Below are 57,671 nucleotides of genomic sequence, written 5' to 3'. Positions count from 1 at the left end.
ACTATAACTACTCCATCAATATTATCATTTTTCTTATTAAAATAAGTATCTTTTAATACTTCTTCACTTTTTCTTGATGCAATAATCCAATTTTTAAGATTACCTATTTTATTTTTATATTGAACATTATATAGATTTAAAAATTTAGTAGTAGCTATTTTTTTTAATTCAATTATTCTATTTTCTTTCATACTTTCTCTCCCTTTGTATTTTTGCTTATAAATTATAATAAAAGAATTGCTAAATCAAACATAAAGCCGTCCACTTTTTTCATTTATCTGCTTTTTTAATACATACAAAACTAATATGGCAGGCAAATACATTTTATCTCTTATTCCATAATTTATATATTAAATTATACTACTCTTTCTTCATTAATGATAATCTATAAATAATCTATTCCCATTCAATTACTAATATTTTTAGTTCATCTTCTTTAATCGATACCTTATATCCACTGTTCATAAGCCAAGTTGCTAATTCTGTAACCATTTTATTTTTTACTTCATCATTTTCATTTATTGCAAAAACAGCTGAAACCTTATTTACTCCTGCTTTTTTCCCTTTTTGTATATTTTCTAATATTACTTTTTTATTTTCACTAAATTTTCTATCATATTGTTCTAAATTCATATAACCCTCTCCTAAAACATAGTATACCCATATAATTTTATGATAATATTTCATAAATATTACTAAACTTTAAAAATATAATACTACTTATTGGGATTTCCTATTTAAATTCTGTCTATGAAGTTTATACTATAATACAAACATTTATTTAAAATACAACCAATAAAAAAGCAACAGTAACTTAAAAATTTAAATTACTGTTGCTTTTAATATATATTATTTATTTATTTTTTCTACCTCATGTCCTCCAAATTCATTTCTTAAAGCTGCAACAACTTTTCCTGTAAATGTGTCTTCTTCAAGTGAACGATATCTCATCATTAATGATAATGCTATTACAGGTGCAGGAACTTGTAAATCTAATGCTGTTTCTACTGTCCATTTACCCTCTCCTGAAGAATTCATTATTCCCTTTATACTACTCAAATCTTTATCTTTACTAAATGCTGATTGTGCTAATTCCATGAGCCATCCTCTTATTACAGAACCATTATTCCATAATTTAGCTACCTTTTCATAATCAACATCAAATTCACTTTTAGAAAGAATTTCAAATCCTTCTGCTATTGATTGCATCATTCCATATTCTATTCCATTATGAACCATCTTAGTAAAATGTCCACTTCCTGGTTTTCCTACATGCAAATATCCATCTTTAATAGACAAATCTTTAAAAATTTCTTCACAATAATCAAATACTTCTTTTTCTGCTCCAACCATTGTACATGCACCATTAAGAGCACCACTAGTTCCTCCACTAGTTCCACAATCCATAAAATCAATTTCTTTTTCTTTTAAGAATTTATATCTTCTTAATGTATCTTTATAGTTTGAATTACCTCCATCAATTATTATGTCATTAGGATTTGTATATTTTATTATTTCTTCTATTGTATTATCAACTGCTTTTCCTGATGGGATCATTAACCATATAATCTTTCTTTCTGGAAGCTGTTTTACTAATTCTTCAATGCTACCTACACCTTTTGCACCCTCTTTTGTAATGTTTTTAACGTTTTCGTCATTTAAGTCATATGCTACTACTGAATGATTATGCTTTAATAAATTTAATGCTATGTTAAATCCCATCTTTCCAAGTCCAATTATTCCTACGTTCATAAGTATCGCTCCTTTTATATTTAATTCTTTTATATTTAAATTACTATATTTTTAAATAATAACATTTAAAATCAAAACTCCTACAAGTCCACATACTGAAATTAAAGTTTCCATTACAGACCAAGATTTTAGTGTTTCTGTAATAGATAAATTAAAGTATTCTTTAAATATCCAAAATCCTGGATCATTAACATGAGAAAATATTAAACTACCCGCTCCTGTTGCAATTACCATTAACTCTGGACTAACTCCAGTTGCACCTATAAGTGGTGCTACTATTCCTGCTGCTGTCATAGCTGCTACTGTTGCTGATCCTAATGCAACTCTTAATATTGCGGCAATTAACCATGCTAGTAAAAGAGGAGATATATTACTACCTTGCATTATGCTTGCAATATATTTATCTACTCCACTATCAACAAGAACTTGCTTTAAAGCACCTCCACCACCAATGATTAATATTATCATTGCTACTGTGTTGATTGATTCAGCTATAGTTTGCATAACATCTGACATTTTTTTGCCTCTGTTTAATCCAAAGGTAAATATGGCAACAATAACTGAAATTAATAATGCAATTACTGGATCTCCAAAAAAGCTTACTATTTTAACTACTTGCGATTCACCTGAAAGAGTCATTTTACTTATAGCTTGTACGGCCATTAAAATAACTGGAATTAATGCTGTAAATACACTTGTTCCAAAACTTGGCATTTCTTCTTCTGTAAATATTTTTGGATTATATAATCCTTTAGGTATTGGATGCTCCATTCCTTTTAAGAATTTTGTAAATACTGGTCCAGAAATTATTACTGTTGGAATTCCAAGTATTGCACCATATAATAAAGTTTTACCTATATCAGCATTATAAACTCCAGCTATAGCTGTTGGACCTGGATGTGGTGGTAAAAATCCATGAGTTACTGATAATGCTGCTGCCATAGGTACACCTATATATAAAAGTGGTATCTCTGCTTCAGCTGCTATTGTAAATACAAGAGGTATAAGTAAAACAAAACCTATTTCATAAAATAGTGCAAATCCTACAACAAATCCTGTAATAACTACTGCCCATTGTATTTTGCTTTTTCCAAACTTATCTATTAACGTTATAGCAATTCTCTGTGCTCCTCCACTATCAGCCATGAGTTTACCTAACATAGCTCCAAATCCTATTATAAGTGCTAAACTTCCTAAAGTCCCTCCAACACCAGATTTTATAGAATTTACTACATTAACTACTGGCATTCCTTCCATTATACCAACTGTAAGTGAAACTAAAATTAGTGATATAAACCCATTTAATTTAAATCCAATCATTAATAATAGTAATAATGCAACTCCTATAGCAACTATTAATAATGGCATATAAATCCCCCCATTTCAAAACTTTTAATCTTGTAAGTTATTTATTTCTAAGAATTCATCTTTTAACTTTTCATATAGTTTTTTATAAATTTTGAAATTCTTTATGTAAACCTTATGATTTCCTACATTAGGTTCAAATATTTTTGATGTCGGAATCATTTTTTCAATTTGTTCAATATCATTAATTATATTTAAAGCTTTCATAGCAATTATAGCTGCACCTAAGCATGAACTCTCATAGCTCTCTGCAATAACAACTTTTTTATTAAATATATCAGCTAATATTTGTACCCATAACTCTGATCTTACAAATCCGCCAGTTGCATAAATTGTATTTATTGGTCCAGTCGTTTCCTCTAAAGCTTTTCCAACATCATAAATTCCATACATTACACCTTCAAGTACTGCTCTTAAAAAGTGTTGTCTTTTATGATTAATGTTTACACCAAAAAATACTCCCTTAGAATTTGCATCCCAATGTGGTGCTCTTTCTCCTAATAAATATGGTAAAAATATTAATCCATCTGCTCCTGGTTTAACTTTTGAAGCTTCTAAATTTAAAATATCATATGGATCTATATTTAATGATTTTGCAGCATCAATCTCTACTGATGAGAAATTATCTCTAAACCACCTATAAATTATCCCTCCATTATTTACTGCACCACCTAAAACATAATGTTCTTCTGTTAAAATATAGCTAAATATTCTCCTGGATATATCATTTTTAGGATTCTTAGATATTACTCTTATCGCTCCACTTGTACCTATAGTTACAGCAGCATCTCCTTCTTTTATTGCATTAGCACCTAAGTTAGCAAGACACCCATCACTTCCTCCAACTATAAAATTAGTTTCTATTGGTATTTTCATATAATCTGCATATATATCATTTAAGCCATTAATTACATATGTTGTTGGTACAGGTTTTGAAAGCTTATCTTCTGAAATTCCTATATAGTCTAATGCTTTTTTATTCCATTTAATATCATAAATATCAAATATACCTGTTGCTGAAGCTATAGAATAATCTACTATATATTGATTAAATAATTTGTAGAATATATATTCTTTTATTGATATAAATTTATCTGTCTTATTAAATATATCTTCAGCGTTATCTCTTAACCAACATAATTTACATAATGGTGACATTGGATGTATTGGTGTACCTGTTCTCATGTAAATTTCTTGTCCTACGTCACTATTTTTTAGTTCATCAGCATATTTATTGCTTCTTGTATCAGCCCATATTATACAGTTAGTTAAAGCGTTTCCTTCCTTATCTATTGCTATTACGCTATGCATAGCACTACTAAATGATATTCCTAGTAACTTATTATTTTTGATATCGTTTTCTTTAACTACATCCCTAATACTGTTTAATACTGCTCTGAAAATTTCTTCCGGATTTTGTTCACTCCAAGATGGATGTGGATTATATAATGGATATTCTATATTACATTTTTTTAAAACATTCCCTTCCATATCAAATGCTATTGATTTAGTACTAGTTGTTCCAATATCAACTCCTATTAAGTACTTCATATCTCTTCCCCTCTTCTCAAATTATAATACATTTTAAGAAAATTTTTTTCGTATATTTGTTTTTTTGTGGTTTTTTTATATTTTTTAAAGAAAATTTTCTTTAATCAAATTATAGCATCTATTATTTACTAGCACAATAGATTTTTGAAACTTTTTTTTATTTTTAATTTCTACCACATTATTTTATATAGTTTTTGAAAGTTTTTTTCATGAATATATAAAATAAAAACTATCTTAAAAACATATTTTATGCATTTAAGATAGTCCTCTATTCATTTGCTATATTTTAATTATTATAAAATTAAAATTACTAAAATCTTTTGCTTGCTATTCCATCTCTTATACGACCTAAATTATCTAATGTCTTATTTTTTCTTTTAACTGCTACACCTACATAAAGCCAATCAACTATCATCAAAGAAGTTAGTCTTGATTCCATCGCCTCACTTCTAAACATAGATTCATTTCCATATGCTATTAGATGTACATCTGAAGCTTTAGCAAGAGGTGATTTTTCATTTCCAGTAACCCCTATAACCTTAATCCCTCTTCTTTTAGCTAAATTAATATTTTCAATTAACTCTTTATTACTTCCTGAATTTGAAAAAGCTATAATAGCATCCCCACTATTTGCCATAGAAGAAAACATTACTTGCCAATGTGAGTCTGGTGATGCAACGCAATCTATCCCTGTTCTAATAAATTTATGATAAGCATCATTTGCAATAGTCCAAGATCCACCCATTCCAAAAAACATTATCTTTTTAGAATTTAATATTATATCAATCGCTTTATCTAAGTCTTCAGTTCTGTTTATCTTTAATGTATTTTCAATACTATTTACATTAGAGCTCATTATTTTTCTCATAATAATATATGTATCATCATTTTCCTTTATTTCTTCATAAATATTGTCTATTGGCTCTATTACTGATCCTGCCAAATTAATTTTCAAATCTTGATATCCTTTATATCCAAGCTTACTACATAATCTGAATACTGTTGCTTCACTTGCTTTACTTTCTTCAGCTAATTCTGTTATTGAAAAATGAATTATATTTTTAGGATTTTCTAGTACGTACTGGGCAACCTTCTTTTCCGCACCCTTTAATTCACTATAAATATTAGTTATTCTTTCTAAACAGCTTTTATTTTTCTCACAAGACATAATCTCTCTCCAATCAAATGTATATGGTCAAATTATTTAATAATGTTATATTAAATAAATAAACTCTTTCAATACTCTCACTTATGCAAGTTAGAGTTAATATTTACACGCTTTATTTTAATATAATAATTTCTTAATTTGAAATTACCATAGATTTTATCTAAGAATAAGTCCCTTGCTTATATGGTTCAATTATATCATATGAATTTTAATAATAGCAAAATTTATTATTGTACGTATTTATATATGTTGCAAAAAAATAATCTATATTATAAATAGATAACAGTACTTAATTATATTAAATAATTAAATTTTCAACATATATATTTTTTTAAATTATATAATTTTTAATACTATAATTTAAATACTTGGTAACACTAAAATTATTATAAGAAAGGAGTATTTTTTAATATGGATAAAACACAAAAAATTATTGATTCATTACATGTTCAACAAAAATCTTGTACAAATTGTGCTAAACCCTCAAAAGAGCCTAATGATGGATACTTTATTGAGAAAGATCCTAATGACAGTTTTAGTTCTGAAGGAACTACTAGATATGGTGAAGAACAAGATGCTGATGATCTATAAGAAAAAAGTGTCTCCTTTTAAAATTATCTATTTAAAAGGGACACTTTCTCTTTTCTATTAATATTAGCAAATTCTATTAAAAACATTTCTATGCAATTTAAATTATTCTTTCTTATATTTACTATGTTTTTAACTATCACTTTTTTATAAACCACATAAAAGAAAATAATAAACAAGTATACTAATCTATTTATTTTTAGGATATGTTTTAAAACATTACTGATATTCACTTAAAACATATCCTAAAAAATATAAATTTCATACCTTTTTATATTTATTTTAATTATAAATTTACCACTTACCTATTCCAAGTGGTGAAAAAATTAAGTATATTAAACACATTGTTCCTACCATAATTCCAGTTGCTAATTTAGCATGTTTCCATGGCGTTAAACTAACTACTGCTTTATTTTCTTGTACAAAATCGGTTTCTCTAGGATGTAGTTTTCCAATTATGAGCATAACGATTACACATGTTGGGAATAAAAATCCCAATACGTAAAGAAAATGAATATCTTTTATTAAAAATTTTGATAATGTATATAAAGCTATATGAACAAAAAATGCAATTTTAGGTGCAATCTTTGGAACCCTCTTAGAATAAAATCCTACAACCACAGCTGCCAAAATCGGCACGTTATAAAAACCAAAACATTCTTGTAAAAATCCATATAACCCCGTAGGTGCATATAATATAAATGGTGCAACACATGTAGCTATTATTGCAATTATTATATTAAACTTTCTACCAATATGAACTAATTCTTTATCACTAGCTTTTGGTTTTAAAAGTGGTTTATAAAGATCTAATGTAAACAATGTAGCTGAACTATTTAAAGCTCCATTAAATGAACTCATAATAGCTCCAAATAAAACTGCAGCGAAAAATCCTAATAATGGTTTTGGTAATACGTCTATTAATAATGTTGGATATGCCATATCTGCATTTTCTAATCTTGTTCCATACTTAGCAAATGCAATTACACCTGGTAATACTAAAAAGAAAGGTCCTATTAATTTTAAAAATCCTGCATATATAGCTCCTTTTTGTGCTTCTTCTAAATTTTTAGCACCTAAAGCTCTTTGAACAATTGATTGGTTTGTACAGAAATAAAATAAATTATTAAATAATAATCCAGTCATTAAAACTGGCCATGGAACTAATGGAGAAAGGGAATTTGCTGGATTTATTGCATTTAATTTTTGAGGATTGGCTAGTAAAACATTAAATCCATCTACAAAATTCCCATGTCCAACTGATATTATTCCAAGTATAGGTACCATTAAGCCACCTACGAGCAAGCCTATTCCATTAATGGTATCTGATACAGCACATAATTTTAATCCACCATATACTGCATATATACATCCTATGACTGATATCATAAATCCAGTTAAAGCTATTGCTTGAAATGTTGTTATACCTAAAATATCAGATATTCCAAAAATCTCATTTATTACTATAGCTCCTGAATATAATACAGTAGGAATATAGGTTACTACATATCCTAATAAAAGTAACAATGATACTATTCTTTTAGTAGTAGAATCATATCGTTCTTCTAAAAAATCAGGTATTGTTGTAATTCCACTTTTAAAATACTTAGGTAAAAATATTAAAGCTAAAATTCCTAATGCCACACATGCAGTAGCTTCCCATGCCATTGGACCCATATTAGTCATATAGCTTTGTCCATTTAACCCTATTATTTGTTCTGTTGACAAATTAGTAAGCATTATTGAACTGGCTATTACTATACCTGATAGACCTCTACCTGCTAAAAAATATCCGTCTGCTGATTCAGTGTTGGAACCTCTAGTTTTATAAAATGATATTACACCTACTAAAGCTATAAAAAATATAAAGGTAATCAACGTAAACATTTACAATCCTCCTTCTATTTTAAAATAAAAGGACTTCATATTATATATATTTATAAAACACTTATTCTTATAAAATATAACATGAAATCCTAAAGATAAAATGATAAATTAAATGCTTAAATATTAGCTTTTTCTTTTATATATTTTCTCCCTTTGATTGCGTATTCAAGAGGATTTGCAATAGATGGATCTTGTTCTGCTTCTATCATTAACCATCCTTCATAATTGTTTTCTGCTAATATCTTAAATATTGGTTCAAAATCTATTGATCCATCTCCAGGAACAGTAAATGCGCCAACCCTTACACCTTTTAAGAAACTTAACTTTTCATTCTTGACTTTACTTACAATTTCAGGTCTTATATCTTTTAAGTGAACGTGTTTTATTCTGTTAACATATTTTTTTAATATTTTAATTGGATTTTCACCTGAATATACTAAATGTCCTGTATCAAATAATAAATATACTAAATTTTCATCAGTAGCACTCATTAACTTATCAATTTCTTCTGTTGTTTGTACTCCAGTGCCCATATGGTGATGATAAACAACCTTCATTCCTTTATCAGCTGCTAATTGTCCAAGTTTATTAAGTCCATGGGCTAATAGCTTCCATTCTTCTTCATTAAAATGATATTTTCCGTCAAATATTGGAGTCTCTATTTCACCTTGAATACTATGACCTTGTTCTGACACTACTATAACCTTTGAACCCATAGCATGTAAAAAGTCTCTATGAGCTATAAATTCCTTTTCAGTTTCTTCATAAGGTTTAGTAGTTAGAAATGAGCTAAACCAAGCACTTGCAATTTGAAGATTTCTCATATCTAAAGCTCTCCCTAAAACCTTTACATCTTTAGGGTATTTATTTCCGATTTCAGTACCCTTAAATCCTGCAAGAGCCATTTCGCTAACGGCCTGTTCAAAAGTATTTTCTTTTCCTAAATCAGGCATATCATCATTAGTCCAACCTATTGGACATATTCCTATTTTTACTTTATCACTATTAAACATATCAATTCCCCCTAAAATTTTACGAAATATTAAACTATTCCTTCATAAATAATCTACAGAATCTTTTAAGTGTTAAAGATTTATTTTCTTTGTATATTAGTATTGAATTTCTGATATCTTAACAGGTCTATTTTCTTTTAAAGATTTTGTTGCTGCTTTACCTATTAGTACAGCCTTTAATCCATCATCAGCATTTACTGCAACTTCTTTATCATTTACAATTGCATCAATAAATTCACTTATTTCTTCTGCATAAGCTTGCATATATCTCTCTAAAAAGAAGAATAACGGTTTTTCTCCAGTTACTCCATCTTTTGTTGATATCACTGCTGTTGAAGTACTATCATTAGCTACAGCTACTTGTCCAAGCGATCCAAACACTTCAGCTCTTTGATCGTATCCATAAGCTGATTGTCTTGAATTATCAATTACAGCTATTGCTCCATTCTTCATTTTTAGTGTAACTATAGCAGTATCTATATCCCCAGCTTCTCCAATGGATTTATCAACCAATACATTCCCAGATGCATAAACTTCTTCAACATCATTTCCTAAAAGATATCTCACCATATCAAAATCATGTATAGTCATGTCAAGGAAAAGTCCTCCAGAAACTTTAACATAATCTATTGATGGTGGTTCTGGATCTCTTGAAGTTATTTTAAGAATATGTGGATCTCCTATCTTACCTGAAATAACAGCTTCTCTAACTGCTTTAAAATTATGATCATATCTTCTATTAAATCCTACTTGATATTTTACGTTTGATTTATTAAGTTCATCTATAACTTCTTTAATTCTACTTAAGTCATGATCAATTGGTTTTTCACAAAATACATGTTTTCCTGCTTTTATAGCTTCTATAGAAATTTTTGAATGAGTATCTGTTGATGAACATATAAGTACCGCATCTATTTCTGAATCTTCAAGTATTTTTTTATAATCATTATACACATTAGAAATACCCATCTCCTTAGCCCATTTTTTAGTATCATCATTTAAAAATACATCTGCTACTGCTTTCACTTCTGCATTTTTAACATATTTAGAAATACTTTCTCCGTGTACTTTTCCTATTCTTCCTGCTCCAATAATTCCAACCTTTAACATAAAAAACATCTCCCTTTTAATATTTTCTTGCATTTTTTAATATTTCTTTATTATTTTTAAAAGCATTATTAACAGATTCTTTTTCTGATACTTCAGCTAAACCTACATGCCACCATGATTCATATCCATCAGTCATAGTTTTTGGTAATACTTTAATATCAATTAAAGTAGAAACCTTTTGTTTTTTTACATCAATTAATGCATTTTTTAATTCTTCTAAATTTTTAGCTGTGTAGGTTTTTAAACCATATCCTTCAGCTACTTTTGCAAAATTTATTGGTATTAACTTACCATTCAACTCATTTGTTTCACTATTTCTATATCTAAATTCAGTTGCTAAATTTCCAATTCCATTAGACATTTGCAGGTTATTTATACATCCAAATCCACAATTATCAAATAATAATACATTTACTTTTTTATTTTCTTGAATTGAAGTTATAAGTTCTGAGTGTAACATTAAATAACTTCCATCACCTAAAATTGAATAAACTTCTTTTTCAGGTTCTGCTAGCTTCACACCTAGACTTGCTGCTATTTCATATCCCATACAAGAATAGCCATATTCCATATGATAAGAATTTAAAGATTCTGTTTCCCACATTCTTTGAAGGTCTCCAGGCAAACTTCCTGATGCACCAACAATAATTGCATCATTATCAATACATTCTCTAATTAATCCCAATGCAGATGTTTGAGTTATTGTTGTACCAGTTAATTTTTTAAATTCTTCTAAACTTTCTTTATTTCTAAACTTTATAATTGGCTCAAAATTCTCTTCATATTTTATATTAGTTAATCTATTCATTTCCTCTTTCCATGCTTGTTTTGCTTTTACTATTTCATCCTTATATGATGAAATGTAATTTTCTCTTTCAAGTAATTTATAAAGATGTTCTATACAACTTTTAGCATCTCCAACAATCTTATATGAATCTAACTTACTAGCATGAAATTTTGATAAATTAATTGTCATAAAATCAACATTAGGATTTTTAAATAATGATTTTGATGAAGTTGTAAAATCTGAAAATCTTGTACCAACTCCAATTACTAAATCAGCATCTTTAGCTATTGTATTTGCTGCTAAATTTCCTGTTACCCCAATTCCCCCTAAGTTCATAGAATCACTTGATTTTATTGAACTTTTTCCTGCTTGCGTTTCTCCTATAGGGATATTAAATCTGTTTGCGAAATTAGACAAAGCATCACCAGCTTCAGAATATCTTACTCCTCCACCGCAAACTATTATAGGTTTCTTTTTGTTTTTTATTATATTTAAACATTCATAAAATTCTTCTTCTACACCCAAAGGCCTTGTAATTTTATGAACACGTTTTCCGAAAAAATATTCTGGGAAATCAAAACTTTCTCCTTGAACATCCTGTGGAAGTGCTATACATACTGCTCCTGTATCTGCGGGATCAGTTAGAACCCTCATAGCATTAAGCATTGCAGACATTAGTTGTTCCGGTCTATTTATTCTATCCCAGTACTTACATACAGGTTTAAATACATCATTTGTAGTTATTCCAAGATTATAAGATTGTTCAATTTGTTGAAGTACTGGATCTGGCTGCCTAGTAGCAAATGAATCACCTGGAAGTAAAAGTAATGGAATATTATTTACTGTAGCTGTAGCTGCTGCTGTTACCATGTTTGCAGCTCCAGGTCCTATTGATGAAGAACAAGCTATAATTTTTCTTCTATTATTTTGTTTAGCAAATGCTGTTGCTACATGTGCCATTCCTTGTTCATTTCTTCCTTGATAAACTTTTAAACCTCTTGGATTTTCATCCAGTGCTTGACCTAAACCAACAACTATTCCATGTCCAAATATAGTGAATACTCCATCAACAAACTTTTGTTCCTTTCCATCAAAATAAACATATTGATTATCTAAAAATTTTACTAGTGCTTGTGCTGTTGTCATTTTTATATTTTTCATAAATTCACCTTCTTTTTGTTATTGATAATGTGAAGTGGTTTATACTAAGTTTTTAAATTTTTCTTTAATATTCATAATTAGAATAATCAACCTTAACCAATTCTCCAGTTTCAAAAGATTTCTTACAAGCATATCCAACAATACTTGATAAAACACCATCTTCAATAGTAACTGCTGGCTTTCTATTTTCTAATATACAATTAACAAATTCTTCAACCTCTGCTAAATATGCATCCTCAAATCTTTCTACGAATCCACTAGAACATTCCTTATTAATTCCTGTATCATTAAATGCTGTTACTAAATTTTTATCTGGAGTTGTCCCAATTCTTAATGTTCCTTTAGTTCCTATTATTTCAGTTTCTATATGATATCCATGAGCACAGTTTCTACCAGCAACAAGTATCGCCATAGTTCTATTTTTAAATTTAATCATAGTGGCACCAGTTTCAGCATCATTTATCTCATCAAATTCTTTATGTTCATAAGCTCCACCTATAGCCCATAATTCATCTGCTTCTGAATCTAGATACCATCTAGCTAAATCTATATCATGTATTGCCATATCTAAAAATAATCCTCCACTATAGCTATCTTTTGCAAATTTTAAAAAGCTTGGTAAAGCTTTAGCTGGATCCAATCCATAGCATCTAACTAACACGGGTTTACCTATAGCACCTTCCTCGATTTTTTGTTTAGCATAAGCATATGATTTATCATATCTTCTCATAAATCCAAGCATAAATATTTTTTCTGAGTGAGAATTTACAGCTTTCATAGCTTCTATCGCATTTTCTAAATATAATCCAAGTGGCTTTTCACTAAATACATGAAATCCAGCATCTAAAGACTTTTTAATTTGTTTACAATGAAATCCTGATGGTGAAGCTATAAATATTGCATCTAACTCTTTATTTGCTAACATTTGATCAAAATCAGTATATCCATATTGAATGTTCCACTCTTTTTGGATCTCTTCAACTTGATTCTTATCTATTGAGCAAACTGCTAAAAGATTTGCATTTGGAATTTTAAACGCTAAATTTTCGGCATGAACTTTTCCTAGTCTTCCTAATCCCACAATGCCAAAGTTCACTTTTTTCATGTTATTTCCCCCTTAATATTAGTAACAGTATGAAGTTATTTAAACTATCTTGTTATTTATCAGGCCAGATTTTAACATCCTTATCCCAAAGCCACTTATGTTCTTCTACATCAATTCTATCTGTCCAAGGATTATTTTTAAGATGTCTAATCATCCAACAATAATACATTGCATATCCTGGTGCTGATGTTTGAGGATGAACATCTCCACCTATTATTGTTGCAAAACTATTATTAGAAATCTTATATGCTTTATCTCCATTTAAACACAAACCAAAACCCTGCTCTTTATTAAACTTATAAAAATATACCTCTGGTTGTGGATGATAATGTGGAGGATAACTTGACCACTTTCCTGGATATGTTATAACTTCTCCAATAACCATATTAGAATAAGGAGCATTTTTATAATCAAATACAGTTCTTACAATTCTTCTTGCAGTCCCACTCCAAGTTCCATCTCCAAAAATATCACTTCTATAATTTTCAGGTGAATATAACTTTGCTTTAAAATCTTTTTCATTATCAGTGCTTTGTATAATAATTTCACTTTCCTCTAAACAATCAATTTTTATATCAGTATTCTTTGGAACATGTAGACACCATGGATTTTCATCAAAAACAGAATTTCTTTCAATTATTTTAGAATTTTCATTCCAACTTATTTTAAGCTTACCTGTTAAAAGAAGTATTGCAATTTCTTTATCATTATTGTGATATTCTTTTACTTCACCTTTTCTTAATTTTTCTACTATAATATCCATTAACATTTCTTTATTTTTATTATTCATTTCACACAATACATTTTTACCATATTGCAAATCATATAACTCATGAACCATTACTAATCACTCCTTTTATTCTCTTGCTATCATTTCTCCATATTGTTCTTTTTCTTCTTTTATAAATTGATTTATTTGTTCTACAGTTGGCATATCTTCAGAACAACTATGACTTGCTACTAACATAGCAGCTGAAGCACTTCCAAATTCTAAGGCATCAATAATATCCCATTCTTCCAATATTCCATATATAAATGCTGAAGCATATGCATCTCCACCACCAAATGATTTAAGTAATTTTACTGGAAATGGTTTTATTTTATATGACTTTCCATCATTAGTATAAGCTGTAGAACCTTCTTTTCCATGTTTAATAACAACTATTTTATTTCCATAGTTTAACCATCTTTTTGCAGTTTCTTCATCTGTGCTCTTTTTCTTAACAATTAAATTTTCCATTAAATCAAATTCATCTCTTGAACCCATAATAATATCACTTTGTTTTCCGACTATTGAATAATAAACAGCTATTTCATCCTTATTTTTCCAATTATATTCTCTATAATCTATATCAAAAAGAACAATTGTACTATTCTTTTTAGCTAATTCTAATGCTTTTAAAGCAGCTTCCCTAGATGGACTTTTAGCTAAAGCTGTTCCTGATATTACTATTGCTTTTGTATTTTTTATATAATCTTCATTTATTTCATTAACATTTAGTTCCAAATCAGCTATCCCATTTCTATACATTAAAATACTACTTTCTGTTGGGCTTGCTATTTCCGTAAATGTTAATCCTAAAGATTCTCCGTTGTCCGCATATTTTATTTGTGATATATCTATACCTTCTTTATGAAAATAATCAACTACAAAATCTCCAAATTTATCTTTTGATACTTTACCTATAAATCCTACCCTTTTTCCTAATCTTGAAAGACCAACCGCTATATTAGCTGGAGATCCACCTAAATATTTTTTAAATGTATTACTTTCAGAAAGTGGTTTATTTATATCTATCGGATTAAAATCTATTGCAATTCTTCCAATCGGTACTATATCCAAATCTCTCTTTTTATCAAACTCAATATATTTCATTTCTAGTTAACCTCCTTATGCTTATGCTTTGTCTTTACTACCAAATATTTCTATATGACTTTTTACACTTTGATATGCACCTTGAATTTCTGCTTCATGCAGAGAAAAATACTCATACTCTTGTAATTTATTATTTAAATCTTTTACACAATCTCTTACTCTATTAAAAGTAGCTGTGGCTATGTTTATTTTTCTTATTCCCATAGTTGCACACTTTTTAAAGTCCTCATCTGATATTCCAGAACCTCCATGTAATACTAAAGGTACTTTTAGATTCTCATGTAGTTTTGTTAAAATATCAAATCTTAATTTAGGTTTTCCTTGATATACACCATGTGAGTTTCCTATTGCTACTGCAAGTGCATCTATTTTAGTAGCATTTAGAAATCTTTTAGCCTCATCTAAATTAGTGACTTTTATATCTATATTTTTACTTCCATCTTCACTTCCACCAACATGACCGATTTCACCTTCTACAGAGGCTTCATAATCTTCAGCTAATTTTTTTACTGAATTTGTTATCTTTATATTTTCTAAAATATCTAAAGATGATCCATCTATCATAACTGAAGTAAAACCTAAATTTAATGCCTTTTTTATATTATCTATTGTTAATCCATGATCAAAGTGTATAGCTACTGGAACCTTAGCTTTTTCTGCTGCTTTTATCATTAATGGTCCTATTATATCTAATGGTGAGTATTTTAATCTCACTTCTGCTATTTGTAATATTATTGGTGATTTTAATTCTTCAGCTGCTTTGATAGCACCAATTATCATTTCCATATTAGCTATACTAAAACTTCCAACTGCATAGTTTTTATTATTAGCATCTAATAATAATGCCTTCATATTTACTAATGGCACTTTTATCACCTCCAAAGTGATTTATATATTTCAACAATATCATCATGTGTAACTTTTTTGATTGTATTACTTGGACTACCACTTTCTAATGCATCACTTGCCATTTTATCTAAATTATTAAAAAACTTTTCTTTATCTATTCCATATTCATTTAAAGTAGGTATTGATAACGCCTTGCATAAAACGTTTACTTCATCTACAAATTTTTTAGCTGCTATTTCATCTTTTGTATTATCTTGTGCTATATTTATTATTCTTGCAAGATCTGCAAATTTAGTATATGCACCGTCTAATACAAAAGTAAAACATTCTTTTAATAACATCGCATTTGATATTCCATGCGGTACATGGAATATTGCTCCTATAGGCCTACTCATTCCGTGTACTATAGTTACTGAAGAATTATTAAAAGCTATTCCTGCTTCTAAAGCCGCAATTGCCATTTGAGTTCTAGCCTCTTCATTATTTCCATCATTAAATGCTATAGGTAAATATTTAAATATTCTTTTTATTGCAGATAATGCAAATGTATCTGAAAGTTGTTGCGATTTTTTAGATGTATAAGCTTCTATTGCATGTGTTAATGCATCTAATCCTGTTGCTGCTGTTATTTTAGGTGGTGCAGTCATTGTAAATCTTGAATCTATAATTGCTAATGTTGGCATTAATGAAGTTCCCTTTATTAACATCTTTACATCTGTTTTAGTATCAGAAATTATAGTAAATTGTGTAGCTTCTGACCCTGTACCAGCTGTTGTTGGTATTGCAACAATTGCTGGTAACTTGTTGATTATTTGTTTATCCATATAATCAGATATATCACCGGAGTTACTTACCATCATTGCTATTGCTTTAGCTGAATCTATTGAACTTCCCCCTCCAACAGCTATAACAAAATCACAAGATTCTTTTTTATACAACTCTACCCCTTTTTTTATCATTGTGTCAGTAGGCTCACTATTTATTTCATCATATACAATATTTATAACTTTCTCTTTATTCAAAACATCAATAACAGCTTGTACATTACCTAATCTAATCATAATATTATCTGTAACAATTAAAGCTTTTTTACCAAAAGATTTTAAATTATCTCCACTATATTCCAAAGAATTTTTTCCTGTTAAAATTTTATTTGGCATTATAAATTCACTTAACATTTACCTTCCCCCTTTAGAGTATTTTTTGGTTAAGTTTTTGTTACCTTATGGTTATATTATAGTCATATATTTTATCAATTGTCAATATATACCTTTATTATTTTTATTTTACATTTTTGTATGTTTTTATTGGGTATTTTTTGATATAATTATGGTAATATATTTTTACTTTTTGGATTTATTTAATTTATAATGAATCACTATTATTTTTAAGTAGGATAAAAAGAAAGGAAGAAATTTAAATGCGTTTAAAAAGAATTGATTTGTTGGAGGAATATATTTATAAACATAAAACTGTATCTCTTGACAAACTTTGTGAAGAGTTTAAAATATCAAAAAATACTATTCGAAGAGATATAGATGTTTTAGTTAACAAAGGAGTGATAAAAAAAGTATATGGTGGTGTTACCATAAATAATTCTATTAATGAATTGCTACCATTTGAAGAAAGAACAATAAAAAATAATAATGCTAAAGTAGATATTGCTAAAAAAGCCGCTGATTTTATTGAGGATGGGGATTCTGTATTCATAGATTCAGGAACCACTACATTAAACATTATTGATTATTTAAATGAGAACATCAATATAACTCTTTTTACTAATAGCATTAATGTTATTTTAAAAGCAATTCCTTATCAAAATATTGATATAGTATGTTTATCTGGTAAATTTAATAGAACTACCTCTTCTTTTACTGGCTTAAATTCAAGTGAGGTTTTGTCATCTTATAATATAAATAAATGTTTTATGGCTTGCACTGGTATTTCATTAGAAAATGGAGTTACACATACTTCTCCTAATGAATTTAAAATAAAAAAAGTGGCAATATCTAAAAGCCATAAACGTTTTTTACTCGCTGATAGTTCTAAATTTGATGTAGTTTCTTTAATGACTTTTTGTGATGTGAAAGATTTAGATTGCGTAATTACAAATGAACATCCTTCCAGCGATTTTATTGATTATTTTAATAATTATGACGTTAAACTTATCGTTTCTAGTTAAAGTAAAAGGAAATGTTACAAAACAGATATTTATAAATTTTCATAAATAAAAACCATGCATATAATAAAATTTATTTTTCCTATTTATGCATGGTTTTTGTTTTTATATAGGGCTTATATATATTTTTTTCAACAGGCTCTTTTTAATATTATTTTAATGTATTAATTAAATTAGCCATTTCTATAGCTGATACTGCGCAATCATATCCTTTATTTCCTGCTTTAGTTCCAGCTCTTTCTATAGCTTGTTCTATAGTATTAGTTGTAAGTATTCCAAACATTACAGGTTTTTCTGCTTCTAATGAAATACTAGCTATACCTTTTGATACTTCCGCACAAACATAATCATAATGTGATGTAGATCCTTTTATTACTGCACCTAAACATATTACTCCATCATATTTAGGATTCTTCGCCATCTTTTTAGCTATTAATGGAATTTCAAATGCGCCTGGTACCCAAGCTATATCTATATCTTCTTCATTAACTCCATGTCTTTTAAGACCATCTAATGCACCATCTAAAAGTTTACTTCCTATAAATTCATTAAATCTTCCCACTATTATTCCAAATTTTAATCCTTCTGCAACCAATTTTCCTTCAAATGTATTCATTTTTCATTCCTCCAATTTATTATAATTTTAATTATTTTTAATTTATTTCTATGTTTTAAAATATCAACGTTCACTAAAAATATAGTGAAATTTATATATTTAATAAATGATTCATTCTTTCTTTTTTAGTTTTTAAGTAAAATTCATCACTTTTATTTAATGGCATTTCAACTGGAACTCTTTCTATAACATCAATTCCATTTTCTTTAAGTCCTTCTATTTTTTCAGGATTATTAGTAATCAGTCTTATCTTTTTTACGCCTAAATTCTTTAGCATATCAGAACTTGCTTTATAATCTCTTAAATCTGGTGCAAATCCTAATGCTAAGTTTGCGTCTACTGTATCTAATCCTTCATCTTGAAGTGAATATGCTTTTAATTTATTTAAAAGTCCTATTCCTCTTCCTTCTTGCTTCATATATAAAAGTATTCCGCTTCCTTCATTAGCTATCATTTTCATAGAAGCCTCATATTGTTCTCCACAATCACATTTTCTTGATCCTAAACTATCTCCAGTTAAACATTCTGAATGTACTCTAACAAGTACTGGTTCTTCTTTTGTTATGTCCCCTTTAATTAAAGCTAAATGACATTTTTCTGTCCCTTTTTCTTTAAATGCTACTACTTTAAAATCTCCAAATTTAGTTGGAAGATTTGCTTCAACTTCTTTTTTTACAATACTTTCATTCTCTAATCTATATTTTATTAAAGATTCTATAGTTAAGATTTTAATATCATGCTCTTTGGAAAATTCAATTAAATCGTCTCTTCGTGCCATTGTTCCATCATCTTTTATTATTTCGCATATTGCAGCTGCTCCTTTAAATCCTGCAAGTTTTGATAAATCTACTGAAGCTTCTGTATGTCCTATTCTTTCAAGTACCCCTCTTTTTTTCGCAATAAGTGGAAATACGTGGCCTGGTCTTCTAAAATCATTCGGATTATTACTTTCTACTAATTTATTTATTGTATGCGCTCTCTCAAATGCTGAAATTCCAGTTGTTGTATCTATATAATCAACAGATACTGTAAATGCTGTTTCATGATTATCTGTATTATTTTCTACCATCGGATTTAATCCTAATTTAATAGCTATCTCCTCCTCTACTGGTGCACATAAAAGCCCTTTTGCATATTTAATCATAAAATTTATATTTTCTCCTGTAGCTTTTTCTGCTGGAATTACTAAATCACCTTCGTTTTCTCTACCTTCATCATCAACAATTATTACCATCTTGCCTTCTTTAAAGTCCTTTATACATTCTTCTACACTACTAAATTTCAATTTTCTCACCTCATAAAAATATTTTTTTATTTAAAACCCATTTTCTCTTAAAAACTCCAAGGTTATATTACTTTTACTCTGAACATTTTCTGCTTCATCTTTTTTAGGTATTAACTTTTCTATATATTTTCCTACTACATCACACTCTAAGTTAACAAGTGATTCTAACTTTTTATCACATAAAATTGTATTTTCTAATGTATGTGGTATTACAGATACTTTAAATGTATTATCATCTACATAAGCTACTGTTAAGCTTATCCCATCTATTGATATGGATCCTTTGTATATTATGTACTTCAATACATTTTTGGATGATGATATTGTAAACCATGTACCATCTTCTTTTTTGTCAATTGATACTATCTTACCAATACCATCTATATGTCCACTTACAATATGCCCTCCAAACCTATCTTCTAACTTCATAGCTCTTTCAAGGTTAATCTTATCTCCAATTTTTAAATTTCCTAAAGTACTCTTATCTAAAGTTTCGCCCATAATATTAGCTTTAAATGAAGAACTAGTCATCTCTAAAACAGTAAGACATACTCCATTTGATGCTATACTATCGCCTATTTTAGTTCCTTCTAATACTTTATTTGCATTAATCTCTATTAATCCAAAACCACTATTTAAATTAAGTGATTCTACTCTACCTACCTCTTCAATAATTCCAGTAAACATTTCTTTTAATCCCCCTTTATTTACTATTTTTTATTACTATTTTTTATATAGCCTTCTATAACTATCTCATCACCTATATTTTTATAAGTTAAATTCTTTAAATTTACAGCATCACTTAATTTCCTAAATCCCTCTCCACCTATGCTTCCTTTGCTGTTTACTCCTCCTATAATTTTAGGAGCAATATAAAATCTAACTTTATCCACTATTCCTTGTTGCAACGAAGAAAAATTAATTTTTCCTCCACCTTCTACTAAGATTGAATCTATTTGAATTTTTCCAAGTTCAATCATAAGATCTTTTAAATCAACTTTTTTATTTTTATCTTTTACCTTAATAACCTTAATTTCTTCTTTTAATAATTGTTGCATCTTTATTTGGTCAGCATACCTAGTAGTAGCTACTATGGTGACTGCATCTTTATTTTTTATTACTTTAGAATTAATAGGAATTCTTAGCTTACTATCTAAAATGATTCTTACAGGATTTCTTCCATTATCAATTCTGCATGTAAGATTTGGATCATCATTAATAATTGTATTTACTCCAACCATAATAGCTGATAATTTTTTTCTTAATATATGACCGTCTTTTCTTGCTGCTTCTGAAGTAATCCATTTAGACTCACCTATAGATGTAGCTATTTTTCCATCTAGTGAAGTAGCACTTTTTAAAACTACAAAAGGAAGTTTTGAAGTAATATATTTAATAAATATCTCATTAAGTTCTTTACACTCTTTTTCTCTTATTCCAACTACTACTTCGATACCGTTTTCTTGCAGTTTTTCAATACTTTTTCCTGCTACTAGTGGATTAGGGTCTAACATCCCTATTACTACTTTTTGAAACTTGTTTTTAATTATTAAGTCAACACACGGTGGTGTTTTTCCATAATGATAACAAGGCTCTAATGTAACATAAATTGTACTTCCTTCTAGTATTTCAGTAGAATTTTTAACTGCATTTACTTCTGCATGTGGCCCTCCATAGTATTCATGATACCCTTGAGCTATTATTTTTCCATTTTTCACTATCACAGCACCAACTAACGGATTAGGATTTACTTTTCCTATACCTTTTTTAGCTAAATCTATAGCTAAGTCCATATAATTTTCATTCATCTTCTCACCCACTTTAATATTACTTATTTAGTTTTATCTATATTTAATTTTTTAAACTCTATTTTGATATAATTTATCTTTCTATTTCAATTTTTCTAATTTTATAAAAAAACAAAAAGACCTCTGAAGTTTTAAATATCTTCAGAGGTCTATAAACAAACATATTTAATGAATGATTACATCATTTAAAATAATTTTAAATAATCTACTCCATATAACATAAACTAATGCTTAAATTAATATTTTATAAATTAAAAACCCTGAACTCTAAATTTTAAGTTCAGGGAATAAAACATTCTAAATAACATAACTAAAAACCTAATAATAATTTAATTAGATTGATATATCATTCTCTTCTTTCATCCAGACTTTACTGTCGGCTTCGGAATCTAACCGAATCTGCTAAAAATAGCTCGCGGGCTTTACCGCCGGTAGGGAATTTCACCCTGCCCTGAAGATAATTTATTTAATTATATTTTCATATTATCACTTTTTTTGATTTATGTAAAGATTATTCTAAAATTTACTTAATTACTCATTTCTATTTTGAAATTTATATTCATTCCTTTTACCCAATTAATAGTTTCAACTGAATCAGTCCATGCTTCTAAACTATATTTAATATAATGCATAGCCTCAGCTTCACTACCGAATTTTGATATATTAGGTAATACCTTAGGAAGTTTCTTTTGTTTTATAATATATTGTATTACAAATGAATTTTTCTTATATGCTTTTCTTAGCATATCTTCTGCTTCCTTAATACGTCCTGTCTTATATAATAATAGTGCATTACTGTATACAACTGCTGCTAAATAATCATTCTTATATGTTTTGAAAAGTTTTTCTGCATCATCATATTTTTTTTCAATTAATAACCAACTAGATAAAATTCCTCTAAGCATTAAATTATCTTTTTCATTATATTCTAAAAGTTCAAAAGCATTTTTGATTGCCCCATCTCTCTCTCCCATTTTCCATAACTTAATTGCTAAAGTATATTTAGCTCCAAAAAATGGTTGAGCTTCTCTTCTTTTAAAAGTTTCTCTTGAAGCATTTTTTAAATCATCTATTCCTAAAATATTCTTTCCTGCATTAACAGCCTTCTCTAGTAATTCTTTTTGTTCATTTTCACTTAAATTATTATTCTTTGATAATATTATATAAGCATCTGAACAATTTTCACAAATACTTAAAGCTTCTTTTGCATATTTTACTTTTTTATTGTAATTTTTTTCACTCCAAGCTCTTCTCATGATCTTTTGAGCTATTAAAAATTCTTCACTAATTTGCAATTTTTCTTTTGACTTATCAGCTTCATGTTTTTCTGTAACTTTACATTCTTTTTCTACTGTTGAACTGTCTACACTTTTACCAGAGTGTATCATCCAAATTTCATTTTCTTTTGACATCTTCAGTAAAGTTCTCACTTCTTTTGACTTTGTTGAGCCTGTACTACTGCTAACTCCAAATTCTTTATATAAGTCAAGTGCTTTAATATATGGCTCTTCTTTAACATCAAATAGATTGTTTATTGTTCCGATAGCATGTACAATGCCTGCTGCCCATGAAGAACCCTTTCCTTTTTTTAATATATCTTCATGATTTAAGCATAAATCTTGTAAAGCTTTTATACAAATATCCTCATATTCTTGATTAAGATGTTCTTTAGAAAATTTATTTATCTTTTCTACAATTTCTTCATACTTGCCAACTATTGAGTTAGGTAAATTTTGCATTCTTCTGATAACTCCTTTTTAAGAATCTCTAATAAATTTGATTTTTATACTTAACAATTCAAAAATATATAATCAAATTTATATACTTAAGTTTTTCAATCTTATTATATTATATAGTTTAATTACACTATAGTGCAAGTGCCACAAACTACCGTAAAATTAATTATATTATAATTTATTGCTGTTTATCTAAAAACATTAGGTTTAATGTTTTTAGATAAAATGTAATCCTCTTGAAATTATATCATATTATATAAAATTATACACGTTAATACATGTTATCAATTTATTTTTATTTTTTATGCATATTATAAATATTAATTTATACATCTAAGTGCTAATTATATCACAATAAAATACTAACTTAAAACATAAAATAAAAAGCAGTTGTTCTATTAAGTACCAAAGCACAAATATAATTCTTAATAGGTGGTGATATATTTGTTGTTTGTAAGTTTGCATAAATTTTATCATATATTATCTACTCCATATGATAAATTTAATTTGCTTTTAAAAAAAAATTTTAATATAACTGATTCTATTTTTGACGATTTATACTTAAAAAAATTTTTTAATCATCTTTGGATATCAAAAACAAACTCCAATATTAGTAAAATTAAATCTAAATACAGTTATAAAGTAATAGAAAAAAATTTAAACTTAATAAAAATAAAGTTTAATTATATCTACTCTTTTTCTTTTGATAATTTTCCAACTGGAATTAAATCAGTTTCTATTGATGAATATCTTATCATATTAAAAAAAATTAATAAAAAGTATAAAATCATTTTTCTTGTTAATAAAGAAGAAGAACCTTATCTATATAAAAATGTATTCGAACAAAACCTGTTTGAAATTGATAGTTTGATTAATTCTGATAGAATAAACATTTGGAGTTCAAAAATTAAAGTGTTAGACAGATTGTATAAAAAATTTTTAGAAACAACCAATTTCTATAGAACTCCTTATTCTGAAAATAAAGAGTTTAACTATAATCCATTACTAGCATGTGAATATGCTGAAAAATTTGCTTTAGTCCCTAATGATCAATATAAATTATTTGAAGGCTCTGGTGGAGATTGTACTAATTTTGTTTCTCAATCAATAAATTTTGCTGGAATTGAAACCACAAAAATTTGGAAACCATACTCTAACTCTTGGGTTAGAGTTGAAGAACTTTATTCTTACTTAATATCTAATAAAATAGGAATTGAAATTAAAAATGACTCTCCTATGACTAAAGGATCTATAATTCAATTTTATACTCCTAAGATAGGTAGATTCTCTCATTCAGGAATAATTACACATACACTTTCAAATGGCGATTATTTATATTGCTGTCATAGCTATAATAAACTAAATTACCCTCTAAGCTTAAGTTATCCTACAATCTATCCTAAAATAAGAAATATAGAGATATTATAAACAAAAATTTAAATCTAAAAAGATAGTCTCCATTATTTCTAATTCACAAAAATAGGAATAGTACAGTTGCTAGCTTTAGATAACTTTAACAAAAATAAGGCATCTTAGTTTATAAATAATCTAAGATGCCTTATTAATATTAACTAATTATAATCATATATAATAAATTTTCCATATAACTTCTTGACTAAGCTCATTAGTTAATGAATAAACTTTATGAGACTTATATACATACTATAATTATAGTATGTATATTTTATTTTAAACTGTTATTTCACTCTTTATTTTCAATGCGTCTTCATTATTTTTTATAATAGGATCTATATACTCATTTATAAATTCAACTACTTGACTTGGTGCTCTACCTATAAACTTTTTAGGATCTATAATTCCTAATATTTCATCTTTAGTTAATCCAAAAGAATCATCATTTATTATTCTTTCAATTAAATCATTATCTAAGCCTTCACCTTTTACTCTTTGTGCTGCTGCCATTGAATGAACTCTAATTCTTTCATGTAATTCTTGTCTATCTCTACCTCTTTTTACAGATTCCATCATTATGTTTTCAGTAGCCATAAATGGTAGTTCTCTTAAAACATGTGAAGCAATTACCTTATCATATACTACCATATTTTCAGCAATATTTATGTAAAGATTTAAAACACCATCCAATGCTAAGAAGCCTTCTGCAACAGATAATCTTTTATTAGCTGAATCATCTAGTGTTCTTTCAAACCATTGAGTCCCAGCAGTAATAGCTGGATTTAATGAATCTACTATTACATATCTAGCTAACGCACTTATTCTTTCACTTCTCATAGGATTTCTCTTATATGCCATCGCTGATGATCCAATTTGATTTTTTTCAAAAGGTTCTTCCATTTCCTTCATACTTTGAAGTAATCTTAAATCATTACTAAATTTATATGCACTTTGAGCTATTTCAGATAAAGTATTTAAAACTATTGAATCTAGTTTTCTTGGATACGTTTGTCCTGTAACTCCAAAACTCTTATCAAATCCCATTTTCTTTGCTACTATTTCATCAAGAGCTTTAACCTTTTTTTCATCTCCATCAAAAAGTTCCATAAAGCTAGCTTGAGTTCCAGTAGTACCTTTAACCCCTCTTAGCTTTAAAGTAGATAATACAAAATCTATGTTTTCTACATCCATAACTAAATCTTGCATCCAAAGTGTTGCTCTCTTACCAACTGTAGTTAATTGAGCAGGTTGATAATGAGTAAAACCTAATGTTGGTAAATCTTTATATTCAATAGCAAATTTCTTTAAATGGTTTAATACTGTTACTATCTTATTCTTTATTAGTAACAATGCATCTCTCATTATTATTATGTCAGTATTATCCCCAACATAACATGAAGTTGCTCCAAGATGTATTATCCCTTTCGCAGTTGGACATTGAAGACCATATGCATATACATGACTCATTACATCATGTCTTACCTCTTTTTCTTTTTTTGTAGCTTCTTCATAATTTATATCATTAATATGACTTTTTAGCTCTTTTATTTGTTCGTCTGTTATGTTTAAACCTAATTCTTTTTCACATTCAGCAAGAGCTACCCATAATTTTCTCCATGTTGTAAATTTCATATCATCTGAAAAAATAAAACTCATTTCCTTAGATGCATATCTTGAATTTAATGGTGTGCTATATAAATTTCTCATTTAAAAACCTCCACACGAATATATTTTTTAGTTTTTATTTCAACATTCGTATTATAACATATTTTTGCACTTTTTATAGTGTTTTCTTAAAACTTTTGTTTTATATTAATATTTTAATCATATATATAAATATAATATTTTATATGTATAGGAGTGATTAACAAATGTGCAAATTAAATCTATTTGATAAAATTTCATTTATTTTAGTTATTATAGGTGCATTTAACTGGGGGCTTATAGGTTTACTAAATGTTAATTTAGTAAATATAGTTTCTTTAGGTTCCCCTTTAATTCAAAGAATTATTTATGTAATTATCTTTTTATCATCTTTAAATTTAATTTCTTTAATATTTAGGTGTAACTTGATTGAGGCACATTCAAAAAAATAATAGAACATCCTCATCTATTTTGCGTCATACTACGTCAGCAAATTTAGCTATATCTCGCTACGTACTTCCTTTGTCTGACACAGAATATACAACGCATCTTTGGTACATCATTTTATTTAATGTGCCTAATAGTAAAAATTAAAATAAAAAAAGCCCTATAAAAATAGGGCTTTTTTTATAATTAGTCTTCTAAAGATTGTACTAAGTTAACTAGTTCTTCAACTGCTAAAGCTTCGTCATCTCCAGATGCTGTTATTTTAATTGTTGCTTCTTTAGTAACAGCTAAAGATAAAACTCCGATTAAGCTCTTAACGTTTGCTTTCTTACCATTGTATTCAATACTAACGTCTGACTTAAAGCCTGAAGCTTTTTTTACTAATAATGTTGCTGGTCTAGCATGAAGACCTGAACCATTTTTTACTACTACTTCTTTTGATACCATTATATCCACCTCTTTACAAAAAATTAATAAATATAGCACTCAACTATTTTAGTATATACTGTTTTATCAGTAATTTCAACTTAAAAAAATTGATAAGCTTTATCTAATCAAACATTAAGTTATCTAGGTTGCACTATTAATTTTATAGCCGTTCTTTCTTCTCCATCTATTTGTATGTCAGTAAAAGCTGGTACACAAATAATATCTTTTCCACTTGGCGCTACAAATCCTCTTGCAATTGCAATAGCTTTAACTGCTTGATTTATGGCTCCTGCTCCCACAGCTTGAATTTCTGCAATATTTTTCTCTTTTATTATGGCTGCTAACGCCCCTGCTACCGAGTTTGGGTTTGATTTTGTTGATACTTTTAATACTTCCATTTTTATTATTCCTCCTAGCGTTATTATACTAATCGTTTACATTTATATATATTCTATACATAGTTTTAAATTCCTTTTATTTTTTACAATTAATATGAAAAATATAAAATCTCTAAATGAACTATAAAATTATCCACTTTTTATAAATTTAGATTTTTAAATCTATGTAAGAAAAATTTAGCAGAGAAATATATTTTTTTATTTTCAGATTTTATTTTTTAACTTTTAAACAAAATTATAAATTAAATTATTTGCAACTTCTTAAATAATTTAATTTATTAAAGAGTAAAATATAAAATGCGCTTTGCAATATTACAAAACGCATCTTATATTTTTTTTATTTTATTTAGCAAAATCTATTGTTCTAGTTTCTCTTATAACATTAATTTTAATTTGTCCTGGATATTCAAGTTGTTCTTCTACGCTTTTCACTAAATTTCTCGCTAATTCAGCGGTACCAGCATCGTCAACTTTATCTGGTTTAACCATAATTCTAATTTCTCTTCCAGCTTGAATGGCATATGACTTTTCTACACCCTCATAAGAATTTGCGATTTCTTCCAATTTTTCCAATCTCTTAATGTATGCTTCTAATGTTTCTCTTCTAGCACCTGGTCTAGCTGCTGATATAGCATCTGCTGCTTGAACCAATACTGCTTCTAAAGATTGCATTTCCACATCTGAGTGATGGGCTGCTATCGCATTTACTACTAATGGTAATTCATGATATTTCTTAGCAAGGTCTCCACCTATTAATGCATGAGGACCTTCTTGTTCTTGATCAACTGCTTTACCTATATCATGTAGTAATCCTGCTCTTTTAGCTAGAGTAACATCTAGACCTAATTCTGAAGCCATTAAACCAGCTAAGTAAGAAACTTCTATGGAATGTTTTAAGACATTTTGACCATAACTAGTTCTATACTTTAATCTACCAAGAAGTCTTACAAGTTCAGGATGTAATCCATGTACTCCAGTTTCAAGGGTCGCTTGTTCCCCTTCTTCTTTTATATCATTTTCTACATCTTTAGTTGCTCTTTCAACCATCTCTTCGATTCTTGCTGGATGTATTCTACCATCCACTATTAACTTTTCAAGTGCCATTCTTGCAACTTCTCTTCTTATCGGATCAAAGCTGGAAAGAATAACTGCTTCTGGGGTATCATCTATAATAAGATCTACTCCTGTTAATGTTTCTAGAGTTCTAATGTTTCTTCCTTCTCTACCTATTATTCTACCCTTCATTTCATCATTTGGTAGCGCAACAACATGCACAGTAGTTTCAGACACATGATCAGCGGCACATCTTTGAATTGCAGTAGTAATTATCTCTCTAGATCTTTTATCTGCTTCTTCCTTCGCCTTGCTTTCAACATCTTTTATCATTATTGCAGCATCATGTGAAATCTCTCTTTTAATTTCATCTAAAAGAATTTTACGAGCTTCTTCACTAGAAAGAGAGGAAATCCTTTCTAGCTCTTCTCTTCTTTCATTATAAAGTTCCTGTACTTTTGCTTCTACTTGATCTATCTCAAGCATTCTTTCATTGATTGTTTCTTCCCTTTTTTCTAGAACATCACTTTTTTTATCTAGTGATTCTTCTTTTTGAATTACTCTTCTTTCAAGCCTTTGAATCTCATTTCTTCTTTCACGAGACTCTTTTTCAAAATCATTTCTTAACTTATGAACCTCTTCTTTAGCTTCAAGGATAGTCTCCTTTTGGAGAGCTTCTGCATCCCTCTTAGCTTTATCTAAAACATCTTCTGCTTCTTTTTCAAGAGATTCAACTTTGTTTTTTGATACGTTTTGAATCATTTTATAAAGTACTATTCCTAATACTAATAATATAATTATATCTATTATTATCATAATAAAAATTTCCATATTAACACCTCCTAGCTTGTTAAGCTATCTATTTAAGTAAACAAGAAATCGTAGTAGGTGTCATATTCTTCTCACTGTATCGGGAATATGATAAACCAGTATTCCTTTTTATTCTATATTAAAAATAAAATTATGTCAAGCTTGCTATGATATTGTTATCATGCTCACATTTACTAGCTTATACTCTTTCTTTCTAGTGATTTCTATTCTAAATTTTACCTATAAAACCTAATATAATTTCTTAATATATTTCTTTTAAATACCATATATTTTACATAATTAGTAGCCTAAATTTTCTTATGAAAAAATCTTAAATATACTTATAAAGCTATTCTTTTTTACTTCACATAAATTCAAAACTTTTATTACAAAAATTCTAGTAAATAAATATATTTTTTCTTTCATATCTATAAGTTATCCACAGATTTAACTTTTTATAACCAGTCTAAAAATTAAAAGCAAAAGAAATCTTAAAGATTTCTTTTGCTTTTAACTATTACTTATTATCTTCTTTTTCTGTTTCAGCGCTTTTCTCTTTTCCTGAGTCAGATTTTTTTGATTTTTCATCAGATTGTGGTTGCATTAATGGTAATTCATGTTTTGCTCTAATTTGATTTTCTATATCTAATGCAATTTCAGGATTTTCTTTTAAATATAATTTTGCATTTTCTCTACCTTGCCCTAGCCTTACATCTCCATAAGAGAACCAAGCTCCACTTTTTTGTACAATTTCTTCTTTTACACCAACATCTATAATATTACCTTCTCTTGAAATTCCTTCATTATACATGATATCAAATTCTGCTTGTTTAAATGGAGGTGCTACTTTATTCTTAGTAATTTTAATTCTAGTCCTATTTCCTACTATTCCGTCCCCTTGTTTTATAGAATCAATTCTTCTTACATCAAGTCTTACTGAAGCATAGAATTTTAATGCTCTACCACCAGTTGTTGTTTCTGGAGATCCAAACATTACTCCTACTTTTTCTCTTAATTGATTTATAAATATTGCAACACAATTTGTTTTACTAATTGTACCAGCAAGTTTTCTTAAAGCTTGTGACATTAATCTTGCCTGAAGTCCTATATGAGAATCTCCCATTTCCCCTTCAATTTCTGCTTTTGGTACTAATGCTGCAACTGAGTCAACTATTATAACATCTATAGCACCTGAACGAACTAATGCTTCCGCAATTTCTAATCCTTGTTCCCCTGTATCCGGTTGAGAAACAATAAGATTTTCTGTATCTACTCCTAAATTTCTTGCATAAGATGGATCTAAAGCATGCTCTGCATCTATAAATCCTACTGCTCCGCCTTTCTTTTGAGCTTCTGCTGCTATATGAAGAGCTATAGTAGTTTTACCAGAACTTTCTGGTCCATAAATTTCTATTATTCTTCCTTTAGGAACTCCACCAATTCCTAATGATATATCTAAATCTAAACATCCAGTAGAAATAGCATCAACATTTAAAACACTATGTTCTCCTAATTTCATTACTGAACCTTTACCAAATTGCTTTTCTATTTGTCCCATTGCACTTTCAATTGCTTTTAACTTATTAATATCTATATTAGCCATATTACTACCTTCCTCTCATCGAACTTATGTTCTGTATAATAATTATAATTTAACTATTCCTATTAGTCAACACTCTTTAAGAAAAATTCCCTCTTTAAAACTTTAAAGAAGGAATTTATTCTAATTATAACCATATTTTGTTATTTCTAAACTTTTTATTTATTTATAGCAATTGCTTCTTTGTTATTTTTAAAATACTCATATCCAGATATTATAGTAATTGCAACTGCTACTATCAGCATTACACCTGGAACATGATTAAAAAACTTTACCCCAAATTCACTGCTAATTAACAAATCACTTAAATATTTAGAATCTCCTATGTTTACCTTCAATAGCAACAATACTATTGCAACTATTTGTATTACTGTCTTTATTTTTCCCCACCAACTTGCTGCAATTACTTTTCCTTCAGCTGCTGCTATTGTTCTAAGACCTGATACAGCAAATTCACGTGCAATTATAATAATTGCTGCCCAACTAGGTACAATTTGCATTTCAACTAAACAAATTAATGCTGCTGTTACTAATAATTTATCAGCTAGCGGATCCATAAACTTTCCAAAGTTAGTTACTTGATTTCTACTTCTTGCAATATATCCATCAAGCTTATCTGTTAAAGCAGCTAAAATAAATATAAATGTAGCAATAAAGCTTCCATATGGTATCCCTTTAACCGCTATAAAGATTAAAAAAACTGGGACTAAAAATATTCTAATTAAGGTTAACTTATTTGCAAGGTTCATCTTCAACAACTCCTATTAAATCATAATCCATATTTTTAATTATTTTCACTTTCACAAATTCACCTATATTTATAGGTTTAGAAGATTCAAAAAAGACATTTCCATCTATCTCTGGTGCCATCTCAAAATTCCTTCCCTTATAATATTCTCCATTATATTCCTCCACTAGAATATCATACACTCTGCCAATTTTCAATTTATTTATGTTATTAGATATTTTTTCTTGAATAGTCATTAATTTTTCTTCTCTTTCAGCTTTAATCTCTTCTGATATTTGACCATCCATTCTTGCAGCAGGAGTATTTTCTTCTCTTGAATATTTAAAGACACCAACTTTATCAAGCTTGTATTCTTCTAAAAATTCTATAATTTCATTAAAATCTTCATTTGTTTCTTGTGGGAATCCAACAATAAAGGTTGTTCTAACTATCATATCTGATATATTTTTCCTAAGTTGATTTATTTTGTTTATTATATCATTTTTAGTAGTTCTTCTACCCATAAGTTTTAAAACATGATCACTTATGTGTTGTATAGGTAAATCCAAGTATTTAACTACTTTTTTATTATTAGCTATTTCATCTATTAATTCATCGTATATTTCTTCCGGATAACAATAAAGTACTCTAATCCACTTGATTTCTTCTATCTTTGCTAATTCTTTTAATAATAGATGTAAATTCTTTTGGCCATAAATATCACTACCATATCTTGTTGTATCTTGAGCTATTAAGATTATTTCTTTAACACCACTTGCTGCTAAATCCTTAGCTTCATTTATGATATTTTCCATTTTTCTACTTCTAAATTTTCCTCTTATTTTAGGAATAATACAATACGTACAGAAATTATTACATCCTTCTGCTATTCTTATATAAGCACTTTCTTTTTGAGTCGTAAGAATTCTATTCCCTTCATTTATATTTTCATCAGAATAGTTTAAAAATTCCTCTGCTAATTTATTTCCTTCAATAAATTCTGTTATAATTTCATTTATTTTATTATAATCATTTACGCCTAACATTATGTCTATTTCTGGAATAAGATTTTTTAATTCTTCTCCATATCTTTGTGTTAAACATCCTGTAGCTATAAGAAGCTTACATTTATAATTATTCTTATATTCAGCCATCTCTAAAATAGTATCTATAGACTCTTGTTTAGCACTTTCTATAAAACCACATGTATTTACTATAATAACATCAGCCTCTTTAGCATTATTTGTTATTTCATAGTCCTTATTCATTTTTCCAAGGATGATTTCAGAATCAACTCTATTCTTATCACATCCTAAGCTTACCAATCCTACTTTATATTTAGTCAAGTCATTGCCCTCCTGCATTTTAATGTTTTTAATTATATCAAATTAATTATAGTACTTACAACTAAAATAGTTAATTAAAACTATAATTATTATATAAATTAATCCTACTCTTCATCATCTTGGTCATTTATTAAATCTTCTTTAGTGATTAATATCTTTCTTGGTCTACTTCCATCTTTTTCTGAAATGATTCCTCTTTCCTCTAACTGATCCATAATTCTAGATGCTCTATTAAACCCTATTCTAAGTTTCCTTTGAAGAAAAGAAGTTGATGCCTGCTCATATTCAACTACTGCATTTATAGCATCTTGAAGTAATTCATCTACCTCTTCTCCTTCTATTACAGTTCCTTGAGATTCGTTATTAATATGTTCAATTATATCCTCCTCATAAGAATTATCTCCTTGTTTCATTTTTATAAACGATATTACTTGTTCTACTTCTTCTTCTGATATAAAACATCCTTGTATTCTAAGCGGTTTATTTTCTCCAACAGGACAATATAACATATCTCCCTTACCAAGAAGTTTTTCAGCTCCTGAGCTATCTAAAATTGTTCTAGAATCTATTTGAGAAGAAACTGCAAATGATATTCTAGATGGTATATTAGCCTTAATTACACCTGTAATTACATCTACAGAAGGTCTTTGAGTTGCTATAACTAAATGCATTCCTGCTGCTCTTGCCATCTGAGCTAATCTTCCTATATAATCTTCCACATCATTTGGACATACCATCATTAAATCTGCAAGTTCGTCTACTATAATAACTATATAAGGTAATTTTTCTTGAATTATCCCTTTATTAAATAATTCATTATAGGATTCCATGTTTCTGACTCCCTTATCAGCAAAAAGTTGATATCTTTTTTCCATTTCCCTTACTGCCCAATTAAGTGCGGCTGCAGCTTTTTTAGGTTCTGTAACAACTGGAATTAATAAATGTGGTATGCCATTATATACATTAAGTTCAACAACCTTAGGATCAACCATTAAAAGTTTTACCTCTTCAGGCGTATATTTATATAATAGACTTATTATAAGAGAATTTATACATACACTTTTACCTGAACCAGTTGCCCCTGCAATTAATGTGTGTGGCATCTTACTTAAATCTCCAACAACACAATCGCCTGAAATATCCTTACCAAGTGCAAATGCTAACTTTTTATTTGATTTTAAGAATTCTTCTGATTCTAATACTTCTCTCAAAAACACTGGTACTTGATGTGAGTTAGGAACTTCTATTCCAATAGCTGCTTTTCCTGGTATTGGTGCTTCTATTCTAATACCAGATGCTGCAAGTCCTAAAGCTATATCATCTGATAAGTTAACTATTTTACTCACCTTAACCCCAGGGCTTGGTTGTAATTCAAATCTTGTTACTGACGGTCCTTTGGTAACTTGTATAACCTTAGCTTCAACTCCAAAATTAGATAGTATTTCAACAAGTTTTCCCGCATCTTCTAACAATTCTTTTTTATCTGAATTTTTAAGTTTGGTATTACTATTTATTTTTAAAAGATCCAACTTTGGATGAACATACGGCATCTCTTCTTTTTCTTTAGAAATTGTTTCTTCAATTTCATTACTTATTACTTCTTTCTCTACAGTACCTAATTTTTCTTTTTTATTATGTTGTACAGGTTTTAATTCCTCTAAAAAATCTTCAGTTTCAATATCAGATGATATCTCAAGATTTCTATCTTCTTTTATATCTTCATTTATAGAATCATTTTTCATAAAGTCTAATATCTTTATTTTTTTATTTACACCTGATAGAAATTCTTCTTTTTCTTTGTCCTCCAATACAGGTGTTTCTGTTTTATCAACAATATTTATAAAATTGCTGTCTGAAGACTTTAAACTCTTTTTAGTATCAGATTTCAAACTTCTTTCATTTCGTAGTTTTTCAGTTTTACTTTTAGCTTCTAATCCTAAATCATATAAATTAACATCAAAAATCAATATAACAGAAATAACTGAAAAAGTGAAAAATAATATATATGAACCTATCCCTCCTATAAATTTATATAATGGATAACATAAAAAATATGAGATTAATCCTCCATGTAAACTTCCTTTGTTATCAATGATAAATTTAAGATTTTTTCCAAAATCATTAGGGTCGTCCATTGTTTGAATATTTATAATTCCACAAGTTAAAATTACTATAATTACTAAAATTGATATTCCAATAAATCTTTTACTAAATCTTAGATTTCCTCTTGTTTTAATATATTGGAATCCAAAATACATTAAATATACAGGTATGGTATAAGAGCCTACCCCTATTAATAAATAAGAAAGATTTTGTGCTAAAGAAGATAATAGTCCTGCAAAAGAAGTATATATCGCCACAGTGAGTATTAAACCTGATGCTATATATGTTATACCTAAAATGTCATTTTTTATAGCATTTTCTTTCTTCTTACTTTTAGTGCTTCTTTTAGCTGCTGTCTTACCCAAAATTAATCACCTCGCTTTATTATTTCTACACTAAATAAAATTTCTCCTTTAATAAGATACCATTAAAAACAAAAATCAGCTATAGTTTTTCTATAGCTGATTAAATAATTTATAAATTTTGAGTTAATTCTTTAAGTTTAGTTAAAGCTTCTTTTATTCCTCCAACTTCATCAATCAAACCACAATCAACTGCTTGCTTTCCAATTAATATTGTTCCAACATCATTTAGCAATTCATTTGTTTGTAACATAAATTCCTCTAATTTCTCTTCTTTTATATGTGATGTTCTTACAATAAATTCATTTATTCTTTCCTGCATCTTTTTGAAATACTCAAAAGTTTGAGCTACTCCTATTATAAAACCATTCATCCTAACTGGATGAACTATCATAGTTGCAGATGGAGTTATAAAAGAATAATCGGCAGATGTTGCTAGTGGCACCCCTATAGAATGACCTCCACCTGTTACTATTGAAACAGTGGGTTTTGACATACTGCTTATCATTTCTGCTATTGCGAGGCCTGCTTCTACATCACCACCTACTGTATTTAAAACTATTAATATACCTTTTACATTTTCATTTTGTTCCAATTCTATTAATTGTGGTATTATATGTTCATATCTTGTAGCTTTTGTTTGTGGTGGTAAAACCATATGACCTTCTATTTGTCCTATTATTGATAAAACCTGTATATTTTTATTTGGAGTAACAACCGCCGTATTTCCAAGTTGTTTTATAGACTCAATCTTATCTTCAGCTTCTGAATTTTTATTCTTCTCAGTATTTTCACTATTAAATATATTATTCATAAAAACATTCCTCCCATACAATTATTCTGCACGAAAGGAATTGTTTTATACTATACATTTAAATTAATATATAGATTCCAATAAAGTTTGTTTAACGCCTCTTTGATCTATTATTTTATTTCATGTGCCTTAAGCCAAATTAAATGTCTTATGTAAAACATTTATTGCTTCTTTTACATTTTTTTCATGAATTAAACACCAAATTGTCATATTTGAATCAGCCGTTTGTAAAACTTCTATATTATTACTAATAAGTGCTTTTATTATTTTAGCCATAACTCCTGGTCTACCATTCATTCTTGAACCAATAACAGCTATAGTACTGCAATCTTCCACTAAATGGTATTTTAGTTTAAAGCTATCTAAAATATTTTCTAAAATCTGCTTAACTTTAGCGCTGATAGTAAATACTTGTCTATCTGGGAATATATTTATTAAATCCAAACTGATTTTGTTTGCTGCTAGCAAATCTAATACATCTTGATATTTAAAATTCCCTTCATTTTCTGAAAGCTTAATTAAAACCTGTATTCTATCTTTTTGATGAGTAATACCAGTTATAATTCTCTCATTTTCTTTATCTCCAAGATTATTAATTAATGTTCCTTTTGAATTGCTCATAGTATTTTTAATTAATAATGGTATATTAGCTTTCATTGCAATCTCTACTGCTCTTGGATGTATAACACTAGCTCCTTGATCAGCTAATTGAAATACTTCATTATAACTTATTATATCAATCAACGTAGCATCTTCAACTAATCTTGGATCTGCAGTCATAATTCCATCAACATCGGTGTAAATTTCTATGCTTTCTGCTTGCAAAGCAGCCCCTAAAATAGATGCAGACGTGTCACTTCCCCCTCTACCAAGAGTAGTGAAATATCCCTCTTCTGTCATACCTTGGAATCCTGTAACTACTGGAACTCTTCCTTGAGAAACTAAATCTATAATTTTCTTAGGATTTACATCTTTACATTTAGCATCTGTATAATTACTATTAGTTGTAATTCCTGCTTGTCCACCTGTTAGCGGCACTGCATCTATTCCTGAATCATACATATCGTTACTCATTACAACAGAACTAATAAACTCACCACAACACATAAGTAAATCTTGTGCTAATTTATTAGAATTTTTAAATTTATCATCAACTAATGATAATAATGTATCTGTAGCATAAGGTTCTCCTTTTCTTCCCATTGCTGATACTACAACTACAGGATTATATCCTTCTTTAATTGCTTGTTTTACTTTTTCGATTACTTTTTGTCTTCTCTCTGGTGTAGAAACTGATGTTCCTCCAAATTTTTGAATAACTATTTTCACTTATAATTGTTTATCAAAATTTTATAAATTTAATTTATACTTTAAAAGTTAATTAGTATTTTTATAATTAAATTTTAAAATATAACTTTAAACTTATTTATTTTAATAAACGCCCTCCCTTCATTATTACAAAATCCAACTACTAAATAATATACCATGTTTATTATTATTCTTAAATAAAAATTATAATTTTACTTTTTTAACAACTTCATCATCAGCATCAATTATTATTGTTTTAGAACCTATCTTTTTTACACAATCCCATGGTATTTCTAAAAACTCTTTGCTACTAAACATGCTAAACTTGCTTGTATTTAAATTAATAATCAAAAATTTGAAATTTCCATCATCATCTATTATTAAATCATTATTCAATAAATAATCATATTTTTCCCCATCATTTATATTTATTAACTCATATCTTTCTATATCACTTAAATACTTAATATTACTTTCTTCACCCATAATAACTACCTCCTTTATTACTCATAAAATAATATGATAAAAAAAGGTAGTTTATTACAGTATAATTTTAGGCATATTTTTTTAAAATAATATACTAGTATACTCGTCTATTTTGCGTAATACCGAATCAGCAAATTTAGCTAATAGATTACTATTAACTGAATTTGCTTCCTTGTCTGACACTGAATATACAACACCTGTCATGTCAATTATTTTATTTAATATGCCTTATATCTCAAACTTATTAATATTTAAAGCATTATTATATGCTTTAGTGTCTTTGAAAATTACACTATTCAATGAATCACTGTCTATATCTTGACCAACATAACTAGCATTTAATATTCCCGGTTTAAAGCATCTATCTAATACATTTTGTATATTTTCATTATTTATATTATCAATCTTTTTTATTACTTCTTCTTGAGTAAATACTTTATTTCTAAAAAGATAATTTTTAGCATTTGCAAACATTCTTGAACTAGTACTCTCTAATCCTAAAATATAAGTTGCCTTTATCTTTTCCTTATTTATTTCTAATTGTCTTTTTGTTATACCTGTTTTAGAAAATTTAACAACTTCTCTATCTATTACTTCTAAAGCTTTTTGAGCATAATTTTTACTAAGCCCTGTATATATATTTAACATTCCTGTTCCTTGAAATGGTTGTAAATACGAATATACTGTATAGCAAAGTCCTAGCTCTTCTCTTACCTTTTGAAAAAGTATTGATGATGCTCCACCACCTAAAACATTATTTAGCAATACTAGTGAATAATTATCTATATCACCATAAGGTAAACCTTTTAATCCTAAAGAAATGTGCAATTGCTCTATCTCTTTATTTGTAAAACCTGAATTAGATTGTATTATAGGAGAAGTATACACTGGAATATAGCTTTTTTCACTTTTCCATTTTCCAAAATATTCTTCTATTAATTTTTTTAATTCATCTTCATCAAATTTTCCACATACAGAAATAACAGAATTATATGGAGTATACTTTTCTGAAATAAATTTCACTATTTTTTCTCTATTAAAAGACTTTATTTTAGGAATAGTACCAAGTATAGGATATGATAATGAATCACTTCCAAAACTAACCTTTGAATGTTCATCATCCAAAACGTCTTCCGGAGAATCTTGACTCATATTAATTTCTTCAGTTATTACGCCCTTCTCCTTTTCAATTTCTTCAGAATCAAATTTTGCATTTAATATCATATCAGAAAGTATATCTAAACTTAAATCTAAATGAGTATTTAATGCTTTTATATAATAACAAGTAGCTTCCTTACTTGTAAAAGCATTAATTTGACCTCCAACGTTTTCAACTTCTTCTACAATTTGTTTTGCAGTCCTTTTTTGAGTACCTTTGAAAAACATATGTTCAATAAAGTGAGATATTCCATTCAATTCTTCACTTTCATTTCTAGAACCATTTTGAATCATAACACCTACACTTACTGAATTTAAATGTTCAATATTTTCTGTTATAACTCTAAGACCATTGTCTAAAGTATATATATTATACATAAATATTTTTGTTCTCCTTCCTTTAGGCATTGTCTAAAAATAATAAAACAACATTAAAAACTATTTTGTTCTTAATGTCATCACATTTAAATACTTTAGCCTTTAGTTATAAAAATATTCTTCCCATAATAAGTTTCTTATATGAAAAAATTTTCTAAGTATATCTATTCTAATTAAGTTAATACATTTATAATTTTTATAAAAGTTCTATCTATGTATTAATAATAAGCACTTAGAATAATATATATAATAAATTTTCTATATAGATTTCTCAATATATTAGTTAGTTAATTAATGAATAAACTTTATTTTAACTTATATATTTAGTTTAATTATAATTAAGTAGTGCTATAAAAAAAAGGCAATTAAATTGCCCTTTTATTTATCTTCCTTATTTTCCTGATCTAATAGTGCATCTTTTCTTGAAAGATTTATTCTTCCTTGCGAATCAATTTCAGTAACCTTAACTAAAATTTCATCTCCAATAGAAACAACATCTTCTACCTTATTAACTCTTTCTTTATCTAATTTAGATATATGCACTAATCCTTCTTTGTTAGGAAGAATTTCTACAAAAGCTCCAAATGTAGTTATTTTAGTTACCTTACCTAAATAAACTTCTCCAGCCTTAACATCTTTAGTTAAACCTTCGATAATTTTTATTGCCTCAGCAACTCCTGCATGATCAGGTGAACTTACAAATACAGCTCCATCTTCTTTTATGTCTATCTTAACACCAGTATCTTGGATTATCTTATTAATAACCTTACCACCAGTTCCAATTACAGATCTTATCTTTTCTGGATCAATTTGAATTGTCTGAGTTTTTGGTGCATACATAGAAACATCTTTTCTTGGCTCTGAAATACATTCATTTATTTTATCGATTATAGTTAATCTAGCTTTTCTTGCATCATATATAGCATTTTTTACTACATTAAAACTAAAACCTTGAAGTTTTGTATCAACTTGAATTGATGTAATACCTTCAGTAGTACCTGCTACCTTAAAATCCATATCTCCAAAGAAATCTTCTATTCCTTGTATATCCGTTAATACTTGTTCTTCTGATAAATCTTCAGATGTAATTAGTCCCATTGCAATACCTGCTGCTGGTCTTTTTATTGGTACACCTGCATCTAATAATGCTAATGTTGATCCACAAACTGATGCTTGTGAAGTTGACCCATTTGAACTTAATACTTCTGATACTAATCTAATTGTATATGGGAATTCTTCTTCAGATGGGATTAGTGGTTCAAGTGCTCTTTCTGCTAAAGCACCATGACCAATTTCTCTTCTGCCTGGTCCTCTTAAAGGTTTTACCTCTCCAACACTATATCCTGGGAAGTTATAGTGATGCATATATCTTTTTGATTGTGCCTCATCTATTCCATCTAAGATTTGAATATCGCCTACTGCACCTAGAGTTGCAACAGTCATTACTTGAGTTAAACCTCTTGTAAATAATCCTGTTCCATGTGTTCTTGGAAGTAATCCTACTTCACAACCTAATGGTCTTACTTGATCAAAAGCTCTACCATCTGGTCTTCTTTTATCCTTTAAGAGCATATGTCTTACGACTTTCTTTTGCATATTATAAAGAATTTCTTTTATATCACCAAATTTATCTTCGTACTTTTCACCAAATTCTTCTTTAACTTTTTCATTTACTGCATCAATTGCTGCATTTCTCTCATCTTTATTAGTTATATACATAGCTTCTTTAATCATATCTGAAGCAAATGCTTTAACATCTTTTTCTACTTCTTTATCTACAGTAAATAATTCTGGTGTATCTTTAACTTTACCAAATTTAGCCATAGCTTCTTCTTGGAAAGCAATAATATGTTGACACTCATCAAATCCAAATTTTATAGCATCAATCATTGTATCTTCTGGGATTTCATTTCCACCAGCTTCTATCATCATTACTTTCTCTTTTGTTGCACATACAGTTAAATGAAGTATACTTTCTTCACGTTCTTTTGCATCTGGATTTACAATAAACTTACCATCAATTAATCCTACTTGCACAGCTGCAACTGGAATTGTAAATGGTATGCTTGATAAACATAACGCAGTTGAAGCTGCATTAATTGCTAAAATTTCAGGTAAATTATCTTTTTCTACTGAAACTACTGTACAAACTACTTGAACATCATTTCTATATCCTTTTGGAAATAACGGTCTTAAAGTTCTGTCAACTGCTCTTCCATTTAATATAGCTTTTTCTGATGGTCTTCCTTCTCTTTTTATAAATCCACCTGGTATTTTACCTACAGCATATAATCTTTCTTCATATTCAACACTTAACGGGAAAAAATCTATTCCTTCTCTTGGTTCTTCGGATGCATTAACATTAGTTAAAATAACGGTATCACCATAGCTCATAAAAGTAGCTGCATTTGATAACATCCCTATTTTTCCGAATTCAACTTTCATCTCTTTTCCAGCGATGTTAGTTTTTAAAACGTTATTCATCTTTTGAAACCCTCCCTTCAATTATTTTCTTAATTTTATAGTTTTTAAAACAATAGAGCGGAAGATCCGCTCTAAAAAAATTATCTTCTTAAACCTAATTGTTTTACTATAGTTCTATATCTTTCGATATCTTGATCAGCTAAGTAGTTTAAAAGACCTCTTCTGTGTCCAACCATCATTAAAAGACCTCTTCTTGAGTGATGGTCTTTTTTGTGAACTTTTAAATGTCCAGTTAATGAGTTGATTCTTTCAGTTAATAATGCGATTTGAACTTCTGGTGAACCAGTATCTCCTTCACTTCTTCCAAATTGCTTAATGATTTCTAATTTTCTTGCCTTATCCATAAGTGCACCTCCGTGTATTTTATCCCCTTATTTCCAAGTAAAAAGATGGCACCTTTAAACTTAGAAGTAGGTTCAATGTGTATTATATCAAAACGAAGTATTATTGTAAATAATAATATTATTTAATAACAATATTCTCGTTTTCTGCATAACTTTTATTTTTATGAAGCTCTTTTATTAATTCATCTACTCCATTAAACTTTTTTTGCTCTCTAATTTTTTTTATAAAGTAAACTTCTATATTTACTCCATATATATCTTCATTAAAATCCAATATATGAGTTTCTACAGTTAACATTTTCCCACTAACTGTTGGATTATTTCCTATTGAAGTCATCCCTTTATATATTCTATTATTTACCCTAACATTAGTATAATATACACCTATTTTAGGTAAAAGAATATTTTTGTTGTATTCTATATTTGCTGTAGGAAACCCAAGAACTGTTGTACCAATTTTTCTTCCATGTACAACGTTCCCATTAATAGAATATGGTCTATTAAGCATTACACCTGCTTCACAAACATTTCCATCTTCTAATTCTCTTCTAATTCTTGTACTGCTTACAATATCATCCTTATATGTACAAGGATCCATAATATATAATTCGTACCCATATTTATTTTGTAAGCTTTTTAAAACTTCGATATCTCCTGAGTTTTTATATCCAAATTTATAATTAAATCCTACAACTATACCTTTTATATTTAATTTTTTATATAAAAACTCTATAAATTTTTCAGGAGTTATTTTCATAAACTCTTCATTAAAATCTGCAAAATATAATATATCAATACCCTTGTCGTTTAAAATTTTTTCTTTTTCATCGTTTTCCATTAAAAGTTTAAGAGTATTTTTAGGATTTATAAATTTTCTTGGATGGTTTTTAAAGGTAAACACCATACTTTTACCTTCATTTTTTTTTGCAATTTCAGTAACCTTATCTATTAATGATAGATGACCAATATGTAACCCATCAAAACTACCTATAGCCACATAGTTGTTATAAGTTTGTACATCTCCAAAATTATTTTCTATTATAACCATACTTTTGCTCCTAAATTTAAACTAATAATTTTTCTATCTTAAATCCTTGGTTATCTTGTTTTCCAAGTCCTATAAACATATTTTCTTTATCATAAACTCTATATAAAATATTTTTTTCTATAACCTCATCACTTAATCTTCTATCATATACTTTCACACCATTTATTAATAATTTTGTAAAAGAGTTATTCACAGTTAATTTAGGATAAAATGATAATGCCTCTTCAATACTTATAATATAATCTTTTATATTTTCTGATGTCAAATATTCTATATTCACACTATCTTTTTCAGTAAATATTGAAGTTTCAGTTCTTTTCAACTCTACCATAGTTGCACCAACATTTAATTTTTCTCCAATATCATAACATAAACTTCTTATATATGTACCTTTTGAACAAGTAACTTTAATTGATACATATGGTAAATCATAAGTAACATCAGAAATATCATATATAGTAATACGTCTTGCTTCTCTTTCAACTTCAATTCCCTGTCTTGCAAGATCATAAAGTCTAACTCCATTTTGTTTTAATGCTGAATACATTGGTGGCACTTGATTATACTCTCCTAAAAAAGAAAATATAGCTTTTTTAACATCCTCTTCTTTAATATTAGAAGTGTCTCTTTGTCTTATAACTTCACCTTCTAAATCATAGGTTGTTGTATTTTTTCCTAATTCGAATTTTACTTCATATACTTTTTTAGAATTCATTATATAATCAATAATTTTAGTAGCTTTTCCTAAGCAAACTGGTAATACTCCAGTCGCTTCTGGATCTAATGTACCTGTATGACCAACTTTTTTTTGATTAGATACTTTTTTTATTTTTCTAACAACATCAAAAGAGGTCATCCCTTTATTTTTAAATACATTTAAAATTCCATTCATAATTTCATCTCTTCCTTAAGAGTTTTTAATAAGTTACTCTTTGCACCTTCTAAATCTACATCTTTTTGAAGAGCTCCTGCTGCTTTAGTGTGGCCACCACCACCATAACGTTCAGCTACTTTTCTTACATCAACATCATTTTTAGATCTTAGACTAATTTTAATGCCTTTTTCTGAATCTTTTAATAATAAAGCAACCTCTACTCCTTTAATTCCAAGGCCAATTGAAATTACGTCTGAAGTATCAGAATTAACTAAATCAAATTCTTCTAGTATATTTTTAGGTATTTGCATTACAGCTACTTTATTCCCTAATGCAAGTTCTAAATTAGACAAAACATAACCCATTAATTTTATTTTATTAAAATCTCTATTATCAAAAAGATTGCTATGAATTTTACTATTATCTATTCCTAATTCTATAAGTTCTGAAGCTATAGCATGAGTCCTTTTAGTCACGTTTGAATGCCTAAAAGATCCAGTATCTGTTACTAAAGATGTATAAATAGCTTTAGCTATATCTATTTCCAAAGGAGTTTTCTTATTAAAATCAATTCCTAACTCTTTTATTAACAAATATGATATTTCTGCGGTAGCTGCAGCAGTTGGATCAACATAATTTATAAATCCATATTCTTCATTAGACAAGTGATGATCTATATTAATTATTTTTCCAGAATACTTGTCTAAGTTTGCAGATATTCTTTCTACATTACCGCAATCCATTACAATCACTAAATCTGTATTGCTATCTGGTTCTAAAGTATTTCCATCAATTTCTTCAGATAAAGAAAGGAAAGAGAGGTTATCAGGGATAACATCTCTTGAAATAATATAAGCTTCTTTCCCTATGCTCCTAAGTGCTTTAAGAAGTGATAAAACACTTCCTATTGCATCACCATCAGGAGATGTATGAAAAGATAATCCAATCTTTTTTGATTTTAATATTTCTTCCTTTATATTCTTAATTGACATTATTTTTCTCTTACTTTATGAATTAATTCATCAATATGCATTGCATAATCTATTGAATCATCTAATTCCATTATTATTTCTGGGTTATATCTTAAATTTATTCTTTGGCCTAAAGTTTTTCTTATATATCCACTAGCACTTTTTAATGCACTAAAGTTATTCTTCTTTTCTTCTTCATTTTTAGAAAAAATACTTACATATACCTTAGCATATCTTAAATCTTTAGTAACTTTTACATCTGTTACTGAAATCATTGCTGTAAGTCTTGGATCTTTAATTTCATTTTGAAGAATATTGCTGATTTCTCTCTTAAATTCTTCGTTAATTCTGCCGCCTCTATAGTTTGGCATTTATATCACCTCTTTTATAGCTCTTTTCTCTTGATTGCCTCCATCATGAAACATTCAATGATATCGCCTTCTTTAATGTTATTAAACTTATCTACAGTTAAACCACATTCATATCCAGCATTTACTTCTTTTGCATCATCTTTAAATCTCTTTAATGATGATAAAGTAGATTCAAAAATAACTATACCATCTCTTATAACTCTTGTTTCAGCATTTCTTTGAAGCTTTCCGTTTAATACATAACAACCAGCAATTGTTCCAACATTTGAAATTTTATAAGTTTCTCTTACTTCTGCTGATCCTAAAACTACTTCTTTGTATTCTGGTTCAAGCATTCCTATCATAGCTGATTTAACATCATCAATTGCATCATAGATTATTCTATAAGTTTTTATATCTACGCCTTCTTTGTCAGCTTGAACTACTGCATTATTATCTGGTCTTACATTAAATCCAATAACTATAGCATTTGAAGCTGTTGCTAAAGTTATGTCTGTTTCTGTAATCGCACCAACTCCACCATGTATTACTCTAACCTTAACGTCATCAGTAGAAAGTTTTTCTAATGATTGATTAATAGCTTGAACAGACCCTTGAACATCTGCTTTTACTATTACTGCAAGTTCCTTAACTTTCCCTTCTTTGATTTGGCTATATAAATCTTCTAATGATACTCTGTGATTACTATTTAATGTTTCTGCTTTTTCTTTTTCTTTTCTTGCATCAGCCATTATTCTAGCAGTTTTTTCATCTTTTACTTGATTAAATCTATCTCCTGCTTCTGGAACTTCTGAAAGACCTAATACTTCTACTGGGATTGACGGTCCAGCTGATTTAATCTTTTTACCTCTATCATCAAACATTGCTCTTATTCTACCATATGTAGAACCAACCATAATTGAATCTCCAACATGTAGAGTTCCGTTTTGAACTAATAAACTCGCAACTGAACCTCTTCCTTTATCAAGTTTAGCTTCAATTACAGTTCCTTTTGCTTTTCTATTTGGATTAGCTTTAAGTTCAAGCATTTCAGCAGTAAGAAGAACCATTTCAAGTAACTTATCAATGTTTAAGTTTTGTTTTGCAGATACTTCTTCACATATAGTATCTCCACCCCATTCTTCTACTACTAATCCATGTTCTGTTAATTCTTGTTTAACTCTGTCAGCATTTGCACCTGGTTTATCTATTTTATTTATTGCAACAACTATTGGTACCCCTGCTGCTTTACAGTGATCGATTGCTTCTTTAGTTTGAGGCATAATTCCATCATCAGCTGCAACAACTAATATAACAACATCTGTTACTTGTGCTCCACGAGCTCTCATAGCTGTAAAAGCTTCATGTCCTGGAGTATCTAAAAATGTAATTTGTTCTCCATTTAAGTTTATAGTATATGCACCAATATGTTGAGTTATTCCACCTGCTTCTGAATCTGTAACTCTTGCTTTTCTAATAGCATCAAGTAATGATGTCTTACCATGGTCAACATGACCCATAACAGTTACTATTGGTGGTCTCTTTGAAAGATTTTCTTCTTCATCTTCATCTATTTCTACAACTTCAAGTTCTTCAGTTATTTCTTTTTTAGTTACTAATACTTCATAGCTTTCACATACCTTTTCAGCTGTAGCATAATCTATCTCTTGATTTATTGCTGCCATAACTCCTGAGAAGATTAATGTTTTTATAACATCATTTGAAGGTTTATTAAGCTTTTCAGCTAATTCCTTAACAGTAATAGTTTCTCCGATTTCAATCATAATTTGAGTTTCTTCCATAGTTTCTTTACCTTCACCCTTATCTTCTCTTTTTATTTTTTTCTTTTTCTTTTGTCCCTTATTAAGCTCATCTGATAAAATTTCTTCATACTCATCAACTAAGCTTTTTGCTTCTTCATTAGATGGAGATTTTGTAGCAATTAATTCCTTTATTAATTGAGCTTCTTCATCTTCAATAGCACTCATATGGTTTTTTACTTCGACACCAAATTCATCCATTAGTAATGTTATTAAGTCTTTTGAACTTACATCAAGTTCTTTTGCTAATTCATACACTCTTATTTTTGACATAAAGTCACCCCCGTTATTATTATCTACTCATATATTTCTTCTCCTCCTCATATAGTCCTAGCAATTTTTTTGCCATGTTATTATCTAGAATTCCTAAAATCATAATTTCATCACGACCAACTGGAATACCTAATTGTTCTTTGGAGAAATCCTCAATATATGGTATATTCTTTTCAGTACAATGCTTTTTAAATTTTTCTTTTGAAGACTCTGATAAATCATCAGATATTATAAACAAATAAATCTTTGTTTTATTTCTTAAGTCATCACACTTACTATAACCCTCAAGTAAATTTCCAGATTTCTTTACAATTCCTAAAAAGTTAAAAAACTTATTCATTTTTTATTTCATCCTTTAATCTTTCATAAATTTCTTCACTTATAGGGCTTTCTAAATTTCTGCTCAATCTCTTTGCTTTAAAAGCCTTTTCAAAGCATGTTATATCTTTACAAATATAAGCACCTCTTCCTGACTTTTTGCCAGTTAAATCAACAGAAATTTCCCCTTCTGGGCTTTTAACTATTCTTATTAATTCCTTTTTAGGTTTCATTTCCATGCAACCAGTACACATCCTTAGAGGAATCTTCTTAACCTTCATTAAAAACACCTCTCTATTCTTCTATGCTATTTTCACTTTCTGAATTATTAACTTCAGTAACAATATCATCTTCAGTAACTAACTCTTCATTTAAGTGTTTTTCTTCTTCTGCATCTAAAGCATCTTTTTGTGACTTACTTTTTATATCTATTTTCCAATTTGTAAGTTTTGCTGCTAATCTTACGTTTTGGCCTTCTTTACCTATAGCTAAAGAAAGTTGATTATCTTCTACTACTATTTTAGCTGATTTATTTTCTTCATCAACTTCAGCACTTAATACTTTTGCTGGACTTAAAGCATTAGATATAAATTCTGCTGGATCTTTACTCCATTTTATTATATCAATTTTTTCATTTTTAAGTTCATTAACTATATTTTGTACTCTAATTCCCTTAGGTCCTACACAAGCTCCCATTGCATCTACTTCTTCATTATTAGAGTAAACTGCTATTTTACTTCTTGAACCAGCTTCTCTTGAAATACTTTTTATTTCAACTGTTCCATTAAATATTTCAGGTACTTCTAATTCAAACAATCTTTTTACTAATCCTGGATGTGTTCTTGAAACATGTACTTGAGCACCCTTTGAAGTGTTTTTTACTTCAACTATATATAATTTTAATTTTTCATTAAATTTATATTCTTCATTTGGCATTTGTTCATTAGGACCTATTATACCTTCAATCTTGCCTAAACTAACGAAAACCATACCTTTATCTTTTCTTAATATAGTACCTGTTATTATATCAAATTCTTTTTCTTTGTATTCATCATATACTATATTTCTTTCAGCTTCCTTTATTCTTTGCGTAACTACTTGTTTAGCAAGTTGAGCTGCTACTCTTCCAAAGTTCTTAGGAGTAACTTCTAAATCCACTATATCATCCACTTCATTTTTAGGATTTAAAGCTTTTGCTTCTTCTAGTGAAATTTCAGTTACATCATCATATACCTCATCAACTACTACTTTTTGAGCATATACATGAATTTCTCCTGTTTCTCTATTTATACTTATTTTTACATTTTGTGCAGACGTATTTAAATTTGCATAATTTTTCTTATATGCTGCAACCATAGCGTCTTCAATAGTTGTAAAAAGTAAATCTTCACAAATCCCCTTTTCCTTTACTATTTCTTTAAGAGCGCCTATAAACTCTTGATTCATTTTTATACCCTCCTTGTTATATTTCCCCTTCTAAATTTGCACTTTTTATTTTTTCTACTGGAACTTTAATTTCTTCTTTATCTTGAACTACTATAAAATCTTTATTTATATCTTTTAATATACCTTTTATATTTTTCATTCCATTAAAAGAACCATTAAATCTTACTAACACTTCTCTTCCAATAAACATTTTAAAATGTTCTTCTTTATAAAGGCCTCTATTAAGTCCTGGTGAAGATACTTCTAAATAATATGAGCCTTCAATTGGATCTTCCACATCTAACATTTCACTAACTCTTCTTGAAACAGTTTCACAATCATTTAGTGATATACTTCCTTCTGGTTTATCGATATAGATTCTTAAATAGAATTCTCCATTTTCTTTTACATATTCTACATAATATAAATTATAAGATAATTCTAAAACAATCGGTTTTACTAATGCTTCTATTTTTTCAATTAAGATATCTTTTTTCAATTCTCTAAACCTCCCTTTCAATATTCAATTTTAATTATTTATTTTGTTTTTAATTATAAATTTGTAATCAAAAACGCAACTATTTTAAAGTAGTTGCGTTACAAATAGAAAGAGCGGGTAAACCTTCCCACTCCATTTTTTTAATCTATTGTCATTAAAAACTACTTACATCATATCATAAACAATAGATAAATACAAGAGTTATAAGAAGAAGTGTCTTTATTTTCTAAAATAAAGACAATTGATTTGTTTCTGATAAACCTTCTAAACATCCATGATTAGTCAAACTTTCTATTACTGTTTTAGAAACTCCTGCCCTTATTCTTAAATCCTCTTTTGAAATAAACTCTCCATTAACCCTAGCTTCTACGATATTTTTAGCTGCATTTTCTGCTACTCCTGGTAATGCATTTAATGGTGGACGAAGTGCTCCATCTTCAATTTTAAATTTAACTGCTTCTGATTTATATAAATCAACTCTCAAAAATTTTATTCCTCTTTTATATGCTTCAAAACATAGTTCTAGTACGGTAATAAGTCCTTTATCTTTCACACTTGCATTATTACCAAGCTCATATAATTCTTGAAGTTTAGCATTAATTGCAGCCTCTCCAAGACATATTAGATTTGCATCAAAATCATCTGCCCTTACTGTAAAATATGTTGCATAATAAGCTTCCGGATAATAAACTTTGTAATATGCTATTCTAACAGCCATCATAACATAAGCAACAGCATGACCTTTAGGGAACATATACTTTATTTTTTTACAAGACCCTATATACCATTCTGGAACCTCATGTTCTTTCATTAATTTTTCATCTTCCTCTGAAAGACCCTTACCTTTTCTTACCTTTTCCATTATTGTAAATGCGCTTTTAGGTGGTAAATTTTTATACATTAAATAAACCATGATATCATCTCTTGTTGCTATACAGTCTCTTAATGTAGTGAAACCTTCTTTTATATAATACTGAGCATTATTAAGCCAAACATCAGTCCCATGAGAAAGTCCAGATATTCTGACTAAGTCTGCAAAAGTTTTAGGCTGAGTATCCACAAGCATACCCCTAACAAATTTTGTACCAAACTCAGGAAGTCCATAACTTCCAACCTCGCATCCCAACTCTTCTTTTGTAACTCCTAATGCATCTGGAGATGTAAATAAACTCAATACTTTGTCATCATTTAAAGGTATTGTTTTTGGATCAAGTCCAGTTAAATCTTGCAACATTCTAAGTACAGTAGGATCATCATGTCCTAGTATATCTAATTTTAATAGTCTACCACTTATTGAATGATAATCAAAATGTGTTGTTACAACATCAGTATCATTATCATCTGCCGGATGCTGAATAGGACAAAAATTATAAATCTCATTATCTGAAGGCACAACCATGATTCCTCCTGGATGCTGTCCTGTAGTTCTTTTAATTCCTGTACAACCAATTGTAAGTCTTTCTATTTCTGCTTGTGATGCTCTAATTCCTCTTTCATCTAAATATTTTTTAACATACCCATATGCGGTTTTCTCAGCAACTGTTCCAATTGTACCTGCTTTAAATGTATGACCTTTACCAAATAGAACTTCTGTATATCTATGAACAACCCCTTGATATTCTCCTGAAAAGTTAAGATCTATATCAGGCTCCTTATCCCCTTCAAATCCTAAGAATGTTTCAAAAGGTATATCATGACCATCTTTTTTGTAAGGAATTCTACAATCTGGACAATCTTTATTAGGCAAATCCGCTCCTGAACTTACTGAACCATCTAAAAAGAATTCAGATTTTTTACAATTAGGACATACATAGTGCGGAGGTAAGCCATTAACTTCAGTAATATCCGACATTGTAGCTACAAACGATGATCCAACAGACCCTCTTGATCCAACTAAATATCCATCTTCTGTAGATTTTGCAACAAGTTTTTGCGCTATAAGATAAAGTACGGCATATCCATTATTAATTATAGAATTTAATTCTTTATCTAATCTTTTTTGTACTACTTCAGGAAGATTATCTCCATATATATCATGTACTTTTTTTAACGTCATATTTTTAATGTCTTCTTCTGCACCTTCAATTTTAGGAGGGTATGTTTCATCCGGAATAGGTTTTATTACATCAATGCTATCAGCAATTTTTTTAGGATTATCTATAACAACCTCTTTTGATATATCCTGACCTAAGTAAGAAAATTCTTTTAACATTTCTTCTGTTGTTTTTAAATACAACGGAGGTTGATTATCAGCATCTGAAAAGCCTTGTCCTGCCATAATTATTCTTCTAAAAGCTTCATCATTAGGATTTAAAAAATGTACATCTCCCGTTGCAACTGTAGGTTTATTGCATTCTTTTCCAAGTCTGTATATTTTTCTATTAATCTCTCTTAATTCTTCTTCATCTTTTACCGAACCTTTTTGAATAAGAAAGTTATTATTTGCAATAGGTTGAATTTCTACATAATCATAAAATTCAATAATCTCTTTTAGTTCTTCATCACTTCTTCCATCTAAGACTGCTCTATATAATTCACCAGCTTCACAAGCTGAACCTATAATAAGTCCTTCACGCATTTCAGAAAGCAATGTTTTAGGAGTTCTTGGTCTTCTAAAGAAATTATTTATATGTGCTTCTGATACTAACTTATAAAGATTTTTTAATCCTTGCTGTGTTTTAGCTAAAATAATTATATGATATGTTGGTTGTTTTTTTATATCCACCTTTGATAAAAATAAATCATTTAATGATTTTAAATCATTCATCTCATAATCTTCTTTTATCTTTTCAAATGATTTCAAAAGTATATCTGCTGTTGCTTTAGCATCATCTACTGCTCTATGATGATTTTCAAGAGAAATTCCTAAATGCTTAGCAACTATATTTAGTTTAACCTTTTTTAATTCAGGATATAAAAACCTACATAATGTAACTGTATCCAATATTGGAAGATCAAATCTTATATTTAAATCTCTACAATTTTTTTTAATAAAACCAGTATCAAATGAAGCATTATGTGCAACTATAACACTATTTTCACAAAACTTCATAAACTTTGGAAGTATGCTTGCAATATTTTCTGCATCTTTTACCATATCATTATTTATAGTTGTTAACTCTGTAATTTTATATGGAATATCTCTTTCAGGGTTAACAAAACAACTAAATCTATCTACAATTTCACTATTTTTAATTTTAACTGCACCAATTTCTATTATCTTATCATTAACTGGAGAAAATCCTGTTGTTTCAATATCAAAAACTACAAAAGTATCATCTAATGAATTTCCTTTTTCATTTATTACAAGTGGAACTCCATTGTCAACTAAGTAGCCCTCAACCCCATAAAGTATCTTTATTTTATTTTTCTTTGCTGCAATTTGAGCTTCTGGATAAGCTTGAACTACACCATGATCTGTTATAGCAATAGCCTCATGTCCCCATTTAGCAGCTGTTTCAACAATCTTAGATGCAGAGGTTATTCCATCCATACTGCTCATATTAGTGTGTAAGTGTAATTCAATTCTCTTTTCTGTTGCTCCATCAGTTCTCTCTATTTTTTTCATTCTAGCTATATCTCTACCCATTATTACAACTTCTCTTGCATAGGTATCATATACAGCTTCTCCTCTTACTTTACAATAAAGTCCCTTTTTAACTTCATCTAATACAGCCTCTTTTTCTTGTGCCTTTAAGAAACATTTAACTGTAATTGAACTAGTATAATCAGTAACATAAAATGTTAAAATTGTTTTTCCTGTTTTTGTTTCAATGATATCAGTTTTAAAAACTTCTCCAATTATAGCAACATATCCTGTTGTTTCATCTATATCTTTTATAAGAGTAGGTTCTGTCTTTATTCCTCTTCCAAGAATAGTATTCTCATCCTTAGGTTCTCTTTTATATGAATTATATTCTCGCTTATTTTCATTGTTTTTATAATTTTTCTCATTTGATTGTTGAGAAGTTTTAGGTTTGCTTTGGTTAGTTACTACTCTATTGTTCATAACTTCTTTTATTATTTTAAGATTTTCCTCTTTCTTCTTAACTTCATATTCTTCAGTAGTTAAAAGTGTTGAGTCAAATTTAAAATTAACTTTTGTTGAAACATTAAATATGTCTTTTATATTATTTTGTAATAATATATTTAATTTTTTATTTAAAACATGTTTTATAAGAGTTTCATTTCCAGAATATATATTTATAGATTTATTTTCAATTTTTCTATGTTTTGAATATAAAATAGGACGACATAGAGGAAATTTCTTTGCTAATTCTTCTGCAACATTAACCCATTGCTTTTCATTAATTTCTTCTAATGATAAATTGCTTACATCCTTATAACATAAAAATTCTATATTTACATCAAAACCTAGATTTTTTATAATTATTTTTTTTAATTCTTCTTCTTCTTGATTATTAAGTGATTCTATAGATTTTAATGTAACTTTAAGAACATCGCTTTTCTTATAAAATTGAAATCTTAGTAGCCTTATTTCTTTATTTTCTAATGATTCATTATTAGTTATTTCTTTTGTTAACTTTTGTATAAACTCTCTACTTATAAGAATCACTCTCCTTTCCACAAATAAATAGAGGGATTTTCATCCCTCTAAAAATTCTCATCTTATATTATAATGCTTTAATAAAAAATATAAAACATTATTTTAATATATTATCGTATTAAAGATTATTTATTTCTTCCATAAGAGCATCTATAAGTTCTTCTTCTTTAACTTTCTTTATAACCTGCCCTTTTTTAAATATAATCCCTTCACCTTTTCCTCCTGCTATACCAATGTCAGCTTCTCTAGCTTCTCCTGGACCATTCACAACACATCCCATAACAGCAACTTTAATATCCTTATTACAAGACTCTAATCTCTTTTCAACTTCATTCGCAATATTAATAAGATTAATTTGTGTTCTTCCACATGTAGGACAAGAAACAAAGTTAACTCCACCTTTTTTAAGTCCTAAAGCTTTAAGTATTTCAATTGCAACTTTTATTTCTTCAACTGGATCACTAGTTAGAGATACTCTTATGGTATCACCTATCCCCTCAGCAAGAAGAGTTCCTATACCTATACTTGATTTTATAGTACCCTTATTAACAGTGCCTGATTCTGTAACTCCTAAATGAAGAGGATAATTGCATTTTTCTCCTATTAATCTATAGCAATCTATCATCATTCTAACATCTGATGATTTTATAGAAACAACTATATCATAAAAATCCATATCTTCTAAAATTTTTATATGTCTTAATGCACTTTCAACTAATCCTTCTGGTGTAGGACTTCCATACTTCTCTAATATGTCCTTTTCTAAAGAACCTGAATTAACACCTATTCTTATAGGTATGTTTTTTTCTTTGCAAGCCTGTGCAACTAATCTAACTCTTTCAACACTTCCTATATTTCCAGGGTTAATTCTTAAAGCTGATACTCCATTTTCAATTGATTTAAGAGCTAATTTATAATCAAAATGTATATCTGCAACTACTGGTATTGGTGATTTTTCAGTTATTTCTTTTAATGCCTCTGCTGCTTCCATATCTAAGACAGCACATCTTACGATTTCACAGCCTGCATTATATAATAAATTTATTTGATTTAATGTCTTCTCTACATCTCTTGTATCTGTGTTAGTCATTGATTGAATTGTTATAGGAGCATCTCCTCCAACATAAACTTCTCCAACCTTAACTTTCCTTGAAATTCTTCTTTCCACTTTTTTCATCTCCTAAAACTTAACTGGGAATACAAGATCCTTTATCGTCACTAATATCATAAGCCCTATAAGCAACATAAATCCTACATAATTTAATGCTCCAACTATCTTATCAGGAACTTTTCTTCTTGTTATTAATTCAATTAATAAAATTACAGTCCAACCACCATCTAGTGCTGGGAATGGTAGCATATTAAATACAGCCAAACTAACACTAATAAAACCTACAAAGTATACTAAATTCCAAAGTCCACTTTTTGCTGTTGCTGCAGACATCTTAATTATTGTAACAGGACCACCAACATCAGTTTTAACATTAAGTTTTCCTGTAAATAACATCTTAAATGATTTAAATGTTTGAGAAACTAACGATATTGTTTGATTAAAACTTTGCTTAATACTTCCTCCTAAAGTTGGATTAGTTTCTCTTCCTAAAGAAAACCCAACTTGATATTGTCCTTGTTCATTTTGCACAGGAGTAATTGCAATATTTTTAATTTCTTCTCCACTCTTTATAGTAAAATTTACTGGTTCTCCCTTTGACATTAGTATTCCAGTTAAAACATCATCAGCTGTAAATACTTTTGAATTATTTACTTTTAAGAATTTATCTCCTTCTTGTAAACCTGCTTCATAAGCAGGAGATGCTTCTTTGATAGTTGCTATTTCAGATAAATTATAACCAAATTTTCCGAAAATAGTTGCAAATAATAATATAGCTAATATGTAATTCATAGCTGCTCCAGCAATTATTATACTAATTCTTCTTAAAGGTGATTTTGCAGAAAAACTTCTTTCATCCTCTACATCTTCTTCTTCCCCCATCATCTTTACATATCCGCCTATTGGAAATATCCCTAATGAATACTTAGTTTCCTTTCCTTGCTTTGAAAATATCTTTGGTCCCATTCCTATTGCGAATTCATCAACTTTTACTCCATTTAATTTAGCTAATGCAAAATGTCCAAATTCATGAACTATTATTAGTATACCAAAAGCTAATATTGCCCAAATAATATACATCCTACTCCATCCTCTCCTATATACTAGATACTACATATTCTTTAACTTTTTTATCTAAATCAATTATGTTTTCTAATGTTAAATATTTTTTAACTTCATCTTTAAAAACATCCATACATTTTTCTATGATTTCTGATATCTCTAAAAACTTTATTTTCTTATTTAAAAATAATTCTACAGCAGCTTCATTTGCCC

Annotated in this window: 51 protein-coding genes and 1 riboswitch (2 of these 52 only partly in view); of the genes, 4 read left to right on the top strand and 47 right to left on the bottom strand. The window is 28.3% G+C overall.

The genetic code is table 11. The features are described 5' to 3' along the window. The 6 genes from ACYUET_RS12265 to ACYUET_RS12240 form a co-directional block, all read right to left on the bottom strand. A protein-coding gene (locus ACYUET_RS12265) for an NUDIX hydrolase (RefSeq protein WP_460279996.1) crosses the window boundary here: on the bottom strand, positions 1 to 191 show its start. 415 nt of this gene lie to the left of the window's left edge; 191 of the gene's 606 nt are visible here — the first part of the coding sequence; it begins with the start codon at positions 189 to 191; its stop codon lies beyond the left edge, outside the window. 205 nt (positions 192 to 396) lie between these two features. Then, positions 397 to 633, bottom strand: coding sequence for a hypothetical protein (locus ACYUET_RS12260; RefSeq protein ID WP_460279993.1), 237 nt, complete (start codon positions 631 to 633; stop codon positions 397 to 399). A 216-nt stretch (positions 634 to 849) separates the two neighbouring features. Continuing rightward, positions 850 to 1,752 carry a phosphogluconate dehydrogenase (NAD(+)-dependent, decarboxylating) gene (gene gnd / locus ACYUET_RS12255; RefSeq protein WP_460279991.1) on the bottom strand — a complete coding sequence of 301 codons (903 nt, stop codon included), beginning with the start codon at positions 1,750 to 1,752 and terminating at the stop codon, positions 850 to 852. Between the two features lie 51 nt (positions 1,753 to 1,803). Continuing rightward, positions 1,804 to 3,120, bottom strand: a complete 1,317-nt coding sequence (gene gntT / locus ACYUET_RS12250) for a gluconate transporter (RefSeq protein WP_460279989.1) — start codon at positions 3,118 to 3,120, stop codon at positions 1,804 to 1,806. A gap of 24 nt (positions 3,121 to 3,144) precedes the next feature. Then, complete coding sequence (gntK, locus tag ACYUET_RS12245) at positions 3,145 to 4,668, bottom strand: gluconokinase (RefSeq protein WP_460279987.1); 1,524 nt, start codon at positions 4,666 to 4,668, stop codon at positions 3,145 to 3,147. Between the two features lie 310 nt (positions 4,669 to 4,978). After that, positions 4,979 to 5,836: a MurR/RpiR family transcriptional regulator gene (locus ACYUET_RS12240; RefSeq protein ID WP_460279985.1), complete on the bottom strand. Its 858-nt coding sequence runs from the start codon at positions 5,834 to 5,836 to the stop codon at positions 4,979 to 4,981. A gap of 411 nt (positions 5,837 to 6,247) precedes the next feature. Here ACYUET_RS12240 and ACYUET_RS12235 point away from each other — a divergent pair, with 411 nt between their 5' ends. Next, positions 6,248 to 6,427 (top strand): hypothetical protein, encoded by a 180-nt coding sequence (locus ACYUET_RS12235; RefSeq protein ID WP_460279983.1) that lies wholly within the window; start codon positions 6,248 to 6,250, stop codon positions 6,425 to 6,427. 291 nt (positions 6,428 to 6,718) lie between these two features. Here ACYUET_RS12235 and ACYUET_RS12230 read toward each other — a convergent pair whose 3' ends face one another. From ACYUET_RS12230 to ACYUET_RS12190, 9 genes are all read right to left on the bottom strand, one after another. Next, positions 6,719 to 8,311: a solute:sodium symporter family transporter gene (locus tag ACYUET_RS12230; RefSeq protein ID WP_460279981.1), complete on the bottom strand. Its 1,593-nt coding sequence runs from the start codon at positions 8,309 to 8,311 to the stop codon at positions 6,719 to 6,721. Positions 8,312 to 8,427: 116 nt separating this feature from the next. Continuing rightward, a complete protein-coding gene (iolE, locus tag ACYUET_RS12225; protein ID WP_460279979.1) occupies positions 8,428 to 9,324 on the bottom strand; it encodes a myo-inosose-2 dehydratase in 897 nt (298 codons plus the stop codon). A 96-nt stretch (positions 9,325 to 9,420) separates the two neighbouring features. Beyond that, a complete protein-coding gene (iolG, locus tag ACYUET_RS12220) occupies positions 9,421 to 10,434 on the bottom strand; it encodes an inositol 2-dehydrogenase (RefSeq protein WP_460279977.1) in 1,014 nt (337 codons plus the stop codon). 16 nt (positions 10,435 to 10,450) lie between these two features. Further along, positions 10,451 to 12,382 carry a 3D-(3,5/4)-trihydroxycyclohexane-1,2-dione acylhydrolase (decyclizing) gene (iolD, locus tag ACYUET_RS12215; RefSeq protein WP_460279975.1) on the bottom strand — a complete coding sequence of 644 codons (1,932 nt, stop codon included), beginning with the start codon at positions 12,380 to 12,382 and terminating at the stop codon, positions 10,451 to 10,453. Between the two features lie 64 nt (positions 12,383 to 12,446). Beyond that, positions 12,447 to 13,487, bottom strand: coding sequence for a Gfo/Idh/MocA family protein (locus ACYUET_RS12210; protein WP_460279973.1), 1,041 nt, complete (start codon positions 13,485 to 13,487; stop codon positions 12,447 to 12,449). 52 nt (positions 13,488 to 13,539) lie between these two features. Continuing rightward, the gene (locus tag ACYUET_RS12205) at positions 13,540 to 14,328 is read right to left on the bottom strand and encodes a 5-deoxy-glucuronate isomerase (RefSeq protein WP_460279971.1); all 789 of its coding nucleotides are present in this window, start codon (positions 14,326 to 14,328) and stop codon (positions 13,540 to 13,542) included. A gap of 15 nt (positions 14,329 to 14,343) precedes the next feature. Continuing rightward, positions 14,344 to 15,363, bottom strand: a complete 1,020-nt coding sequence (gene iolC, locus ACYUET_RS12200) for a 5-dehydro-2-deoxygluconokinase (protein WP_460279969.1) — start codon at positions 15,361 to 15,363, stop codon at positions 14,344 to 14,346. A gap of 21 nt (positions 15,364 to 15,384) precedes the next feature. Then, a complete protein-coding gene (locus ACYUET_RS12195) occupies positions 15,385 to 16,230 on the bottom strand; it encodes a class II fructose-bisphosphate aldolase (protein WP_460279967.1) in 846 nt (281 codons plus the stop codon). Positions 16,231 to 16,235: 5 nt separating this feature from the next. Then, positions 16,236 to 17,390: an iron-containing alcohol dehydrogenase gene (locus tag ACYUET_RS12190; protein ID WP_460279965.1), complete on the bottom strand. Its 1,155-nt coding sequence runs from the start codon at positions 17,388 to 17,390 to the stop codon at positions 16,236 to 16,238. A gap of 242 nt (positions 17,391 to 17,632) precedes the next feature. Between ACYUET_RS12190 and ACYUET_RS12185 the strand changes: the two genes are divergently transcribed. Continuing rightward, positions 17,633 to 18,394, top strand: coding sequence for a DeoR/GlpR family DNA-binding transcription regulator (locus ACYUET_RS12185; protein WP_460279963.1), 762 nt, complete (start codon positions 17,633 to 17,635; stop codon positions 18,392 to 18,394). Positions 18,395 to 18,542: 148 nt separating this feature from the next. Here ACYUET_RS12185 and ribH read toward each other — a convergent pair whose 3' ends face one another. The 5 genes from ribH to ACYUET_RS12160 all read right to left on the bottom strand — a co-directional run bounded on the left by ribH (position 18,543) and on the right by ACYUET_RS12160 (position 23,839). Then, the gene (gene ribH / locus ACYUET_RS12180) at positions 18,543 to 19,007 is read right to left on the bottom strand and encodes a 6,7-dimethyl-8-ribityllumazine synthase (protein WP_460279961.1); all 465 of its coding nucleotides are present in this window, start codon (positions 19,005 to 19,007) and stop codon (positions 18,543 to 18,545) included. Positions 19,008 to 19,098: 91 nt separating this feature from the next. Then, the gene (locus tag ACYUET_RS12175; protein ID WP_460279959.1) at positions 19,099 to 20,292 is read right to left on the bottom strand and encodes a bifunctional 3,4-dihydroxy-2-butanone-4-phosphate synthase/GTP cyclohydrolase II; all 1,194 of its coding nucleotides are present in this window, start codon (positions 20,290 to 20,292) and stop codon (positions 19,099 to 19,101) included. 30 nt (positions 20,293 to 20,322) lie between these two features. Beyond that, complete coding sequence (locus ACYUET_RS12170; RefSeq protein WP_460279957.1) at positions 20,323 to 20,979, bottom strand: riboflavin synthase; 657 nt, start codon at positions 20,977 to 20,979, stop codon at positions 20,323 to 20,325. Positions 20,980 to 21,002: 23 nt separating this feature from the next. Then, a complete protein-coding gene (ribD, locus tag ACYUET_RS12165; RefSeq protein ID WP_460279955.1) occupies positions 21,003 to 22,100 on the bottom strand; it encodes a bifunctional diaminohydroxyphosphoribosylaminopyrimidine deaminase/5-amino-6-(5-phosphoribosylamino)uracil reductase RibD in 1,098 nt (365 codons plus the stop codon). A gap of 347 nt (positions 22,101 to 22,447) precedes the next feature. After that, positions 22,448 to 22,563: riboswitch (FMN riboswitch) on the bottom strand. A 64-nt stretch (positions 22,564 to 22,627) separates the two neighbouring features. Next, positions 22,628 to 23,839 carry a DUF6398 domain-containing protein gene (locus ACYUET_RS12160; protein WP_460279953.1) on the bottom strand — a complete coding sequence of 404 codons (1,212 nt, stop codon included), beginning with the start codon at positions 23,837 to 23,839 and terminating at the stop codon, positions 22,628 to 22,630. 441 nt (positions 23,840 to 24,280) lie between these two features. On the opposite strand from ACYUET_RS12160, the gene ACYUET_RS12155 reads away from it, so the two are divergent. Beyond that, on the top strand, positions 24,281 to 25,264 hold the full coding sequence (locus tag ACYUET_RS12155) for an amidase domain-containing protein (protein ID WP_460279951.1): 984 nt from the start codon (positions 24,281 to 24,283) through the stop codon (positions 25,262 to 25,264). A gap of 261 nt (positions 25,265 to 25,525) precedes the next feature. Here the strand turns inward: ACYUET_RS12155 and purB are convergent, their stop codons facing one another. Next, positions 25,526 to 26,956: an adenylosuccinate lyase gene (purB, locus tag ACYUET_RS12150; protein WP_460279949.1), complete on the bottom strand. Its 1,431-nt coding sequence runs from the start codon at positions 26,954 to 26,956 to the stop codon at positions 25,526 to 25,528. Between the two features lie 164 nt (positions 26,957 to 27,120). Here purB and ACYUET_RS12145 point away from each other — a divergent pair, with 164 nt between their 5' ends. Next, complete coding sequence (locus tag ACYUET_RS12145) at positions 27,121 to 27,345, top strand: DUF378 domain-containing protein (RefSeq protein WP_460279947.1); 225 nt, start codon at positions 27,121 to 27,123, stop codon at positions 27,343 to 27,345. A gap of 181 nt (positions 27,346 to 27,526) precedes the next feature. Here ACYUET_RS12145 and ACYUET_RS12140 read toward each other — a convergent pair whose 3' ends face one another. From ACYUET_RS12140 to dxr, 26 genes are all read right to left on the bottom strand, one after another. Beyond that, positions 27,527 to 27,787, bottom strand: a complete 261-nt coding sequence (locus ACYUET_RS12140; RefSeq protein WP_219778778.1) for an HPr family phosphocarrier protein — start codon at positions 27,785 to 27,787, stop codon at positions 27,527 to 27,529. A gap of 119 nt (positions 27,788 to 27,906) precedes the next feature. Further along, positions 27,907 to 28,167: a stage V sporulation protein S gene (locus ACYUET_RS12135; protein WP_003369307.1), complete on the bottom strand. Its 261-nt coding sequence runs from the start codon at positions 28,165 to 28,167 to the stop codon at positions 27,907 to 27,909. A 342-nt stretch (positions 28,168 to 28,509) separates the two neighbouring features. After that, positions 28,510 to 30,051: a ribonuclease Y gene (gene rny, locus ACYUET_RS12130; RefSeq protein ID WP_460279944.1), complete on the bottom strand. Its 1,542-nt coding sequence runs from the start codon at positions 30,049 to 30,051 to the stop codon at positions 28,510 to 28,512. A gap of 496 nt (positions 30,052 to 30,547) precedes the next feature. Then, complete coding sequence (recA, locus tag ACYUET_RS12125) at positions 30,548 to 31,633, bottom strand: recombinase RecA (protein ID WP_460279942.1); 1,086 nt, start codon at positions 31,631 to 31,633, stop codon at positions 30,548 to 30,550. A 155-nt stretch (positions 31,634 to 31,788) separates the two neighbouring features. Then, complete coding sequence (gene pgsA, locus ACYUET_RS12120; protein WP_460279940.1) at positions 31,789 to 32,379, bottom strand: CDP-diacylglycerol--glycerol-3-phosphate 3-phosphatidyltransferase; 591 nt, start codon at positions 32,377 to 32,379, stop codon at positions 31,789 to 31,791. Further along, complete coding sequence (gene rimO, locus ACYUET_RS12115; RefSeq protein ID WP_460279938.1) at positions 32,363 to 33,703, bottom strand: 30S ribosomal protein S12 methylthiotransferase RimO; 1,341 nt, start codon at positions 33,701 to 33,703, stop codon at positions 32,363 to 32,365. The genes pgsA and rimO overlap by 17 nt, the downstream gene beginning before the upstream one ends. A 104-nt stretch (positions 33,704 to 33,807) precedes the next feature. After that, the gene (locus ACYUET_RS12110) at positions 33,808 to 36,171 is read right to left on the bottom strand and encodes a DNA translocase FtsK (RefSeq protein WP_460279936.1); all 2,364 of its coding nucleotides are present in this window, start codon (positions 36,169 to 36,171) and stop codon (positions 33,808 to 33,810) included. Positions 36,172 to 36,280: 109 nt separating this feature from the next. Beyond that, the gene (locus ACYUET_RS12105) at positions 36,281 to 36,982 is read right to left on the bottom strand and encodes a ClpP family protease (RefSeq protein WP_460279934.1); all 702 of its coding nucleotides are present in this window, start codon (positions 36,980 to 36,982) and stop codon (positions 36,281 to 36,283) included. Between the two features lie 129 nt (positions 36,983 to 37,111). After that, entirely contained in the window at positions 37,112 to 38,311 is a 1,200-nt protein-coding gene (gene dapG, locus ACYUET_RS12100) for an aspartate kinase (protein ID WP_460279932.1), read from the bottom strand. Positions 38,312 to 38,494: 183 nt separating this feature from the next. Beyond that, the gene (locus ACYUET_RS12095) at positions 38,495 to 38,776 is read right to left on the bottom strand and encodes a YlmC/YmxH family sporulation protein (RefSeq protein WP_460279930.1); all 282 of its coding nucleotides are present in this window, start codon (positions 38,774 to 38,776) and stop codon (positions 38,495 to 38,497) included. Positions 38,777 to 39,004: 228 nt separating this feature from the next. Next, positions 39,005 to 40,312: a M16 family metallopeptidase gene (locus ACYUET_RS12090; RefSeq protein WP_460279927.1), complete on the bottom strand. Its 1,308-nt coding sequence runs from the start codon at positions 40,310 to 40,312 to the stop codon at positions 39,005 to 39,007. 378 nt (positions 40,313 to 40,690) lie between these two features. Continuing rightward, positions 40,691 to 42,796 carry a polyribonucleotide nucleotidyltransferase gene (locus tag ACYUET_RS12085; RefSeq protein ID WP_460279925.1) on the bottom strand — a complete coding sequence of 702 codons (2,106 nt, stop codon included), beginning with the start codon at positions 42,794 to 42,796 and terminating at the stop codon, positions 40,691 to 40,693. Positions 42,797 to 42,876: 80 nt separating this feature from the next. Next, positions 42,877 to 43,140 carry a 30S ribosomal protein S15 gene (gene rpsO, locus ACYUET_RS12080; RefSeq protein WP_219778789.1) on the bottom strand — a complete coding sequence of 88 codons (264 nt, stop codon included), beginning with the start codon at positions 43,138 to 43,140 and terminating at the stop codon, positions 42,877 to 42,879. Between the two features lie 118 nt (positions 43,141 to 43,258). After that, the gene (locus ACYUET_RS12075; protein WP_460279923.1) at positions 43,259 to 44,188 is read right to left on the bottom strand and encodes a bifunctional riboflavin kinase/FAD synthetase; all 930 of its coding nucleotides are present in this window, start codon (positions 44,186 to 44,188) and stop codon (positions 43,259 to 43,261) included. 16 nt (positions 44,189 to 44,204) lie between these two features. Next, the gene (gene truB / locus ACYUET_RS12070) at positions 44,205 to 45,080 is read right to left on the bottom strand and encodes a tRNA pseudouridine(55) synthase TruB (protein WP_460279921.1); all 876 of its coding nucleotides are present in this window, start codon (positions 45,078 to 45,080) and stop codon (positions 44,205 to 44,207) included. Continuing rightward, positions 45,077 to 46,054: a DHH family phosphoesterase gene (locus ACYUET_RS12065; protein ID WP_460279919.1), complete on the bottom strand. Its 978-nt coding sequence runs from the start codon at positions 46,052 to 46,054 to the stop codon at positions 45,077 to 45,079. The genes truB and ACYUET_RS12065 overlap by 4 nt, the downstream gene beginning before the upstream one ends. After that, complete coding sequence (rbfA, locus tag ACYUET_RS12060; RefSeq protein ID WP_219778793.1) at positions 46,054 to 46,404, bottom strand: 30S ribosome-binding factor RbfA; 351 nt, start codon at positions 46,402 to 46,404, stop codon at positions 46,054 to 46,056. Before rbfA ends, ACYUET_RS12065 begins: the two co-directional genes overlap by 1 nt. A gap of 14 nt (positions 46,405 to 46,418) precedes the next feature. Next, complete coding sequence (gene infB, locus ACYUET_RS12055; RefSeq protein WP_460279917.1) at positions 46,419 to 48,476, bottom strand: translation initiation factor IF-2; 2,058 nt, start codon at positions 48,474 to 48,476, stop codon at positions 46,419 to 46,421. 19 nt (positions 48,477 to 48,495) lie between these two features. Continuing rightward, entirely contained in the window at positions 48,496 to 48,816 is a 321-nt protein-coding gene (locus ACYUET_RS12050; RefSeq protein WP_460279915.1) for a ribosomal L7Ae/L30e/S12e/Gadd45 family protein, read from the bottom strand. After that, complete coding sequence (gene rnpM / locus ACYUET_RS12045) at positions 48,809 to 49,075, bottom strand: RNase P modulator RnpM (RefSeq protein ID WP_460279913.1); 267 nt, start codon at positions 49,073 to 49,075, stop codon at positions 48,809 to 48,811. Before rnpM ends, ACYUET_RS12050 begins: the two co-directional genes overlap by 8 nt. A 13-nt stretch (positions 49,076 to 49,088) precedes the next feature. Beyond that, positions 49,089 to 50,240, bottom strand: a complete 1,152-nt coding sequence (gene nusA, locus ACYUET_RS12040) for a transcription termination factor NusA (RefSeq protein ID WP_460279911.1) — start codon at positions 50,238 to 50,240, stop codon at positions 49,089 to 49,091. 16 nt (positions 50,241 to 50,256) lie between these two features. Then, the gene (gene rimP / locus ACYUET_RS12035; protein WP_460279909.1) at positions 50,257 to 50,718 is read right to left on the bottom strand and encodes a ribosome maturation factor RimP; all 462 of its coding nucleotides are present in this window, start codon (positions 50,716 to 50,718) and stop codon (positions 50,257 to 50,259) included. Positions 50,719 to 50,944: 226 nt separating this feature from the next. Then, positions 50,945 to 55,294 carry a PolC-type DNA polymerase III gene (locus tag ACYUET_RS12030; protein WP_460279907.1) on the bottom strand — a complete coding sequence of 1,450 codons (4,350 nt, stop codon included), beginning with the start codon at positions 55,292 to 55,294 and terminating at the stop codon, positions 50,945 to 50,947. Between the two features lie 109 nt (positions 55,295 to 55,403). Next, positions 55,404 to 56,453: a flavodoxin-dependent (E)-4-hydroxy-3-methylbut-2-enyl-diphosphate synthase gene (ispG, locus tag ACYUET_RS12025; RefSeq protein ID WP_460279905.1), complete on the bottom strand. Its 1,050-nt coding sequence runs from the start codon at positions 56,451 to 56,453 to the stop codon at positions 55,404 to 55,406. 12 nt (positions 56,454 to 56,465) lie between these two features. Further along, positions 56,466 to 57,476, bottom strand: coding sequence for a M50 family metallopeptidase (locus ACYUET_RS12020; RefSeq protein ID WP_460279903.1), 1,011 nt, complete (start codon positions 57,474 to 57,476; stop codon positions 56,466 to 56,468). Positions 57,477 to 57,492: 16 nt separating this feature from the next. Then, positions 57,493 to 57,671: the 3' end of a 1-deoxy-D-xylulose-5-phosphate reductoisomerase gene (dxr, locus tag ACYUET_RS12015; protein ID WP_460279901.1), read on the bottom strand. The gene runs 979 nt beyond the window's last position; 179 of the gene's 1,158 nt are visible here — the last part of the coding sequence; its start codon lies off the right edge, out of view; its stop codon occupies positions 57,493 to 57,495.

The organism is Clostridium sp. CTA-5 (assembly GCF_054768135.1).
Note: the sequence above shows the minus strand (reverse complement) of the source record. Positions and strands in the feature narration are given on the sequence as shown.

Bases quoted from the DNA above. Each gene is read 5' to 3' on its own strand.
- ACYUET_RS12260 (WP_460279993.1), bottom strand. From the start codon at position 633: ATGAATTTAGAACAATATGATAGAAAATTTAGTGAAAATAAAAAAGTA.
- gnd (WP_460279991.1), bottom strand. From the start codon at position 1,752: ATGAACGTAGGAATAATTGGACTTGGAAAGATGGGATTTAACATAGCA.
- gntT (WP_460279989.1), bottom strand. From the start codon at position 3,120: ATGCCATTATTAATAGTTGCTATAGGAGTTGCATTATTACTATTATTA.
- gntK (WP_460279987.1), bottom strand. From the start codon at position 4,668: ATGAAGTACTTAATAGGAGTTGATATTGGAACAACTAGTACTAAATCA.
- ACYUET_RS12240 (WP_460279985.1), bottom strand. From the start codon at position 5,836: ATGTCTTGTGAGAAAAATAAAAGCTGTTTAGAAAGAATAACTAATATT.
- ACYUET_RS12235 (WP_460279983.1), top strand. From the start codon at position 6,248: ATGGATAAAACACAAAAAATTATTGATTCATTACATGTTCAACAAAAA.
- ACYUET_RS12230 (WP_460279981.1), bottom strand. From the start codon at position 8,311: ATGTTTACGTTGATTACCTTTATATTTTTTATAGCTTTAGTAGGTGTA.
- iolE (WP_460279979.1), bottom strand. From the start codon at position 9,324: ATGTTTAATAGTGATAAAGTAAAAATAGGAATATGTCCAATAGGTTGG.
- iolG (WP_460279977.1), bottom strand. From the start codon at position 10,434: ATGTTAAAGGTTGGAATTATTGGAGCAGGAAGAATAGGAAAAGTACAC.
- iolD (WP_460279975.1), bottom strand. From the start codon at position 12,382: ATGAAAAATATAAAAATGACAACAGCACAAGCACTAGTAAAATTTTTA.
- ACYUET_RS12210 (WP_460279973.1), bottom strand. From the start codon at position 13,487: ATGAAAAAAGTGAACTTTGGCATTGTGGGATTAGGAAGACTAGGAAAA.
- ACYUET_RS12205 (WP_460279971.1), bottom strand. From the start codon at position 14,328: ATGGTTCATGAGTTATATGATTTGCAATATGGTAAAAATGTATTGTGT.
- iolC (WP_460279969.1), bottom strand. From the start codon at position 15,363: ATGAAATATATTGAGTTTGATAAAAAGAGAGATTTGGATATAGTACCG.
- ACYUET_RS12190 (WP_460279965.1), bottom strand. From the start codon at position 17,390: ATGTTAAGTGAATTTATAATGCCAAATAAAATTTTAACAGGAAAAAAT.
- ACYUET_RS12185 (WP_460279963.1), top strand. From the start codon at position 17,633: ATGCGTTTAAAAAGAATTGATTTGTTGGAGGAATATATTTATAAACAT.
- ribH (WP_460279961.1), bottom strand. From the start codon at position 19,007: ATGAATACATTTGAAGGAAAATTGGTTGCAGAAGGATTAAAATTTGGA.
- ACYUET_RS12170 (WP_460279957.1), bottom strand. From the start codon at position 20,979: ATGTTTACTGGAATTATTGAAGAGGTAGGTAGAGTAGAATCACTTAAT.
- ribD (WP_460279955.1), bottom strand. From the start codon at position 22,100: ATGAATGAAAATTATATGGACTTAGCTATAGATTTAGCTAAAAAAGGT.
- ACYUET_RS12160 (WP_460279953.1), bottom strand. From the start codon at position 23,839: ATGCAAAATTTACCTAACTCAATAGTTGGCAAGTATGAAGAAATTGTA.
- purB (WP_460279949.1), bottom strand. From the start codon at position 26,956: ATGAGAAATTTATATAGCACACCATTAAATTCAAGATATGCATCTAAG.
- ACYUET_RS12145 (WP_460279947.1), top strand. From the start codon at position 27,121: ATGTGCAAATTAAATCTATTTGATAAAATTTCATTTATTTTAGTTATT.
- ACYUET_RS12140 (WP_219778778.1), bottom strand. From the start codon at position 27,787: ATGGTATCAAAAGAAGTAGTAGTAAAAAATGGTTCAGGTCTTCATGCT.
- ACYUET_RS12135 (WP_003369307.1), bottom strand. From the start codon at position 28,167: ATGGAAGTATTAAAAGTATCAACAAAATCAAACCCAAACTCGGTAGCA.
- rny (WP_460279944.1), bottom strand. From the start codon at position 30,051: ATGGAAATTTTTATTATGATAATAATAGATATAATTATATTATTAGTA.
- recA (WP_460279942.1), bottom strand. From the start codon at position 31,633: ATGGCTAATATAGATATTAATAAGTTAAAAGCAATTGAAAGTGCAATG.
- pgsA (WP_460279940.1), bottom strand. From the start codon at position 32,379: ATGAACCTTGCAAATAAGTTAACCTTAATTAGAATATTTTTAGTCCCA.
- ACYUET_RS12105 (WP_460279934.1), bottom strand. From the start codon at position 36,982: ATGAATAATATATTTAATAGTGAAAATACTGAGAAGAATAAAAATTCA.
- ACYUET_RS12095 (WP_460279930.1), bottom strand. From the start codon at position 38,776: ATGGGTGAAGAAAGTAATATTAAGTATTTAAGTGATATAGAAAGATAT.
- ACYUET_RS12090 (WP_460279927.1), bottom strand. From the start codon at position 40,312: ATGTATAATATATATACTTTAGACAATGGTCTTAGAGTTATAACAGAA.
- ACYUET_RS12085 (WP_460279925.1), bottom strand. From the start codon at position 42,796: ATGAATAACGTTTTAAAAACTAACATCGCTGGAAAAGAGATGAAAGTT.
- rpsO (WP_219778789.1), bottom strand. From the start codon at position 43,140: ATGGATAAGGCAAGAAAATTAGAAATCATTAAGCAATTTGGAAGAAGT.
- ACYUET_RS12075 (WP_460279923.1), bottom strand. From the start codon at position 44,188: ATGGTTATAATAGAAAATAATTTTGGAGATGTACAAACTTATAACAAC.
- truB (WP_460279921.1), bottom strand. From the start codon at position 45,080: ATGAATGGAATTTTAAATGTATTTAAAAATAAAGGGATGACCTCTTTT.
- ACYUET_RS12065 (WP_460279919.1), bottom strand. From the start codon at position 46,054: ATGTCAATTAAGAATATAAAGGAAGAAATATTAAAATCAAAAAAGATT.
- rbfA (WP_219778793.1), bottom strand. From the start codon at position 46,404: ATGCCAAACTATAGAGGCGGCAGAATTAACGAAGAATTTAAGAGAGAA.
- infB (WP_460279917.1), bottom strand. From the start codon at position 48,476: ATGTCAAAAATAAGAGTGTATGAATTAGCAAAAGAACTTGATGTAAGT.
- ACYUET_RS12050 (WP_460279915.1), bottom strand. From the start codon at position 48,816: ATGAATAAGTTTTTTAACTTTTTAGGAATTGTAAAGAAATCTGGAAAT.
- rnpM (WP_460279913.1), bottom strand. From the start codon at position 49,075: ATGAAGGTTAAGAAGATTCCTCTAAGGATGTGTACTGGTTGCATGGAA.
- nusA (WP_460279911.1), bottom strand. From the start codon at position 50,240: ATGAATCAAGAGTTTATAGGCGCTCTTAAAGAAATAGTAAAGGAAAAG.
- ACYUET_RS12020 (WP_460279903.1), bottom strand. From the start codon at position 57,476: ATGTATATTATTTGGGCAATATTAGCTTTTGGTATACTAATAATAGTT.